This window comes from Erwinia sp. CGal63 (assembly GCF_037026505.1).
GTDB lineage: Bacteria > Pseudomonadota > Gammaproteobacteria > Enterobacterales > Enterobacteriaceae > Erwinia.
The window spans coordinates 401,263-458,661 of record NZ_JAKUMN010000001.1; the positions used below are offsets into that span (position 1 = coordinate 401,263).

Sequence of the window (57,399 nt, forward strand, 5' to 3'; positions counted from 1 at the left end):
AATGCTTTCCGGCGGCACCAGCAGCACATCCGCTGCCGTCTGCGCCAGAATGGTATAGGTTCCCGTGCCGATATCCACGCCGCTGCTGCGTACCTCGATAGCGCCGTCGCCGGAAAGCACAATCTGCGCCTCGCCCGGCGTGCGGCGCACCGGATAGGTGCCGGAAGCCATGCCCCAGCCAATCAGCTGGCGACCCTCGCGCAGGCTGCGCGGTTCAGGCGGGCGTTTGCTCCAGCCGAAGGCTTCGGCGCCCCGTTGATAAGCCTCGCGCAGCTGCCGTGAACTCCAGGGAATGTTGGCCTGCGGATCCTGCTCCGCATAGTTTTTCAGCCGCAGCGCCAGCGGATCCATTTTTAGCGCCCAGGCCAGCTCGTCCATCGCCACTTCCAGCGCGAAAGCGCTGGGATTTTCACCTGGCGCACGCATCCAGCTGGGATTAACGGTATTCAGATGAATCAGCTTGTGGTGCGACAGGAAATTCGGCGCGGCGTACATCAACGCCGTTACTGAGTTACAGGGCTCCTGATGAACATCCTTCAGCGCGGTTTCGTTCCAGCTGTCATGCACGATGGCCTGAAGCGTCCCGTCGCGGCTTGCGCCCAGCGCCAGCTGCTGATGCGTACGCGGCCTGCCGCCAAAAGCGGTAAAGGTTTGCGGCCTGGTCAGCGCCAGCTTAACCGGGCGATTCAGCTCGCGGGACGCGACGCAGGCCAGCGCGCTATGCGGCTGAATGCCGCCCTTACAACCGAAGCCGCCGCCGACATAGGGCGAGATTACCCGCACCTTGTCGTGGTCAAGCCCCATCCACTCCGACACCACCTGGCGCGCGCCGCCAACCCACTGGCTCGGCTCCCACAGCGTCAGGCTGCCGTTTTGCCAGTGCGCGATACAGCCGTGCGGCTCAATAGGCGAATTATATTCTCTTGGCGTGGTGTAGACGCCGCCGATCTGTACTTCAGCCTGCGCCAGCGCGGGGATGGCATCGCCCCAGGCAACCGTTAGCGCATCTACCGTCTCCGGCTTCGCGTCGGGATGGTCGGGATGGATAATCGCGGGCTGCTGCTCATACTCGGTTTCAATCAGCGCGGCGGCTTCGGTAGCCTGCTCCAGCGTCTCAGCCACCACCAGCGCAATATGCTGACCGTTCCACAAAACCTTGTCATCCTGCAGCGGCAGAAAAGCCTGGGCCGCGGCGCCGCCTTCGCCAAAGGTTTTAGCCGGATGAATCGTCAGGCCGCTTTGATGGTTATAAACCGCCAGCACGCCGGGCGACTGACGCGCGTGCTCAAGATGCATGGCGCTAATGCGACCAAAGGGAATGGTCGACTGCACTACGACCGCATAAGCCATCTTCTCCAGCGACTTTTCAATAGCATAGGTCGCCAGACCCTGAATTTTCAGCCTGCCGTCGGCGCGATCGAGCGGGCTGCCTAAAGCCTGCTGGCGGCTGGGGGTATGGGTTTCCGTCGTGCTCATACCAGACCTCCTACGGTCATCAAAGCCCTGGCGATAACGCGAGGCGCAAGAATAATTTTATGGCCGTTATGCTGACGGGCGATGGCGCCCTCGGTAACTTTTTCCGCTGCTTTGCGCAGTGTTTTCTCATCCAGACGCTGACCCTTTAAAGCCTGTTCCACCTGACTGGCGCGCCAGGGTTTGGTGGCCACGCCGCCCAGCGCGACGCGGACTTCCTTGATGGTCAGGTTATCCTCTTCCATCTCCAGTCCTACGGCGGCGCTGGCGGCGGCGAACTCATAGGAGCTGCGATCGCGTACTTTCAGGTAGTGCGAGCGGGCCAGCACGGCGCTGCGCGGCAGCGTCAGGCTGACGATCATCTCGCCGGGTGCAAGCTGATGCTCAAGATCGGGACGATCGGAAGGCAGACGGAAAAAATCGATAACGGGCACGGAGCGCTGCTCGCCCGCGCTGTTTTGCAGGTTCAGCACCGCGTCGAAGGCGGTCAGCGCTACGGCAAAATCGCCCGGATAGAGCGCGATGCAGCTGTCGCTGGTGCCTAATACCGCATGATTATGATTCAGTCCGTTCAGCGCGGCGCAGCCAGAGCCGGGATTGCGCTTGTTGCAGGCAGAGTAAGCCTGCGGATCGCGAAAATAGCTGCAGCGCGTGCGCTGCAGGATGTTGCCGCCCAGCGAGGCCATATTGCGCAGCTGGGCCGAGGCGGCCAGCGCCAGACTTTCCGCCAGCGCGGGCGCAAAGGTTTTTACCGTTTTGCTGTCGGCCGCCTGGCTCATTTTCACCAGCGTGCCCAGCGTCAGCTCGCTGTCGCTGAGGGTAATATCGTGCAAATCCTGCAGATGGCTGATATCGACCAGCGTGGCGGGGCGCTCGACGCCGCACTTCATCAGATCCAGCTGCGTGGTGCCGCCAGCCAGAAAGCGGGTTTCCGGCTGGCTGCCCAGCGTGACAGCGTCGTTGAGATCCACCGCGCGCCGATAGTTGAACTCTCTCATGATATCGTCTCCTGGCTCAGGCTGGCCGCCGCGTCCTTCACGGCCTTCACGATATTGGGATAGGCGCCGCAGCGACAAAGATTGCCGCTCATATACTCGCGGATCTCATCGTCAGAGCCGGCGTGGCCCTCTTTGATGCAGGCGACCGCCGACATAATCTGGCCGGATGTGCAGTAGCCGCACTGAAAGGCGTCGTGGCGCAGGAAAGCGGCCTGAACCGCATGGAGCGTCCCGTCGGCGCCTGCCAGTCCTTCGATGGTGGTGATTTCCCTTCCTTCCGCCTGGGCCGCCAGCGTCAGACAGCTCAACACGCGTTCGCCATCGATATGCACCGTACAGGCGCCGCACTGGCCCTGATCGCAGCCTTTTTTGGCGCCGGTTAAGTCAATATGCTCCCGCAGCGCATCCAGCAGGGTGGTGCGCGGATCGACCGTCAGCTGGCGGCTTTCGCCGTTCACGGTAAGCCGCATGGAATAAAGTTGAGTCATTGTCGTCTCCAGATTGGGGAGGTCACCGACAGTGTGCGCAGCGCTTACGGAAAGGGTGTCGACACTGCCTCATTGCTCATACAGGCAAGCCTGAAAAAGGTGGTGGCGATCGCTCTTTTTAGATGAGCGTATCGGAAAGATAAGGATAGTCAGGATTACGAAAAAGGCGGCGGCGGAGTTATGCGGTCAGACAGATTATGCCGGAACCGATGGCGTCGTACGGGTAATGCTGGTGTTATGACGCCGTGATAGCGGCCTGAGGATATTTAGCGAAGCGCGGATCGAAAAAGAAAGGCTCTGTGCTGACCGTTTTTAGCGCTGCAGCGGCCTGAGGATGAGCAGGGTTAAACAGCGCGTTCCCTTCGCCGGTAAGCGTGCTCGGCACCTGTAGCACCAGGCCGTTATCGCTGCTCTGCAGCCAGCCGTCGCCGATGGCTTTTGTGGAAGCGGGCGCCGGATCGCTCTGCCAGTCTTCCGGCAGATCGCGGATATCCAGCTGCGACACCAGCGCGGCAGGAACCGTTACAGAGAGCATCGTGTAGCCGCTGGCGAGGTCGGCAAGCTGCAAATGCACCAGCGCTTCCAGCACGCATAAAGCTTTGCTCGACCCCAGATAAACGCAGCTTTTGCCTGCGGAATTCCAGCGTCCGCCGTACAGCCTGGCGCCGCTGCCGTCGAAGGCGCTGTTGGCATAGCCGCTCTTCACCAGCCGGTAGAAGGTTGCCGTTTTCATCAGGTGATGACGCCATGCTCGATCTGGCCGATCAGATTCAGCACGGCTTCCGCGCCCGCGGGCGTCGAGGTCATATCCGCGGGCTTCTGTCCGCCCAGGCCTTTGGCGGGCGTATTAAGCCACGCCGCCATGCGTTCGGTATCGCCATTGAAGAGCTGGCTGGCGGCGGATAGCACGCGTCCCAGCGTATAAATTCGGCCGCCTTGTTCCGCAGAAAAAAGCTGGCTGGCGCTGTTTAAACGACGGCTGTAGGTATTGCGATCGATACCGGCCATACGGCATAGCATCGCCTCGTCCAGCCTGGACTCTTTGGCCATTTGTCTGACCAGGCTGGCATTCAGGCCGCGAATAATCATGCGGTGTGCTTCCGCAAGCGTTTCGGGCAGTTTCAGGGCGAGCAGCAGCGAAGTTGGCGCGCCGTGGGACTGAGGCCGGTAAAGCGAAAAAGTCATACGTCCTCCGGGCTGTTCATTTGAACGAAATTTTAGATCAAATGAACAAGCAAGGCAATCGGCGCAGGGAAAAGGGCGGAAGGGTAAAGGGCTCAGGGCGCCCCATAGCGTTGCCGGGCGCGTTGAATAAACAGGCCGGGCAGCATACCGATCGTCAGGCTGAAAAAAGGCGCGAGCGCCAGCCTGAGCAACCCATTCGAAAAACGATATTTTACCCGGAAGGTGACGGTACAGCTCGTTTGGCCGTTGGCGTCGAACAGCCAGTCGCCCTCAAACTGTGACAGAAAGGAGCCGGAAACCAGCCGCAGATGCAGCGAACGCGGCGGACAGAAAGTTGCTTTGGTGGTCAGGCTGAGTTCGGGAAGCTGCTGAAAGCGCAGCCCGATCCTGACCAGCTTGCTGTCCGGTTTGTCGTCAAGAATATCAACCTGGCGGCACCAGGGTAAAAACTCGGGATAGGCGGCGACATCGGCGACCAGGTCGTACATCTGGCTCTGACTATAGCTAACCTGAATACGCTTTTCGAAAGTGGTCATAGGATCTCTTAGCCTGTCCGGCATCGCGCGCAGCCAGCTTAGCCGCTGCAAAAGGCTAATAAGTTACCGCGCGGATTTTATTGATCTGCCGCAAGGGAAGCGGCATCAGCCCTTATCCCGGTTATAAAGCGAGCCCGATCGTAATCTCGCTGTAAAGAATGTCGCACTTCGTTATTTCTCTGGAAAGCACTCCGGGCTTCTGAATATCAGCGGAAGCCTGACCAGACAAAAAGTTGCATTATAGGTTGTAGCCTATATAGGTCTGGAGTTATATTAGCAGGGAGCTTCATATGTGGAAGATCACAACAACGGACAGATTCGACGGGTGGTTTAAGCCGATCGGGAGTTTACAGAGTATCTGAACAGAACCAGAGGTGACGTATGCGTACATTAGAACAGATGCTGGCGGAGGAAGAGCCACATGTTGTGGCCGCGGCGGAAAAACTGGCCGCAGAGATAAAATTGGATATCCATCTGGCGGAACTGCGCGAGCGGGTGCAGAAAACCCAAAGCGAGATGGCGCAGGCGCTGGGCGTTAAACAGCCTACCGTGGCGGGGATGGAAAAGCCGGGCCGCGATATCAAGCTCTCCACGCTAAAACGTTATATCGAAGCGGCGGGCGGCAGGCTGCAGCTTAATATTGAGCTGCCGGACGGCTCGCACTACAGGTTTACCGTTTGACTTAAATTGCGATGGGCAAGCGCCGGCGCAGCCGCTATTATTCTCCCTCTTTTTATGGGGTTAATAAGTCAAGCGGGAGGCGACAGGCGGAAGAATGAGCGGACTATGCAATAAGTGCGTGGCGGCGACAGACGGCAACCAACGCAGAGAGAAAGTGCGAGGATATCGCCGTGAACGCTAACGTCGCCGTTTCGCCCTTGCGGCATATCTTGCGTTATACGCCCTTCAGAAACCTTTTCCTGGCCCGTTTTCTCACCGTGCTGGGCAACAGCGTCGCGCCTGTCGCGCTGGCCTTCGCCGTGCTGGATATCGGCGGCACGGCAGCGGATCTGGGGCTGGTGGTAGCTGCTCGTTCGGTGTTCAACGTCGCTTTTCTGCTGTTTGGCGGCGTGCTGGCGGATCGCTACTCGCGTAGCCTGGTGCTTTTCTCATCTTCCGCCGTCGCCGCATGCTCGCAGGGCGTGGTCGCCTGGCTGGTACTGAGCGGCATGGCGACTATTCCGCTGTTGCTGCCGCTCAGCATGATAAACGGCGCGGCGGCCGGCATCGCGCTGCCCGCCTCTTCGGCGCTGGTGCCGCAGACCGTGCCTGCGCAGCGGCTGCGCCAGGCGAACGCCTTTATTCAGGTCGGCGTCTACGTCGGCACGGTGCTGGGCGCCTCGCTTGGCGGCGTGATGACCAGCGCAATCGGGCCAGGCTGGGGTCTGGCTGTTGATGCGTTGGGTTTCGCCATTGCCGCACCGCTCTATTTCTGCATTCGCACGCCTTATCAACCTGCAGGCGCACCCGCCACTCTCTGGCAGGATCTGCGCGACGGCTGGCGTGAGTTTACGGCACGCGCCTGGGTTTGGGCTGTGGTAGCGCAGTTCGCGGTAGTGAATGCCGCCTTTACCGGCATGGTGATGGTGCTGGGCCCGGTGATTGCGGATACCACATTTGGCCGCGCCAGCTGGGGATTGATGATAGCGGCGCAAAGCGTCGGGCTGATTATTGGCTCCTGTATCGCGCTGAGCTGGCGGCCGCGCCGCGCCATGTTTATCGGGGTGATGATGGTAGCGTTTTGCGCAGTGCCGATTCTGCTGCTGGCGAGCGGAGCAGCAACGCCGGTGCTGATGGGCGGTTTCTGCCTGGCGGGCATCGGCTTCGGCCACTTCGGCGTGGTCTGGGCGCACGCGCTGCAAACGCATATCCCGCGCGAAAAGCTGGCTCGCGTTTACGCTTACGACGCGATGGGCTCCTTTATCGCCATTCCGCTGGGTGAATTGGCCGCCGGGCCGCTGGCGATGCATTTTGGCAACGCCAGGGTTTTGTGGGTGTGTACCGGTGCGGTAATGATAGCGAGCGCGATCACCAGCCGGATACGGACGGTTCGCCAGCTGTAGGAGACCGGCAAACCCGAAAGACCTATCTGCTGCGCATCTTCAGCCAGGCGCTGATAAGCCTGAAAACTTCAGCAGGATTTTCATATAAAAAAAGATGCCCGCCTTCAACAGCTTTCATTTCAATATTGTCGGCGTCGCCGGATCTCAGGCTGTAGGTCGGCTTAATCACCAAATCCTGAAGAGCATAGATGGAAAGGCAGGGCACAGCGGGATAATGCAGGCGCTGATGCATCAGGTGCGCCATCGCGCCCAGCTGGTTCATGCAGGCTGCCTTAGAAGGCGGATCGCGTAAAAATGCGTCTCTTAACGTTGCCATCAGCGCCAGATCATTTTTTGCCGCCGGACTGAGCAAATTCCAGGTAGCGATCCGGTAAATATCCTCCATCGGCAAGGTAAACAGGTATTCAGTAAAGGCAGCTGAGCTGGCATAGCAAAATCCTTCATGATCTGTCGGACGACAGCTGCCCAGCAGAACAAGCGAATCAATAGCATCAGGATAACGGCTGGTAAAATACTGAGCGGCAAAGCCGCCCATAGAATAGCCGATAAGCGTGACGCTTCCTGTTTTCCTGCCGGACAGAAAAGCATGAAGATACGTATTGAAGGCGTCGAAAGCGGAGCAGGGATCTTCCTCATCCGCTATACCATCAATGCAGTAAACCCGATGATTTGTGAAACAGCGGGCCAGCGGAACAAGGCTCCAGGCGCCAAACATATAGCCCGCCAGAACGATCAGCGTATTGTCGCCATCGGCGCTGATTTCATGACACATCATCAGAAAATCTGCTCGGCCTGAGGCTGCGTACTAACCACATTAAACAGCTCCATCAGCGTTACCGCAGAGTAAAATTTTTCCCTGTCGATCGCCTGCGCTGGGCAGCGGGCGCGCGCCATAAAATCTACCAGAACACGAGTTTTTAATAGTGAATCCAGCCCGAGGTCGATCTCCAGATGCAGTTCGCCATCACTTTCCCCTGCGGGTTCCAGACTGTATTTATTAATGCAGTCGATAAGAATGCTATGCATGACTCTGTCTGCCGGTGAAGCTGAACGCTTGATGTCGATATCAGCAGCCGATGACATCACATTTTCCAACTGTTGCCCGAAACACTCTGCCAGTCGGGCGATAGTCTCTTCCTCGAAAAACAGCGAGTCGTAGTTAAATGAAACTTCAAGGCTCTCGCCATACTGTATGATCATCACATCCAGGGCGCCCGACAGATTTGTTGTCGCCAGGTAATAACGGTCAATGTCAAAACTTTCGTGTCGTAAAGGAAGCGAGGTCGCGCCATAGAATGAAAAATAGAGGTTAGTAGGCATACTTTTACGCAAGGCGATGGCAAATGCGTCATCGTTGAGGCGAGCAGGCAGAAGCGATTCTTTAATCGATACCGCATTTCTCCTGGCCATCAGCTGATCCACTTCGTTCCCCATGCACTCCAGAACATAACGTTGCAAATCGGTAAAGCGCTGTGCAGAGGGCTTTTCTTCATGATCCTTACGTTGCATAGGTAATAAAAAAGCCTGGGCAAAACAGCCCACCCTGTTTTTATCCAGGCTTTGATTATTATGTTTTCTTCCGTGGGTGGGTATCTGCAGCAGCAGCTCGTTCAGGGCCGGCTGGTAGGCTAAAAAACTGTCAACGAAGCAGCCCGTGAGCCAGGAAAAAAGCGAAATCCTGTGGGCGGTAAGGTGGCGATTAATTTTTTGCAGCGTCGCGGCAGGTACGCTTTTCTGGATTGTTTTATAACAGCCTTTACGGTGCATCAGGGACTTGTTGTCAGGGTTCCAGAAAAAACGTTTGGTGAGGATGTTTTCAGCATATTGGCGGGTAAAGGATGAGCTGATTTCCTTATGGGCGGCGTAATTATCCAGATGCTTTTTATCCTGATAATATCTCTCCCGAGCGGAAAGCGTGTCCATGCCCGGCTGATCCAGCAGGGCAAGGTAACGATTAAGCAAAACGTCTACGCCAAGGCCATCCGCGAGCATATGTTCAACCGCCAGCAGAACAGCGTAACGATGCTGCGAAAACTTGATGACCAGCAGCGTATGGCTATTTTTATTCGCCGTATTCATTTCCGCGTTTAACAGCGTTTGAAGTTCTTCTTGTATAACCTGTTCAGGCGCCAAAAGCTCGCTGTTGATAAAGCGGAAGCAGTTTTCGTCAGGCTGGCGGCCGTCAAGCGTCAGCACCAAAGGCTCAGGTTTTTCACCCCGGTAATCAACGCTAATATTAATTTCATAACTGGTAGTCACCCATTGCGACCAGGCGGAAGAAAATGCGCCTTTATCAATCTCCGCTGGCGACTGGAATGTTACGCCGCTACAGACAACGGTATTACCGCACAGGCCATTCCAGACGGAAAAAAGGTGTTGTGATGGCGTAGGCGTCATCACGATACTTTCGTCGGCGTTGTTGCTTAACATGTTTTATCTCGCTGATATTTTATAACCAGACGTAGTCACGCCTGGGCGAATAGCGGCATCAGAAAAGCGCGGCAATAGCTTTTCTATCATACTTTCCATTCGCTGTTCGCGGGAAAGTCTCTTCGATAAAGATAAATCTGGCCGGGATCATATATTTGGGTAAAACGGCGGCTAAAGCATTACGCAGCTCCCTTGTTTCAACCGGCCTGCTGGTTTTTAACGCCATACCAATGAATGATGCCGTTTCATCACTTACGCACTTATAAATCGCAACCGCTTCTTCAATGTAGTCAAGCCGTAGCGTATTGGCTTCAATTTCACCAGGCTCGATACGATAACCCATATGTTTTATCTGGCTGTCTTTTCGACCGGCATAATAAAATAGATTATCTTCGCCAATAAAAGCCAGATCGCCCGTTTTATACAGAAGGTCGCTGAAATTGTTATGAGAAGGGTTCTGTACAAAACTTTCGTTCGTCTTTATCGGATTGCCTAAGTAGCCACAGGCAACGGACAATCCCCGCACCCACAGTTCACCGCTGCTTCCTGGCTGCCGACTCAGTACGCCCTCGTCCGTAAAGATATACATTTCCATATTTGCGCGTGGGCGGCCAATGGGAACAGACTTTTGCTCTGTATCCGGGACGGCGTCAATAATGTGATACGAACAATCCACGGTAATTTCCGTAGGGCCGTACATATTGGTAAAGCGAATATGCGGAAAAAGCGTCATCCAGTAGCGCAATACGGCAACCGGTAAGACTTCCCCGGCACATAAAATTTGCTTCATGGCAGGCAGCATGTCGGCCTGTAAGCGTTTGGTTTGCTGCAACATTGACAGAACTGAGGGAACGCAAAAAAATACGCTGATCGCTTCTTCACGTAGCCAGCTGGCGAGACGAGGGATCATCATATTCACGCTTTCAGGCACCAGATGCAGAGTAGCGCCTGTTTTCATGGCGGTATAAATATCAAACGTGGAGTTATCAAAGTAGAGCGGCGCATGGTTGGCAATTTGATCGCCCGCGTCCAGCCCATAAACCTCCACGCACCAGTCAATGTAGTCAATGATTGCGCCATGAGAGATCATTACGCCTTTGGGCGTTCCTGTCGATCCGGATGTAAAAAGCACATAAGCAAGATCGACAGAAATAGTATCGTCAACGGGACGATGGGGCAGGCTGCTGTCAAACTTAAACGCATCAACATTAATGATTTTGATATCAGGGCCGAATTTACTAAAAATTTCAGACGCGCGGTAAATACTGTACTGGTTAACAATCACTATCTTCGCATGGCTTTCCTTAAAAATGGCGGCCAGCCTGTTTTCGGGCGTATTATAATCCAACGGAATATAGGCTGCAGAAGCTTTGACAACCGACAGCAGGGATTTAATGGCGCCAACGGATTTTGGCATATAAAAAGCGACCATATCACCTTTTGTTACGCCACACGCCTGAAGATGACAAGCAAAAGCATCGGTGAAGTTATCCAGATCCTGCCAGCTGATGGACTCATTGACCTCATCATCATGATATTTTACCGCTATTTTATGCGGAAAGCGCTTAGCCGACTCAGTAAGATACTGCTGAACTGCATTGACCATTATTTAAACCTTTTAATCAGAGAAATACATCGGAACAGATAATCCGCTGTTTTTTATCATAGGGTTGGGCAATAACTTTCTACCAATCCAGGATCGGATAAGCAGAACGTCAGGATATTTTTCCGTGTTCAGCATTTTGGGGTCGCAGCTTATCGCGCTGGCGCAAAATACGACTGTTCCCGGCTCCTTACCGCTAAATATATCGATCGGAACGGATTTTCCAGCGGCAACCGTTTCAGCCAGCGCGAAAACAATTTTATTAACGATAATCTCTTTTTCACTGAACCAGGCGGCGAACTGCCGTTCCTGAAACAGAGCGGCGTTTAATAATTTTCTGATGATGCCCAGAGAGGAGGGAATCATTTTTGGCTGCAACGACCACTTATCGTACAGGTCGCTATAGGCCATAGCGTAAGCCAGACGTTCATTGATACCGTTTGGCTCGCACGGGATATATTTTTTCCATTTCGCGACCAGGAGTTTGAAGGTGAACTGATAGCGTTCTAACTCTTTGGCCTGGGTAAGCCATTCGGGGCTTAATGCAGCCAGAGTGATTGGCAGAGACGCCAGTTCCTGGACAAAGGCGACGGGCAGCTTTGCCATCGCGCCCTGAGCGTCAAGCTGTAAGCTGCCGACGGGTAATAATGATAATAAATCCGCGCTGCTCAGCGCGTGATGCGCTGTCGCCGCAACCACAACTACCGGGCAAAGCAACAGGTTTAAGAAGTGCGGGCTGTCGTTAAGGTCGGTTTCACTTAGCAAGGGCATGGACGTCAGGGGCCGTAAACGTTCCGTTTTGCGTTCACCTACCCAAATAGCGCTCCGGCAGAAGCTGTCTTGCTGTGGGTCAGGCCGCCATTGCTTTCCGGCCAGCCAGGCCGTCAGGTTATGTTGCGAGCTGCTGTTACTTTCACAAAGATAAAAACCTGGCGGTAGCGGCTCTGCGACTGTAGTTGGCCGCGATGAAGCACGCCACTCGCCTAAAATAATATGGCCGTTTGCACCGCCGGAGCCGAAAGAGCTGATGCCGGCAATCCGTCGAGGCGTTGATGCCCATTCCTGTCGCTGCCGGGGAATTTGCAGCTGAGCCAGCCTCTCGGCGACCAGAGGATTTAGCGTCTTTATCCAGTGGTTTCCGGGAATAGCGTTAAAGCGAAACATTAACAGCGTCTTGACGATCGCTGCCAGCCCAGCCGCAGCTTCCGTATGGCCAATAACCCCCTTGACGCTGCCCACGTGGCAGGAATGATGGCCATAAACATGCGCCAGCGCTTCAATTTCCAGCGGGTCGCCTAACGAAGTGCCGGTGCCGTGCGCTTCAAGATAAGACACGGCCTGCGCCGGAAGGTTGGCATCGGCGAGCGCCAGTTGGAGTAGTTCGATTTGTGCCGCTACGCTGGGCGCCGTGGGCGACACGGCCCGATTGCCGTTATGATTTCCGGCCATTCCTTCAATCACGGCGTGAATGGGATGATGCTCCTTCAGCGCCTGCTCAAGCGTTGTTACGCAAAGGGCGGCAATACAATCGCCGGGTACATAGCCATCCGCCGTAATATCAAACGGCGTACAGCTTCCGCTGCGTGAAAGCATGCCCGCTTTGGCAAAGGCATAATACTTTAATGGATGCAGATTCAGGTTGGCGGCGGCGACAATCGCATAATCTGCGCTGTTTTTCACCAGCTGAGCACGCGCGTCTGAAAGCGCCATAAAGGAAGCACTGCAGGCGGTATTAATCGCTTTACTCTCGCCGGTAAAACCGAAATGTTGGCTGATACGGTTGGCTAACAGCGCCTGATAATTACCAAAAACAGTACCGGGTCCAACGGGCAAGTTGCTCTGGAGCTGGCTGTGCATATTTTCACTATCCATGCACCCCACAGAAACCGAAACCCGCTTTTCTGCCAGCGCGCTGGCGGTTAAACCGGCATGGGCCAGCGCCTGCCCGGTTACGTGTAATAACAGCAGCTGTTGCGGATCGACCGTAGCGTGTTCTGTCGCAGGGAACTCAGGCCAGACTGCCTGTTTGGCCGCGGGAAGATCGATAGCCGCCATCCATTTCGCACTGCTTTTATTAGGGGCAAACCGATCTTCACTGTAAAAATCCGCTATCGGCCAGCGATCCTGCGGAATTTCAGTGAAGGCATCTCTTTCCGCGCAGAGGAGATCCCAGAGCGCTTCTGGTGAATCGGCCTGGGGAAAAAGACCGGCGTAGCCAATAATAGCGAGTTTACCGGTGACGTTTACGCTCATTATCCACCTCAAGCCAGCTTCTGGCGACGTTAACGTAGCTTTGTGGGCTGATCATCATATGTTGTCGGCCCGTTTGGATATCTCTGAGCACCCGCTCAAGCGGATTACGCCGCGCAATCGCCGCAGTCCCCATCTGGCGGTAGGCAATTTCAGCGATTTCAGCGCAAACCTCATTGGCAAAGGTGGCCGCTAAACGGATCTCATTTTGCGTCTGGGAAAGGATGCCGGCTGTCTGTTCTACTTCCAGCTGAGCCTGGGCGGTGGCCGAGGTTAAAAAAGCCTGGGCGGCCCTCAGTCTGGCGGAGGATCTTGCCAGATCCAGTAAAAAAGTTTCTTTTCGCGCTAGCGGCTGGCTTTCATTCGCGCGTAGCGTTTTTCGCGCCAGCATCAGCATTTCATCAATCACCCGCTGTGCCATGCCTAAAGCCCAGCTGCCATGTGAAACCGCAGAGATTTCCGTGATGCCGATACGGTGCAGAGCGCCGCCGCGTAAGGCTTCCGGGTCTTCAAAGCGATAGCAAAAAGCGGAGGGAATAAACAGATTTTCGCAGCCGTAGCTAATGCTGCCGGTGCCGCGTAGTCCGGTGGTATCCCAGCTGCCTGAAAGCGTCAGCGACCGACGAGGAATAACGGCAATCATTATTTCCGGTCTGCCATCCAGATCCTTAATTATTTCGCTGCCGTCAACCTGGATAAAACCAGCAACTGCCCAGTCAGCATGATGGATACCGCTGCCGAAAGACCACTTGCCCGTCAGCGTATAGCCGCCTTCAGTTAACATGCCGCGGCCGTTGGGCTGGTACTGGCCAGCGATCACAGGTGAGGGCCCGTCGGCGAAGACCTGCTGCCAGGCAGAGGGCTGCAAATAGAGCGCGCAATGGGTCGTGGCCAGCACATAGGCGATAGATAACCAGCCGAACGATCCGTCAAGGGTAGCGCAAGCTTTCCACAGATCGATCAGTTCCGCGGCATCGGTACAGTTTCCGCCTGCCGGTTGCGGACAGAGATGCTGCCAGAGACCGCAGCGGCTGGCGATAGCTATGGCTTCGGCAGGCATCTGTCCTGCCGTCTCGGCTTCATCAGCCAGGGTACGCAGCGTAGCCTGATGAGAAAGCATACGCTCTTTGATTTGTTGGCCTGTATAATTCACTGCATTTTCCCGGTGCGGAGAGTTATTTGACCAGTACGGTCTGAATGACAGAGTTGATATTTTTAACCGACTCGAAGCTCTGCGCGTTTAATGCCGTATGGGGAAAACGAATAGCGAAATTTTCTTCCAGTGCAATCATTAACGTGACCGCCTGCAGTGAGGTCATACCAAGATCGTAAAGATTATCTTCGTTCTGCAGAGAAGTTGTGCCGAGGAGTTCAGACAGGTTTTCAGTAGCAATGGTTTTTATACGTTCGGTATACATAATTTTTCCTTTTTACCCATTAATAAAGTGATTCTCGTAATGTTTCCAGCCGCCGCACGCAGCCTCTCTCGTTTTCCACTATGTCTTCAATCAGCGTCAGGTTACGTTGCAAAATAGCGGGTTTCCCTTGGTTGACCGAATAGAGATGAAAGACCTCGAACGAACGCCACAGGTCGCCTGTCTTTTTATACATTTCAATCAGATCGACGAAGCAGGACGGCTGTGCTTTCGCGGCCGGATGTCCGCCATCCAGCAATGACTGTAAAAAGCGAGCATTGGCATAACGTTCACCAAAGCAGCGTTCAGCCCAGGGAATAATGAACGCGCGATCGTAATTCAGAAGTTCAGGATAGCGTTGCTGAAACTTGTCGAGAGCCGCCAGACCGGCATCGCCACCGCTGGAATGAAAATGCGATAATATTCTTTCTAAATCGGCTTTAATATCAATCTCAGTCAACGCAACGACAGGGGGAACTTTAGTCAGGTGAAACAGATGGCAGCTTCCTTTTGAACGGATAAAATAGTCTGCGCTTTTTTTCAACTCTGTTTCTTCAACATAAGACTGACCTTGTTTACGCTCCAGTAGTCCAAATTTTCCCGTATGTTCTGCGTAGCCATTAACAATACAGACGCTTAAAGAGTGCCTGAGTCCAAAATTGACGCTCCCTGGCAAATAATAAGGGTCGAAAATGCAAATAGCATGATCTCTGTTATCGTGAAGTCGCTGTATCAGGCCTGCCGGGTCGAAAACCATTTCTAAAGAAACGGCGACGCCGCATCTTTCTCTTATCCTGTTAACCACGCGGTCAGTCATCATTTCAAGACTGTCGCTACATTCCCATGCCGTATCTATTCCAAAGTGAGAATGGGTCGAGGTGAATACATCACTTTCGCTATTTTTAAGATAAAACTCATGCTCAAAATGGGAAAGGGAAAAATTATCAGCCAGCTGATTATGCTGGGCATAGCATTCAAGGGTAGCCATAAAACAATTAATATTTTCTGTTGAAGGCATAGCGGCGTAGTGAATAAAGCCACCAGCCTGCACGGATTGATTCATTGTCTTGTTCTCGGGTTTATCCGTTGCTGATTTTGGCAAAAAAAATATCAAATGTGGAAATCATTGTCCAGATGGTTAAATAAAATAATTTAATGTTTACAGTGGCATTTTTGTATGTTAGAAAAAAAATAAACCGCACGAAAGCGGCGGGTTAAGTAAAGGGCATATCTAAAAAAACATTAAAATCAAAGATATGCCTGATATGGCTTATTATTTCTCTTTGCGAATTAATAAACCGTAACAAAATAAATATTAGTTTTTCTTTATATTATGTATGGTGGTTATTTATAAGGGTAAAAAATTACTTATGGTTCAAGCCTGCGACAGGCGGTGAAGAGCCGTGTGGCAGTAAATTATGCTTCCGGAAAGGGATTTAATAAGAGAAGCGCAGCTAAGGAAAATCCTAAAAGGAATTTTGCTGAACACCCAATACTTGCAAAACTGTTGTGATTTTTTTTCTAAATTCGCTGCTTTGAGATTTCTCCTGGTTCTGCCGGGCAGGTAATTTAAAAAACAATGCCACTCAGAAGATGAGTGCATAACATCTTGTTAAATGAATTAAGGATGTAACGTGAACGACGAGTTGATCCCTGTATTAAGCATGATGGAGCATGCGAAAAATCGGCCTGATAATATTGCGCTGGTTGATGAAAATAGTGAATTAACATGGATTCAGCTGCATAACACAGTAGTAAATGTGGCAAAGAAGATTGTTCCCGTGCTGAATGTCAGTAAAGAAAAACGCGTAGCGGTTTTCTTTGATGGTTCAGCAGAAATGGTGATCGCGATCCTGGCGGTACAGCTGGCAGGCGGCGCTTATATTCCGCTTGAGCCTAAAATCCCCGATGTACGCATTGATGCAATCTTTGAGGCTTCATCACCGGCCCTGATGCTGACGGACACTAAAAATCGTCAGGCTTGCGAGCCTGTCGCTGCCCGGCTGGCTGTTCCACTGGCGGTGATCGATGTACACGCTTCTCAATCCGTCACAGAATTGCCGGGGTTCAGTTCCACCGGGGACGAGTTGCCGTTACTAACGCCGCAGATGCCCGCGGTGGTTTTCTTTACCTCTGGCTCTACCGGCAAGCCTAAAGGCGTGGAGCTTAGCCATATTGGCTACCAGCGCTGGTTTGAAGGCGTGCAGGAGCTGATGGCGGTTAAGCAGAACGACCGTGTGGCTTTAACCACTAATCACAGTTTTGATCTCTCACTGGGGGAGATTGTGCTTAGCCTGGTATCCGGAGCCGCGCTTTATGTCCCTTCGCAAACGGTGGTACGCGACCCTTTTTCGCTGCTGCCCTGGCTGGACAGGCACAGCATCACCATCTGGCAGTCTGTGCCCTCATTAATGCGGCAGATTTTGCACTTCTTTCCGCAAAGCGATGCGTTACGTTCGCTGCAAATTATGATGTTTTGTGGTGAACCGCTCGAAATCTCCCTGGTGGCTAAATTTCGGGAGACGTTTACTCATACCTCAGCACAGCCACTTAATCTTTATGGCCCTGTAGAAGCTTCGGTTCAGGTTTCCTGGTGCTGGGCTTATGAATATCTACACAGCGACTTAACCGTAGTACCGCTCGGCAAGCCGCTAAAACATGCGCATATTCAGCTGGTTGATTCTGGCGAAGGCAGCCAGGAAATCCAGGTCAGCGGGGAACATCTTGCTCTGCGTTATCTTGACAAAGAGAAAACGCGGCAGGCCTTTATTGACCAGGATCCCTTACGGCCGCGCTATTACCGTACGGGAGACATCGGCGCTTTAAACGATAACGGTGATATCGAATATCGCGGACGCATTGACGACCAGGTCAAGATCAACGGCTACCGTATTGAGCTTAGCGAGATAGAAAAGAATATTACGGAGCGTTTTGCGGCAAGCGATGCCTGCGTCATCCCGGTTTTAAACGAGGATCGCTATGAGCTGGCAGCTTTTGTGGTTGCCGAAAACCATGACAGCAAGGCCTTACGTCGAACGCTGGCGGAAACGCTGCCGGTTTATATGCTGCCTCGACGCGTCTTTTTTCTGGATGCCCTGCCTCTGACGAGCAACGGCAAGCGAGATAAAGTCAGGCTGAAAACGGATTATCTGTCATGAAAATGGGGGCAATAGGGTATGAACTCGGTGAATTTCCCGTTGCGCTGGAAGACAACGTGTATCTGGCTAACGAGCGCAAAAGCCAGCTTTTTCTGAGAACCATGGGGTTTGGACACTACCATCGTACCGAGCGTACGCTTGGCACCTTATCGGAATGCGCCATCAAGAAAAGCTTCGCTAAGGCGGGCATTACCGCCGCTGAGGTAGATATCGTCATTTATGCTTCCAGCACCTTTGGCGACCGGCACGGCGATATCATTGATAAAGATGTAGCGAGCTGTTTGATTAACTGTGGGCTGGAGAATGTCTATCCCATTGGCGTTTATCTTTCCCAGTGCAATAACTTTTTTGCGGCGCTGGATATTACCGCTCAATACCTTAAAGGAGAAGAGGGTAAAACCGCGCTGCTGATTTTTGCCGACAGGGTGCTGGACGAAACCACGCGTTTCAAAAATCTGGCTATCAACAGCGATGCGGCCGTAGCCTGCCTGGTATCGAGCCATGCCGATAGTGAACTGGAATTCGATGTTAAAGGCATCAGTAAACGAACCCGGCTGACGACCGGCGATATGATTGACCCGGTCAGTAACGCGATGAATCGCGAGATACATAAAAATTACCTCGAAGGCATCCGTCACGTTTTTGATGACGCTCTGACTCAGGGACAGCTAAAGCCCGAGAGCCTGCAACAAATTATTTGCCACAATTTCAGTTATAGCGCCCTGCGGCAGATCGCCAGCGCAATTGGCCTGGACGATAATCTGTTTTACAAAAATAACATACCGGCATTCGGTCACGCCTATACCTGTGACAGCTTGATCAATCTTGATAGTTATTACTATGAAAACAACGCCGCTGTAGATCATCAGAAGCATATTGCTGTTATTGGGACAGGATTATATTTCTGGGGAATGGTGGTTTTAAAACCGAAAGAAAGGAAAAAGCATGATCGCTAAAGAGACATTACTGGACATCTGGAAAGATAACGCTCAGCTAAAAGAGATCGATCCGGACAGAACGCTGTTTGACCTGGGGATGGATTCGATAAAAGTCATCGACATCTCGGAATCCATTTTCAAATTAAGCGGCATCCGCCTCGAGTGGGAGGAGTTCAACATTACTTCTTCGCTTAACGAGGTCTATGACCTGCTGAAGGTCAAGGCGGCGTAACGTTATAATAAGGGCGACGATTATCGCCCTTCCTATTTGAATCAGGGTGTTATGAGTAATCACATTGTAAGACTGGCCGTTGAGCATCCTCATGCAGGCTTAGTGGCTATTGAAAAGCAGGGCAGTACATTACGGCTTAGCTATAAAGATAGAGAGCAATTTATTGAGTGGAACGTGCCTGAACCCCTCATCGCTGTCGGCAGCGAAGAAGGGGAACTCTGTTTTACCTTTAGCCTGGCGAACGACGCGCGCTTAAAGAAAAAACTTTATTTTAACGATGGCGCTTTTAGTTTTCGCATTCCGGATGGAATCAGCTATTTTCTGACCTGTGAAATATCCACCTTTCCTTTCTCTTTTTTCCAGGCAAGGGAAGGATCGTGCATTACCTTTATCCATCCTGCAGCAAGTGTTAATCTACAGGTCAATATAGATAAAACCGTTTGTGAAGATGCCGCGACGAAGAAATATTTTACTGACTATACACTTATCAGTGGTAACTTACGGAAATCTTGTCGATTGTACGCCGGGGACGATATCACTATTGGTGAATACTGGCTTTGCCAAAGTCCGAAAGCAACATCCTGGCCAGTATTTTTGATCAATAATCACGCTATGGATAAACAGCAGGTAGCCCGTTTGTGTCCATAGCAGTTTAAAATCTAAGTAAGTGGTGTGGAAGCGTGATGGTATGAAATTCTTTTTAAAAGGTACAGCGGGCAGATTGTTTGTCATCAATGGACTCACCGCTCTCTCTTATGCATTCATATTACCTGTAATGAGTACTTTTTTAGTCGAGGGGCTAAAGGCACAGCCAACTTTTATTACGCTTTACAGTATTGGCTTTGCCACTTCGGGGATCGTTTTCAACCAGTGGATGGGTAAAATGGTGGATGAGGGCCACAGTAATAAAAAGCTTTTTATCTGTTCACTTATTGCTATCTTTTTGTCTGCTCTGGCTTTTTTATTGTGTAACAACGCCTGGCAAGCCCTGCTAACGGGTATTTTTCTTATGGGGCCGGGCAATGCTTCTGTACCGCTGCTGCTTTCTATGATCCGGCACTACTCCGTTAAAGCCGGTGAAAATGCCACGCGTCTTAACAGCCAGATGCGGGCGGGGGTATCGCTGGTATGGATTGCTGGCCCGGCGCTGGCCTTTATTATGGCCGATGCCTTCGGCTTTCGTTTTAATTTTATCGCTTCAGCTTTGTTGGCGGGCTGCGTCATTATTTATTCTGTCTTTATGCTGGATCCTGCACAGGTGCAACCCGTTAAGTCTGCTGTAAAAGAGGCTGGCCGTCGCGACATACCGGCAGTCGTCTGGTTATTAGGGGGCGTGATCGTTTTATCTAACCTGGCAAACCACCTTTATATTACGGCAATGCCTCTTTATATCCTGCAAGAAATAAAATTACCCGGTTATTTTCCTGGCCTGTTGCTGGGAATGACGGCGCTGCTGGAGATCCCGGTGATGCTTATCGCATCAGGATTATCCGAGCGCTACGGCAAATTTAAAGTCATGCTGGCCGGTTTTTGCTTTGGCCTGGTGTATTACTCGCTTCTTCAGTTTGCAGACTCCATGGTCACGCTACTGCTGCTGCAGTGTTTTAATGCTTTATTTTACGGCGTTTTTGTCGGGTTGGGCGTGACAATAATTCAGGAAGCGCTGCCGGATAAAAGAGGGTTCTCTTCCGCCTTTTATTCCAACGCAATGCGTGTAGGTATGATGATCGGCACTTCACTTGCCGGTATCCTGGCGCAGTTATATAGCTTTAAAGTTGCGCTGTTGGCGCCTGTCGCCTCCATTTCTTTGGCCGCGCTACTAATACTGTGGGTAGCATTATCTTCTGCCTCACAAAAGGTAGATGTTGCCCGCTCAAATGATATCTGAATCGAGAATATGCCTGTATGCGCCGCCTGTTACCGTGCAAACGGGCGGCGCCTTATTAACTGAATTTGTAATTTAATGAGGAAAAAATGGAAAGGAAAACGTTAGTGCTGGTAGCCTGTGGTAAAGAATTATACAGGAAGTATTTGCTGGAACAGATAGCTTTTGAATACCACGTCTGGCTTGTTTCCACGGAGGATACCACCTGGCAAAAACCGTTAATTCAGGGAGCGATAAAGATTAGCGATTACGGTTTCGAAGAGATCGTGGCAGCGGTAGATAATATCAAAAGAGATTTCTCTGTTCACGGCGTGATATGCTGGGACGAAAGGTTTATCATGGTCACCGCCGACGTTGCCGGGCATTACGGCCTGCCTTCTGCAGGTAAAGAGGGGATCAGAGGATGCCGTGATAAAGCCCTTTCCCGACAGCGACTATCCGGAGCGGGCCTGCTACAGCCAAAAAGCCAGCTATGCCGTACGTTGGCAGAAGCACAGGCTTTTGCCGCCGCTATCCGCTTCCCGCTGGTGGTAAAACCACGCGGCATGGGGGGCAGTATCGGCGTTGCGCTGGTAAAAAATCCGCAGGAGCTAATTTTACGTTTTAATGAGGCTGATGCTATCAGTTATCAGGGGGCGGCGGATTTTCAGAACGGCGCGGTGCTTGAAGAGTACATTGACGGCCCGGAGATTAGCGTTGACGGCAAGATAATCGATGGGGACTACCAGCCCATGTTTGTTGCAAGAAAGCGCATCGGTCTTGAACCGCATTTTGAGGAACTTGGGCATACGCTTAGCTATAACGATCCTCTGCTGAACGATCAAAATTTACTTTCCGTGCTGGCCGCCGCGCACAAAGCGATTGAATTTAAAAATGGCGTAACGCATACCGAGTTGAAAATAACGCCGAAGGGCTTCCTGATTATCGAGATCAACGGGCGTCTGGGCGGCGATCTTATTCCATGGCTTGCCACACTGGCGATGGGAATAGCGCCTGGGTTGATTGCGGGCAGGATTGCCTGCGGCGATCCCGTAGACGTCGTCGTGCCGAAAAAAAATCTCAATGCGGCGATTAGCTTTAAATATCCTGCATTTGATATGACGGTGGATCGGGTCACGCTGCCAGAGCCGGACATTACCCGGGATGCGCAAACCTATTGCGTACAGCTGGCTCAGCCCGGCGACAAGCTGGCGCTGCCGCCGTCCGGATACGTTGCCCGGGCGGCTTATGCATTGACTGTTTTTAACGATAGCGCAGAGGGTGACAGGCTGTGCCAAAAGCTGCTGGAGGCGGTGACGGTGACCGGCTCGCCGCTTACCGACCTCGTATGAACCTGGCCGGCTCCTGCCGGCAGGCTGGCTAAATTGGTTTTTCACCGACGCCTGGCCGGTGAAAAACCGCCGACAGAACCTTAAGCGCTGCCCTGTTCCTGACCTTCCGTCAGTCAGCCAGTTTCTCGTTCAGCCCCCCGGCTGCGGGTTTTTTCCATTGGGATTCCAGCTCTTCCAGCGACTTGCCTTTGGTTTCCGGCACAAATTTCCACATAAACGCCGCCGCCAGCAGCCCCATCACGCCATACAGCCAGTAGGCGAAGCCATTATTGAAATGCGCGTTGAGCACACTGTTTTTATCCATCATCGGGAAAGTCCAGGAAACCAGGTAGTTCGCTACCCACTGCGCCGCCACGGCCAGCGACATCGCCTTGCTGCGAATGCGGTTAGGGAAAATTTCCGCCAGCAGCACCCAACATACCGGCCCCCAGGAGATAGCGAATGACGCCACGTAAAACAGCATCGCGCCCAGCGCCACCACGCCTGACATTTTGCTATAGAAAGCGGTTCCCAGGGTAAACATGCCAATCGCCATGCCCAGCGCGCCAATAATTTGCAGCGGCTTACGGCCAAAATTATCCACGGTCAGAATAGCGATGGTAGTAAAAATCAAATTAATGACGCCCACAATAATCGTTTGCAGCAGTGCGACATCCGTACTGGAGCCGACAGAGCGGAACACTTCCGGCGCATAATATAAAACCACGTTAATGCCGACAAACTGCTGAAATACGGAAAGCATAATACCGATAACAATAACGCCGGCGCCAAAAGAAAAGAGCGGAGCGCTGCGGCGGGTACTGCTGTTAACCGAGTGAACAATATTCTGTAGCTCCGTCTGGCTTTGCACTTTACCAAAAAGCTTTTCCAGAATAGCGGCCGCTTTATCATTCATACCCTTGGCCGCCAGCCAGCGTGGACTTTCCGGCACGGCAAAAAGCAGAATAAAAAACAGTAACGAGGGAATAGCGCCGGAAAGGAACATCATTCGCCAACCCAGGGTATCCAGCCAGGCCGCATTGCCCGACAGCGCAATAGCGTAATTCACGCAGTAAACTAATAGCTGGCCTAAAATAATGGCGAATTGATTACAGGCGACCATGCGGCCACGAATTTTTGCTGGCGTAATTTCAGCGATATACATAGGGGAAACCATAGAGGCCAGTCCCACGCCAATGCCGCCGACGATGCGGTAGAGGACAAACTCGCTGAGATAGCCCGAAAGATAATAAGGCACGCCGTTATCCTCACTAATGGCGCGATGGCCCATTTCAGGAAAGGCTGAGCCCAGGGCCGATAAAAAGAAGAGCACCGCCGCGACCAGCAGCGTTTTCTTCCTGCCGAAGCGGGCGCTTAGCGGGCCGCCCAGCACGCCGCCGATAATACAGCCGATCAGCGCGCTGGCGACGCAAAAGCCCAGCAGGGAATTGGCGGCCGATTCGCTTAATCCTCTGGGGGAAATAAAAACGTGATCCAGGGAGGAAACGGTGCCGGAGATCACCGCCGTATCATAACCGAATAATAACCCGCCTAATGTCGCCACCAGCGTGACGGAAATTATATAGCGATTGTTGGCTTTCATCTCGGATGCTATTGCCATAACAAACCTCTTGGGTATGAAAAATAGGGTGATTTATATTTACGCTGCTGATGATGTTCAGGATGCTGCGCTTATTTATTTCGTGAAGCGCATTAGTGAGAAAGAACATAATCTTTCAGGCTTGCCAAAGAAATTACAATTTTTTGTAAGTGACAGCGCTATTTTGCTTTTTATGAGAGGGATCACAGCTTCCCTTTTTTATCTGCCGCTTCTGCTGCCGCAACTTTGTGACTGAAGTCATGGTTGGGATATTCAGGTTCTGCTTTGTGAAATTTTATAATTGAGCGTCGCGCCTTCTTTTTTCATAGTGATGCGGACTTCGCTAATTACAGAAAATATCGAGGATAAAGAACATGGCCGACTATTTCGATCGCATTACCAAAATTGCCTACGAAGGCAGCGACAGCCAGAACGATCTGGCCTTTCATTTTTATAATCCCGATGAAATTATTCTTGGTAAAAAAATGAAGGATCACCTGCGATTCGCCGCCTGCTACTGGCATACTTTCTGCTGGGCCGGCACCGATATGTTCGGCACGGGCGCCTTTGAGCGTCCCTGGTTTAAAGGCGGCGACGAGCTGGAGCAGGCGAAAGCGAAAGCGGCCATCGCCTTTGAGTTTTTCGACAAGCTGAACGTGCCCTTTTACTGTTTTCACGATGCGGACGTGGCGCCTCAGGGAAATTCCGTCAAAGAGTATCTGCATAACTTTGCGGTCATGACCGATATCCTGGCTGAAAAACAGCAGCAGACCGGCGTGAAATTGCTGTGGGGCACGGCGAACTGTTTCACCCATCCACGCTATGGCGCGGGCGCGGCCACCAGCCCGGATCCGGAAATCTTTGCCTGGGCCGCGCTGCAGGTTAATACCGCGATGGCCGCCACGCAAAAGTTGGGCGGCGAAAATTATGTGCTGTGGGGCGGGCGTGAAGGCTACGAAACGCTGCTGAATACCGATCTCAAACAGGAGCGGGCGCAGATTGGCCGCTTTATGCAGATGGTGGTGGAGCACAAGCACCGCATCGGGTTTACCGGTACGCTGCTGATTGAGCCCAAGCCGCAGGAGCCGACCAAGCACCAGTATGACTACGATGTGGCGACCGTGTATGGCTTCCTGAAGGAGTTCGGGCTGGAAAACGAGATCAAAGTCAACGTGGAAGCTAACCATGCGACGCTGGCGGGCCATTCGTTCCAGCATGAAATCGCCACGGCGGCCGCGCTGAACATTTTTGGCTCCGTAGATGCCAATCGCGGGGATTTGCAGTTGGGCTGGGATACCGATCAGTTCCCGAACAGCGTGGAGGAAAATGCCCTGATTATGTATGAAATCCTTAAAGCGGGCGGCTTTACCACGGGCGGGCTGAACTTTGATGCGAAAGTTCGCCGTCAGAGCAGCGATCCTTACGACCTCTTTTACGGCCACATCGGCGGGATGGATGTGATGGCGCAGGGCCTGCGCGTCGCCGCTCGCCTGCTGGAAGAAGGACGGCTTGAGCAGGCCCGGGAAGCGCGCTATGCGGGCTGGAAAGGGAAACTGGGGCAGGAGATCCTCGCCGGGAAGCTCTCTTTGCAGGAGCTGGCAAGCTATACGGAAAAATCAGCGCTCTTCCCGGAACATCGCAGCGGCCATCAGGAGCGGCTGGAAAATCTGGTGAACCAGGCGCTCTATCGCTAGTTTTTCGCCTTACGCCGGAGGAAGCGACGCATGTATATAGGAATCGATCTGGGCACGTCCGGCGTGAAAGCCGTATTGCTGGACGAAAACAACCGGGTAGTAGCCAGCCACACGGAGAAGCTAACCGTCTCGCGACCGCATCCTCTGTGGTCGGAGCAGGATCCGCAGGCGTGGTGGCAGGCGACCGATCGGGTCATGCTGGCGCTGGGCGCGCAGCATAGTCTGAAAGAGGTTCGCGCCATCGGTCTGACCGGACAAATGCACGGCGCCGTGCTGTTAGGGCGGCAGCAGGAGGTGCTGCGGCCCGCTATTTTATGGAACGACGGCCGTAGCGCGCACGCCTGTCAGCAGCTGGAAGCCCGCGTGCCGGACGCGAGAAAGATAACGGGCAATCTGATCATGCCGGGCTTCACCGCGCCGAAGCTGCTGTGGGTACAGGAGCATGAACCCGCTATCTGGCGGCAGATAGCGCGCGTGCTGCTGCCAAAGGACTATCTGCGCTGGCGGCTGACCGGCGATTTCGCCAGCGATATGTCCGATGCGGCGGGAACCATGTGGCTGGATGTCGGCAAGCGCGCCTGGAGCGATAAGCTGCTGGCTGCCTGCGGCCTGACGCGCGACCAGATGCCGACGCTTTTTGAAGGCAACGAGGTAACGGGTGAGATAACCGCCGAGCTGAGCCAGCGCTGGTCGCTGCCCGCGAAGGTGCCGGTGGTCGCGGGTGGGGGAGACAACGCCGCCGGGGCGATTGGCGCCGGCATCTGGCGGCCGGGCCAGGCGATGCTGTCGTTGGGCACGTCCGGCGTCTGCTTCGCGGTCAGCGAGCGTTTCCTCAGCAATCCCGAGCAGGCGGTACACAGCTTCTGCCACGCTTTGCCCGACACCTGGCACCTGATGTCGGTGATGCTCAGCGCCGCTTCCTGTCTGGACTGGGCGGCGCGGCTGACCGGGCAACCTTCCGTGGCGGCGTTGCTGGCGCTGGCGGAGCAGGCGAAACCGGGAGAAAAATCACCCTGTTTTCTGCCCTATCTTTCCGGCGAGCGCACGCCGCATAATAATCCTGATGCAACCGGCGTGTTCTGGGGATTCACCCATCAGCATGGCCCGGAAGATCTGGCGATGGCGGTGCTGGAGGGCGTCAGCCTGGGCCTGGCGGAAGGAATGGCCGCGTTGCGCGCTACGGGCGTTATGCCTGCTGCGGTGACGCTGATTGGCGGCGGGGCGCGCAGCCCGTTCTGGCGGCAGCTGCTGGCGGATATCTCCGGCGTAACCATGGAATACCGTACCGGCGGCGATGTCGGCCCGGCGCTGGGCGCCGCCAGGCTTGCCCGCATGAGTTGCTATCCGGGCGTTTCACCGGCGGAGCTGCTGCCTACGCTGCCGCTGGAGTCCCGCTATACGGCGCGAGCCGACCGCCACGACTTCTATCGTCAGCGGCAGGCGCTGTTCAGCGCGCTTTATCGCCAGACAGCCTCGCTGTAAGGCGTTTTCAGCGGCTTCTTCCGCCCGTCGGGAAGAGGCCGCAGCGCTTTTTTTTGATCAACCCGGCACGGCTGGCGGCTACGCTTGTCTTTACAAAAAAACTCTGCATATTGAAGCGGTCGCTTTAGTTTCAGGGTCAGGATATGAAGAAAAATGAAACGCCCGCCAGACACGCCAGAATCTCGCTGCTGTTTAATGCCAACAAGGCGTATGACCGACAGATCATTGAAGGAATAGGCGAATATTTTTACGCCTCGCAGTGCGACTGGGATATCTATATAGAAGAAGATTTCAGCGTCCATCATCTGAACGAGAATATCCTTTCCGGCAGCGGCATCATCGCGGACTTTGACGACAGCCTGCTGGCCGCGCAGCTAAGCCAAATCGCCATACCGGTTGTCGGCGTTGGCGGCTCCTACAGTAATCGCGAAGAATATCCCAACGTCAGCTATGTGGCCACGGACAACGAGGCGCTGGTGGCCGCAGCGCTACAGCATCTTACAGAGAAAGGGATTGAGCGCTTCGCGTTTTTCGGCCTGCCCGCCGAAGCGGGGAAACGCTGGGCGCAGGAGAGGGCGTCGGCGTTCCGAAGGCTAACCAGCGAGATGGCCTTTCCCGCCATGCTTTATGAAGGCATGGTCACAGACAGCAACAGCTGGGAAACGGCCCAGCAAAAGCTGGCCGAATGGCTGCATTCGCTGCCCGCCCATACCGGCATTGTCGCCGTCACCGATGCCCGCGCCAGGCACATTTTGCAAACCTGTGAACATATCGGCATTGCGGTGCCGGAAAGCCTGTGCGTTATTGGAATTGATAATGAGGAGCTGACCCGCTATCTGTCGCGGATTTCACTCTCTTCCGTGGTGCAGGGCACGCGCCGAATGGGGTTCGAAGCGGCCAGACTGCTGGATAATATGCTTTCAGGCCGCCGTGTGCGTACCGAGCCGGTGATTGTCGCGCCTGAAAGCGTGATTGGCCGGCAGTCTACCGATTACCGCTCGATCATCGACGCTATGGTGGTCAAAGCGATGGGCTTTATCCGTAAGAATGCCTGTCGTGGCGCGACCGTTGAGCAGGTTCTTGAGTCAGTTGGCACTTCTCGCTCCAATCTGGATAAGAAGTTTATGTGCGAACTGGGAACAACTATCCACAAGGTGATTCAGGACGAGAAATTTGCCAGAGCGAAAGAGCTGCTGGAAACCACTTCGCTGCCGGTAGCGGAGATTAGTCGTCTTTGCGGCTACAGCACGCCGCAATATTTTTGTACCGTTTCCCGACAAAACCTGGCCATGACGCCGATAAAATATCGCAGCAGTCGTAAAGGTGTGACGAGCGCGTAGGGCCGTTTCAGCGTGGCCGCTTGTTACGTCTCGGAGTAACCGGAAAATTGGCGAAGGATAGTGAGGCAGGTACGCGCCCCGAGCGTAAAAGCAAAAAGCCCGCTCGGGTTTTCCCGAGCGGGCTTCTCTAATCTGGCTCCTCTGACTGGACTCGAACCAGTGACATACGGATTAACAGTCCGCCGTTCTACCGACTGAACTACAGAGGAATCGTTTGAACGGGGCGCATAATAACGAGGCCGCTGCGGCCTGTCAAAGGCGTAATACGATTTTTGGCGCGAGTGCCTGAAAGTTAAGCGGAAAGGCTAAAAAAAGCAGTGAATGGCAGGATCAACCTTTGAGGGCAGGACAATCGAAGCGCGGAAAACCGAAAGACAGCAGGCTTATCGATAGTTACAACATACTTTTAACTTATTGCTTCAGGCGACGGATGCAGCCGCGAGGATAACAAGCATCAGGAAGACAAAATCTTGCTGCCGACCGCAAGGATGGCGATCGCAAGAAAGCAAAAAGCCCGCTTATATAAGCAGGCTTCTCTGAATTTGGCTCCTCTGACTGGACTCGAACCAGTGACATACGGATTAACAGTCCGCCGTTCTACCGACTGAACTACAGAGGAATCGGTTGATGGAGCGCATAGTAACGGCGTCGCCCGGATGTGTCAAAGGGGGAATGCAACTTTTCCGCGCGTTCGGCCGCAAAATCAGCAATTCGCTCTGTTTCTCGCCCGTTCGGGCAAAATCTAATCTCTTGCGCCAGATCCCACTTTATCGCGAATAGCTCGCTGATGTTAGAGGTATGTCAAAATTCTGTTATTTGGCGTTTTTAAAACACGCATTTCGGTGCTTTTATAGTAAAAGTTTCAAAAATGTTAATTATGAAATAATTGCATCACTCAGGCTGCAGGCCTGCGCCGCCACGGCACAGGCGTAAAACGGATGCAAAGTAACGATATGATAAACAGTGATAAAAAAATAAGGAGTCACTGACCGAAGCGTATCTGAAACAGAGCTTTATCTTTCACGAATTTAACTCCGATCGCCGGTGAAGTTGTGTGAATGTAAAAAATATCTTTCATTCGAGGTCCAGCCAGCCGCACAAGCTACTCATACAAGGGCTTTATCATGAAAAAATTTGTTGCAGGGTTACTGTTGCTTTCTTTACTGCCTGCCGCCGCGCTGGCGAAAGATTTACAGATCGGCGTTTCTATGGCGCTGTTCGATGACAACTTTCTCACTATCGTCCGTAACTCCATTCAGAAAGAGCTGAAAAAAGAGAACGTCAATGGCCAGGTCGAAGACGCGAAAAATGACGTCTCTCAGCAGTTGCAGCAGGTGCAGAACTTTATCGGGCAGGGCGTCGACGCCATTATCGTCAACCCGGTCGATACCAACGCGGTGAAGCCGATTATGGATCAGGCCAGCAAAGCGGGCGTGCCGCTGATCTTTATTAACCGCCGTCCGGCCGCCGAACTGACCGGCAAAATGGCCTACGTAGGTTCGAACTCACAGCTGGCGGGACGTCTACAGATGGAAGCGCTGGCTAAGCAGATGAACTACAAAGGTAACGTCGCCATTCTGCTGGGCGATCTCGCTAACGAATCCACGCGCGAGCGGACCAAAGGCGTGAAAGAGATCGTCGCCAAATACCCTGGCCTGAAAATCGTTCAGGAACAAACCGCGAAGTTTATGCGTAACGACGCCGTAGACGTAGTCAGCAACTGGCTTACCGCGGGCGATGATATCCAGGCTATCGCGTCCAACAATGATGAGATGGCTATCGGCGCGCTGCAGGCGCTGGGTAAAAACGACAATCACGTGCTGGTGGCGGGCGTCGATGGCACGCCGGATGCGCTGCAGATGATCAAAAACGGCAAAATGGTCGCCACGGTCTTCCAGGACGCGAAAGGTCAGGGTGAAGGCGCGGTACAGGCGGCGGTGAAGCTGGCGAAAGGCGAAAGCGTGGAGAAAAACGTCGACATTCCTTTCCAGCTGATCACCAAAGAGAACATGGCAAAATTCACCAGCCTGAACCAGAAATAGACCGGGGTGCACCATGACCGCATATGCGCTTGAGGCTGAAGGCATCAGTAAGTTTTTTCCGGGCGTAAAGGCACTGAGCAACGTCTCTTTACGGGTCAGGCCAGGCAGCGTCCACGCGCTGATGGGGGAAAACGGCGCAGGCAAGTCCACGCTGATGAAATGCCTGATAGGCATCTATCGTCCGGACGAGGGGCAAATCCGCGTCAAAGGCGAACCGGTGGCCTTTCAGGACACCATGGACGCGTTGCACTCCGGTATCTCCATGATTCATCAGGAGCTGAACCTGGTGCCTTATATGACGGTGGCGGAAAATATCTGGCTGGGCCGGGAGCCGATGAAGTATGGCTTTGTCGATCACGGCAGGCTTAACCGCCAGACTCGCGAGCTGCTGGGAAAATTAAAAATCCGCCTTGAGCCGGACGAGCTGGTAGGCGAGCTGAGCATCGCCTCGCAGCAGATGGTGGAGATAGCGAAAGCGGTTTCCTGGAACGCGGACGTGGTGATTATGGACGAGCCAACTTCGGCGCTGACCGAAACCGAAGTTTCGCACCTGTTCGCCATTATTCGCGACCTTCGGGAGCAGGGCAAAGCCATCATCTACATCAGCCACAAGATGGATGAAATCTTTGCCATCACCGATGAGATCAGCGTCTTTCGCGACGGCAGCTGGGTCGGCAGCAACGCGACGTCAGACTATACGCGGCAGTCGCTGATAACCCAGATGGTAGGTCGCGAACTGACCCAGCTTTTTCCTAAATTCAACAACGATATCGGCGAAGAGGTGCTGACGGTGCGTAATCTGCATCGTAAAGAGGTGTTCCACGATATCAATTTCGGCGTGCGCCGCGGCGAAATCTTAGGCGTAGCGGGACTGGTCGGCGCGGGGCGCAGCGAGGTGATGGAAAGCCTGTTCGGCATGACCAGCCTGGACGGCGGCGAGATCCTGATAGACGGCGTACCGGTAAAGATAGACTCGCCGTCGACGGCGATTGAAAAAGGGCTGGCGTTCCTTACGGAAGATCGCAAAAAGTCCGGGCTGTTTCTGGTGCTGTCGGTGATGGAGAACATGAGCATCGTCAATATGCCGGAGTACAGCAGCAAAGGCGGCTTCGTCAGCCATATGCAAATGGCGAAGGACTGCATGGAGCAGATCCGGCGGCTGAATATTAAAACCCCCACGATGGATCAAATCATCAATAACCTCAGCGGCGGCAACCAGCAGAAGGTGCTGATCGCCCGCTGGCTGCTGGCCCAGCCCAAAGTCCTGATTCTGGATGAACCGACGCGCGGTATCGACGTCGGCGCGAAAGCGGAAATTTATCGGCTGATCAGCGAACTGGCCAACCGCGGCGTCGCCATCATTATGGTCTCTTCCGAGCTGCCGGAAATTCTCGGCATGAGCGACCGCGTGATGGTAATGCACGGCGGCCGTATCACCGGCATCCTCAATAAAGAAGAGGCCGATCAGGAAACCATTTTGTCACTGGCGTCGGAATAGGGGCTGAAACCATGAGCGATGTAAAAATAAGTAGCCAACGGCCATCTTTACTCACCAGCCTGAAGGTGAAAATGCCGAAAGACACCGGGATCTTTATCGTAATGGTCGCCATCGCGCTGATTTTTGAAATAGCGGGCTGGTATGTGCGCGATCAGTCCTTTTTGCTGAATCCTAACCGGCTGGTGCTGATAGTTTTGCAAGTGGCGATTATCGGCATTATCGCGGTCGGCGTCACTCAGGTCATTATCACCACCGGTATCGATCTCTCCTCGGGATCGGTGATTGCTTTAACCGCCGTGGTGGCGGCCAGCCTGGCGCAAACGTCGGACAGCCTTTCTCCCATGTTTCCTTCGCTGGTGAATATGCCTGCCGTGGTGCCGATCGTGGCCGGCGTCGGCGTCGGTTTTCTGTGCGGCGTGGTAAACGGCGTGCTGATCACCAAAACCGGCATTCCGCCTTTTATCGCCACGCTGGGGATGATGGTTTCCGCTCGCGGGCTGGCTCAGTACTATACGCAGGGTAATCCGATCAGCTTTCTCTCCGACAGCTTCACCGCCGTGGGTCAGGGCGCGATGCCGGTGATTATTTTCCTGGTGGTGGCGGTCATCTTCCATATCGCGCTGAAACATACTCGCTACGGCAAGTACGTTTACGCCATCGGCGGCAATATGACCTCGGCGAAAGTTTCCGGTATTAACGTCAATAAATACCTGGTTATCGTCTACACCATCGCCGGCGGCCTCTCCGGTCTGGCGGGCGTGGTGCTGGCGGCGCGCGTCAGCAGCGGGCAATCCAGCATGGGGATGTCCTACGAGCTGGACGCCATCGCGGCGGCGGTTATCGGCGGCAGCAGCCTGATGGGCGGCGTCGGACGCATTACCGGCACGCTGATCGGCGCGGTTATCCTGGGCCTGATTAAAAGCGGCTTTACCTTTGTCGGTGTGGATGCCTACGTGCAGGACATCATTAAGGGCATTATTATCGTCAGTGCCGTATCGGTAGATATGTATCGCAACCGCAAAAAGCGCTAAACAGCGCCAGGCCGGTTCGCCGGCCTTTTCTCTTTTTTCCCGTTTGTCCGGCTGTGGAAACGCTAACATGCACAGCCTGACGGCATCTTTTGCACCGTTGAAGTGCACCCGCGTCGAACTCTTTTAGCATGAATAAACGGCGCTACTCCTTAAGGGGTAATCAGTTTCTCTTATTTTACCGACGCTTAGCCTGAAACAAATTCATCTCAATGCTGGCCGGAAGTTTCTGGCACGTCGCTTGCAGTTCTTCCTTCGCACCAGAGTGAAAATCAATTATTACCGCCAGCGAAAATGGCATTTGGGATCCGTGACGGAGGCAAAATGAACTTAAGACGACTGAAATATTTTGTGAAAATCGTCGATATCGGTAGTCTGACCCAGGCCGCAGAAGTGCTGCACATCGCCCAGCCCGCGCTTAGCCAGCAGGTAGCTACGCTTGAGAACGAGCTGGATCAGCAGCTGCTTATCCGCACCAAGCGCGGGGTGACGCCTACGGAAGCCGGTAAGATTTTATATGCCCATGCCCGTACCATTTTACGTCAGTGCGAACAGGCGCAGACGGCGGTCATCAACGCCGGACAGACGCTGACTGGCCAGGTTTCAATCGGCCTTGCGCCCGGCACTGCGGCTTCTTCGCTGACCATGCCTTTACTGCAAACCGTGCGCGAACAGTTTCCGGAGGTGCTGGTTTATCTGCATGAAAACAGCGGCGCCTCGTTAAATGAAAAAGTGATGGATGGCCAGCTGGATATGGCGGTGCTCTACGATCGCGCGCCCTCGGCCGGTATCACCAGCCTGCCGCTGATGAAAGAGGAGCTCTATCTGGTCGGCGCCACCGACTGTCCCGGACAGAACGTCGATTTAGCCGACGTAGCCGGTATGAGCCTGTTTCTGCCGCGCGATTACAGCGCCGTACGCAAGCGGGTTGATGAAGCCTTCTCGCTGCGCCGCCTGAGCGCCCGCATCATTGGCGAAATCGAATCGATCGCCACGCTGACCGCCGCCGTCGCCAGCGGGATGGGCGTAACCGTGCTGCCGGAGTCTGCCGCGCGTGCGCTGGTCAGCTCCACCAACGCCTGGATGGCGCGTATCAACAGCCCAACGCTGAACCTGCCGCTGTCGCTGAATATCTCGGCGCGTACGCCGCTCTCTCCATCTGCGCAGGCGGTGAAAAACATCCTGCTGTCGCTGCTGAATAAACCGGTTTCTGAAGACCGCGAACTGATGTTAGTAAGCTAATTCCTTCCACGGGCGCGTGCAGGCGCGCCTCGCCGCTATATCGCTAAAAAGCATATAAAACCTCTTTTTATTATTTGTTGCTATCAATTTGCCTTATTAACATGGCTGAAACCAACAGATAACAGAGGGAGAGGCGCACGTGAATTTTCAGCAACTTAAAATCATCCGGGAAGCGTCGCGCTGCGAGTTTAACCTGACCGAAGTCGCTAACGCGCTGTTTACCTCCCAATCCGGCGTCAGTCGCCATATACGCGATCTGGAAGATGAACTGGGCGTGGAGATCTTTATCCGTCGCGGTAAGCGGCTGCTCGGCATGACGGAGCCGGGCAAGGCGCTGTTGACTATTGCTGAACGTATCCTGGATGAAGCTGGAAAAGTGCGGCGCCTGGCCGATGTCTTTACCAATGAATCCAGCGGCGTGCTAACTATCGCCACGACGCACACGCAGGCGCGCTACAGCCTGCCGAAAGTAATTAAAGCCTTTCGCGCGCTCTATCCTAATGTTCGTCTGGAATTAAACCAGGGCACGCCGCAGGAGATTGTCTCTATGCTGGTGGCAGGAGAAGCCGATGTCGGCATCGCCAGCGAGCAGGTAGTCAATAATCCCGCGCTGGCGGCTTTCCCCTGGTTCAGCTGGCATCACGCGCTGCTGGTGCCGAAAGGGCACGAGCTGGAGCAGGAGCAGCCGGTATCGCTGGCGGCGCTTAGCCGCTATCCGCTGATCACCTATCGTCAGGGGATTACCGGTCGTTCCCGCGTCGACCGCGCGTTCTACGCGGCGGGATTAAAGCCGGATATCGTGCTAAGCGCGCAGGATTCCGACGTGGTGAAAACCTATGTCGAGCTTGGGCTGGGCGTCGGCGTGCTGGCGGATCAGGCCTGCCAGCTCGACCAGCACTCTGCACTGACGCGGCTGGAAGCCAAACACCTGTTTGAGTCCAACACCGTCTGGCTGGGGCTGAAACGCGGGCAGCTGCAGCGTAACTATGTCTGGCAATTTCTGGAGCTGTGCAACGCCAATCTGTCGCTGGAAGAGATTAAACGCCAGGCGCTCTCCACCCACGAGGTAGCGGAGCCGGTGCTGGATTTTCAGATTTAAATTCGAGGCGTCTCGAAGAACAGCAATAAAAGCCGACGGTAGCCTGCCGTCGGCTTGTTTTTAGCCCTCTGTCTCGCTAGTTTGCGTCCATCGCCGTGCAGGGAATGCACGGTTTAACGACGAGGCGCCACGGATGAAAATAGCGGTCAGTTCAATCAAACCTTTTACCCCCTCGAGAAATTTTTGCTATCTGGTCAGGGTCGATAAAGCGCAGGGCTGGTGGATAGAATATATTGTTGACATCTCTCCTCTGTCGCCGCATCTTTACTGTTTATTTACCGAGCGTTACGACCTGCGTTTTGTCCGGCAAAATTTTTTTATGGTGAGTTTTTATTCACTGGATGCGTTGCTGGGCGGTAAGCACCTTTACGAGCCTGAGCCGCGTATGCGCTATAGCAAAGATGAGCTGCAGGAGATGCTGTTGAAAGGCATTGGTGAAGCTATCGCCATCTTCATTCAGGAGCATGCACCTTGCGTCCTTATAGCGCTACCCGCACGTCCCGGTTTGGCCAGGATTTATGACCGATTGCTGAACGCTCAGGCAATGTACTCAGGCTACCGTTACATCACGCACTACAAGGAGGATGGAATATATGTCATTGAAAAACGATAGAATACCAGCAGCCAGGCATGGCTACACGCGTGAGGATATCCAGCGCATTGCAAGAGCCTGTAAAGAGGAACGCGGCAGAGTTCTTTCTGAAGCAGTCAGAAAGGCGGGCGGCGTAAGCGGTTTAGGTATGGTCAGCGAGCCGCTTCCTGAAAGGCTGACGCGTAGCTGAACAAAGGGCCATCTGGCCCTTTCTTTATCCCAGCTGACTGCCGAATCCCAGCTGACTGCCGAATCAGCCCACAATCGCAACGGAAAAACCGTCCCAGCCTTTAGCGCCTACCGTCTGAATGGCCGTTGCCGTCAGCCTCTGTTCCTCGCCCTGACGCTGCAAAAATTCCCTGAGGCCTGCGATATGCTCGTCCCGATCCGCTTCATCGGTAATGCGGCCGTCGCGCACCACGTTATCGCCAACAATCACCGTGCCTTTGCGGGAATATTTCAGCGCCCACTCCAGATAAGCCGGGTTATTCTTCTTGTCCGCATCGATAAAGATCAGATCGAAAGGCGCGGAAGAGTGGAGTTTCGGCAAACTTTCCAGCGCGGGGCCGACCAGGATAGTCACGCGGCTCTCCAGACCGGCGCGGCGAATGTTTTTCGCCGCGATTTCAGCATGGCGCGGTTCATACTCCAGCGTAATAACCTTGCCATCTTCCGGCAGCGCCCTGGCCAGCCAGATAGTGCTGTAGCCGCCGAGCGTGCCGATCTCCAGCACGCGCTTTGCGCCCATCATGCGGGCGTAGATATGCAGCAGCTTGCCCTGATTCGGCGAAACGTCGATAGCGGGCAGATTCGCCTCGCTGTTGGCGGCCAGCGCCGCCAGCAAAGCCTCATCCTGCTCAACCAGCGTATCAATCAGAAACTCATCCACTTTACTCCAGCGAAGCTCGTTCATCGTTGTCTCACTTTTTCTGGCGGCAAACAGCAACTATAGCAGCAGGATGTCTGCGGCGTTGCAGGCGAGCGGGCAGGAAAATCAGCGGCAAAGGTCTACGCTGTAAAGCAGGCTTACTCACTAAGGAGGATGTATGGTTTTCGCTAAAAGCACGCTTGCTCTCCTCGCGGTTTTACTGGCCGGTTGTGCGGCTAAAACCGCCGACCAGTCGCAATATTCCGGATTTTTAAAGAGTTACTCAGAGATAAAACCGGTTACCACGGCAACCGGACATGAAACGCTGCGCTGGATTGCGCCAGACTATCAGGCGAACCGCTATACCAGCCTCTATTTCGCGCCCGTGGTTTACTATCCTCGCGCGCAGCCCAGCGAACGCGTGAGCGCGGCCACGCTGGAGCAGATCCGCAGCTATACCGAATCCCGACTAAAAAGCGCACTGGCCGCGCGGAAAAAACTGATCGACAAACCGCAGCCCGGTAGCCTGATTGTGAAAACGGCCATCACCGCCGTGACGGCGGAAAACAAAGATATGCAGTTTTATGAAGTCGTGCCGATCGCGGCGGTAGTGGCAGGCACAATGGCCGCTACCGGCCACCGCAGCCAGAACGCCGAGCTGTTTTTAGAGGCGGAAGCGATTGATGCGGCGACCGGAAAACCGGTGATTAAAGTTATCCGCAAAGGCTATGGTAAAACCGTGGCGAACGGCACCGCGCCCATAACGGCGACGGATGTGCAAAGCGCCATTGATGATATGGTCAAAGACGTGGCGGCGTTTTCAACGCAGTAGCGCCACAACAGGTCGCCGCTCGCACAAGCGGCGGCCTCTACCTGTGACGCTTCAGGCGCCTGCCGCAAGCCCGCGATCCTGTCCGCTTCGACAATATCAGCCCACAGCATAAAATTTTGTTTCATTAATCAGAACCTGCCGTTCGCGCATTCGTACGACCCGATAACGCAGCATCCGCTGCGGCACTTCCCTTAAAGTAAAAAGACTTACAAGGGGGAAGATATGTTGACGCAACGCTTAAAGGATCCGCAGTTGTTAAAGCAGCAGGCCTGTTTCGACGGGCGCTGGCAGAGGGCCGATAATGGCGAAACGCTGCCTGTAACCAATCCGTCCACCGGCGAGGTGCTGGCGACCATACCGGCGCTGGGCGCTCAGGAGACGCAGCGAGCCATCGCTTTTGCCGATTCGGCGCGGCGGAGCTGGGCAAAAACGCCCAACGCGCAGCGCGCGCAGCTGCTGGAAAAGTGGCATCAGCTGATCCTGGATAACGCGGACGATCTGGCCGTTATCATGACCGCCGAGCAGGGCAAGCCGCTGGCGGAGGCGAAAGGCGAGGTGCTCTACGGCGCCAGCTTTGTGAAATGGTTCGCGGAAGAGGCGCGGCGCGTCTATGGCGAAACTATTCCCGCGCCGTCCGACGACCGACGTATTCTGGCGATCAAACAGCCGGTCGGCGTCGCGGCGGCAATTACGCCGTGGAATTTCCCCATCGCGATGATCACCCGCAAAGTGGCGCCCGCGCTGGCCGCAGGCTGTCCGATTATCGTCAAGCCTTCCGAGCTGACGCCGCTCTCCGCGCTGGCGCTGATGACGCTGGCAGAGCGCGCCGGTTTTCCGCCAGGCGTCATTCAGGTGCTGACTGGTTTGCCGCAGGCGATTGGCGCGGCGCTGACCGGCAGCCGCAGCGTGCGCAAAATCTCTTTTACCGGCTCCACGCGTGTCGGCCAGCTGCTGATGCAGCAAAGCGCCGACAGCATCAAGCGGCTAAGCCTGGAGCTGGGCGGCAACGCGCCGCTGATCGTCTTTGATGATGCCGATTTAGAGATCGCCGTCGCAGGTGTGATGGTCAGCAAATTCCGCAACGCCGGACAAACCTGCGTTTGCGCTAACCGTATTCTGGTGCAGCGCGGCATCAGCGCCCGCTTCAGCGAGCGTCTGCTGGAAGAGGTGGCGAAGCTGCAGGTCGGTGACGGCTTTGCCGAGGGCAGCACGCTGGGGCCGCTGATCAACCAGGCGGCGGTCAACAAGGTCAATGCGCATATAGACGATGCGGTGACGCACGGCGCGACCGTGCTGACTGGCGGCATCGCGCAAAACGACGGCACCTTTGTGGCGCCGACGGTGCTCTCCGGCGTTACCACCGCAATGCGTATCGCCCATGAAGAAACCTTCGGGCCGGTCGCGCCGCTGTTTGTTTTCGATACGGAAGAGGAGGCGCTGTCAATGGCCAACGAGACGCCTTTTGGCCTGGGCGCCTACTTCTTTACCGAGGATTTGCGGCGCGCCTGGCGAGTGGGCGAAGCGCTGGAGTTCGGCATGGTCGGCCACAACACCGGTGCCATCTCGCTTGAGGTCGCGCCGTTCGGCGGTATAAAAATGTCCGGCATCGGTCGGGAAGGCTCCCGTCACGGTATCGACGAATATCTTGAAATAAAAGCTTTTCATTTCGCCAGCCTGAATTAATTCCCGCCGGTAAAACGCCCGCTTTATTTATTAAGGCGGGCGTTTTTTTATGGCTGAAAATCACGGAAAGAAACGCGCGACTGAATAAAAAAGAGGGCCGTTATGGTGCAATTCATAGCGCAGCCGCTCCGTGCTGGTGCGTTGATAAAATTCATTAAATCAATAAGTTAACTGCGTGCGATTTTTACCCCTGATTACGGCATAAAATTTTTTTCGCGCGGCTTTTACGCATTTTTATTTTCCCGCTGGCTGGCATACTTTCTGCATAGAGTGAATAAGAACGGCACGAATGCCGACTCCACGCAATAAAAGAAGGATGGCGCCATGCTGAGTTTCGATCCCGAAAAGATTGCTTTACCGCGAGGTCACTATATTAACGGCGAGCAGCGTACCGATGGCGGCAGCCGTTTTGAGGTGCGCCGTCCTTCTGATGGCCGCACGGCCGGCGAGCTGGCGGAAGCCAACGCTTCGCTGGTGGATGAAGCGGTAAAAGCGGCGGATCGCGCCGTGAAAGAGAGCGGCTGGGCAAGCTGTCCGCCTCGCCAGCGCGGCGCGGTTTTGCGGCGCTGGGCCGATCTGATCCAGGCCGACACCCGGCTTCCGTTGCTGGAGGCTTTGGGATCCACACGCCCTATTTATGACGTTATCCATCACGAGATCCCTTTTACTGCCGAAGCCATCCGCTTTTACGCGGAGTGTGCGGACAAATATAGCGGCGATTTGTTACCGACGCGTGACGCCAGCCTGGGCATGCTGATCCCGGAACCCTACGGCGTTATCGGCGCCATCACGCCGTGGAATTTTCCGCTGTCGATGGCCTCATGGAAGTGCGGCCCGGCGCTGGCGGCGGGCAACGCCGTGGTGCTGAAACCCTCTGAGCTGACGCCTTATTCTACCGTGCGTTTCGCCGAGCTGGCGGCAGAAGCGGGGTTGCCCGCGGGCGTGCTGAATATCGTGCAGGGCAGCGGCGCCGTTACCGGCAGCGCGCTGGTGGCGCATCCGCTGGTGCGCAAAGTCTCTTTTACCGGCTCGACGCTGACCGGCGCGCGCATTATGAGCGACGCGGCGCACCACGGCATGAAGCCGGTCACGCTGGAGCTGGGCGGCAAAAGTCCGCAGCTGGTATTTGACGACGCGGGCGATGTCGCGGAAGTCGCGGGCCGCATCCTGCGCGGCTTTACCGCCAACGGCGGCCAGGCCTGCGTGGCGGGCACGCGATTAATCGTGCAGCGTGGCATCGCGGAGGCGCTGATCGACAGCCTGATCGCGCTCTGTCAGGGCTTTCAGCCGGGCGTCACCTGGGATGAGAACAGCCGCTACGCGCCGCTGATTGACCGTCGCCAGGCCGCGAAAGTACAGCAGGTTATCGAGGCCGCCGTGCGTCAGGGCGGCGAAATCCTGACCGGCGGCAAACGCTTTGAGAACACGGGCGAAGGCTATTTCTGGCAGCCGACGCTGCTGGCCAGCGTGGCGGCCGACAGCCCGGCGGTACAGGATGAGATCTTCGGGCCGGTGCTGACCGTGCAGGTTTTCGACACGGAAGAAGAGGGCCTGGCGCTGGCGTCGCACCCAACCTATGGCCTCTGCGCGGGCGTCCATACCAAAAACCTCGACCGGGCTCTGCGCGCCATTCGCGGCATTGCGGCGGGCACCGTCTGGGTCAACCGCTACGGACGTTCCGGCGACTTTATTATTCCTACCGGCGGCTTTCACGGTTCCGGCATCGGTAAAGATTTAGGCCGTCAGGCTTTCGAAGCCTGCCAGCGTTACAAGAGCGTACTGATCGATTTCTGATTACTCCATCAAGAGGATGCGGCATGAGCGTGTTTAAACCGAAATTTATCACCTTCGACTGTTACGGCACTCTGATCAACTTTGATATGTCCGGCGCGGCGGCGAAGATTTTCGCCGGTCGCGTCAGCCCGGAAAAAATGCGGGCCTTCACTGACGATTTTTCCAGCTATCGCATGGATGAAGTGCTGGGCGCGTTCAAACTCTATCCCGAAGTGGTCGGCAACGCGCTTTACCGCACCTGCAACAAATGGGGCGTGGAGTGTACGGACGAGGATTGCGCGGCGGTCATGGCGGCCTGCGCCACTTGGGGCCCGCATCCCGACGTACCGGCCGGGCTGGCGAAAGTCGCGCAGGAATTTCCGCTGGTGCTGCTCACCAATTCCACCGACGAGCTGATCAAAAACCACGTTCCCCGTCTGGGCGCGCCGATCCATATGACCATTACGGCGGAAGAGGTCGGCGCCTATAAGCCGCAGATGAAAGGCTTCGAGTATATGCTCAGCAAGCTCAACTGCGGCCCGGAAGAGATCCTGCACGTCTCCAGCAGTCTGCGCTACGACCTGATGACCGCGCACGACCTGGGCATCACCCACAAAGTCTTCGTCAATCGCGGCCACGGGCCGGGCAATCCTTTCTACGGCTACAGCGAAATTCAGGATATCGGCGGGCTTCCTGCTGTGGTCGGCCTCTAACCCAACGCGGGAGCAGCGCGATGAAACTGGAATCTTTCTGGCAGGCGACGGCGCCGACCTTTACCGGCGCGGCCACCGGCGATCTGCCCGCCACGGCGGACGTGGTAGTAATCGGCGGCGGCTTTACCGGTATTTCGGCAGCGCTCAGCCTCGCGCGCAGCGGGCTGAAGGTAGTGGTGCTGGAAGCGGCGGGCGTGATGAGCCAGGCGTCGGCGCGCAACGGCGGCCACTGCAACACCGGCGTGGCGCAAAACTTCGCCTCGCTGGTGGAGAGACTCGGCGAAGAGCAGGCAAACCGCTACTATCGCGCCTTCGCCAGCGCGGTGGACTATGTGCAAAGCCTGGTGACGCAAGAGCAGATCGACTGCGATTTTCTGCGCTGCGGCAAGATCAAGCTCGCCAGCAAGCCAGGCCATTTCGCCGGGCTGAAGGCGACTTATGAAGCGCTGCGGCGCGGCGTAGACCCCGACGTGGATCTGATCGGCGCGGATGAGGTCAGGCGCGAGGTTAACTCAGATGCCTTCCACGGCGGCCTGATCCAGAAGCACGGCGGCCAGATGCATATGGGCAAGTTCGGCATCGGCCTGGCGGAAGCGGCAGCCCGCAGCGGCGCGGCGATCTTCGAGCATACGCCGGTAACCGGCCTTGCCCGCGTGAAGGGTTATCAGCATCGCGTCGGCACCGCGCGGGGCGAGATTCTGGCGGAGAAAGTGCTGATGGCGACCGGCTGCTCCAACGTCGGGCCGTTTGAGTGGTTCCAGCGGCGCATTATTCCTGTGGGCAGTTTTATTGTGGTAACCGAGCCGCTGGCGAACCTGCGCGAGCTGCTGCCCGCCAATCGTACCTGCGTCACCTCGATGAATATCGGCAACTACTTTCGCACCACAGCGGACAACCGGCTGGTGTTCGGCGGCCGCGCCCGCTTTGCCGTGAGCAGCCCAACCTCTGACGCGCGCAGCGGCAAAATATTGCAGGCGGGCATGAGCAAAATCTTCCCGTCGCTTGCCGACGCCCGCATCGACTACTGCTGGGGCGGCCTGGTGGATATGACCGCCGATCGCCTGCCGCACGCGGGCGAACATGAGGGCGTTTTCTACTCGCTGGGCTACAGCGGCCACGGCACCCAGATGTCGGTATGGATGGGCCGCGTGATGGCCGATCTGCTGGCGGAAAAAAGCGTGGAGAATCCGTGGCGGCGTGAAAGCTGGCCTGCGGTGCCCGGCTACTTCGGCAAGCCGTGGTTCCTGCCGGTAGCGGGCCTCTACTACAAAACACTGGATCGGATCTCCTGAACCAAGACCTGAGGGCGTGCAGATGAGTAAATTTCGTAAAGCGTTCACCGGCGTAAACCCATCTTTAACCCAGGCCATTACGGACGTGGCGATTTCCCGGCGCGGCATGATGAAGCTGCTATCGGCAGGCGCGGTGATGAGCACCGGCCTGATCGGCTTTCCCGAAGTCAGTTTTGCGGCGGAAACGCCGGTAAAAGGCGGCAGGCTGCGCGCTGCGGTCGCCAACGCCTCCGCTACCGACACGCTCGATCCGGCCAAAGGCAGCAACAGCGGCGACTATTGCCGCCAGTTTATGTTCTACAGCGGCCTGACCGAGCTGGATAAAAACCTTAAGGCGCAGCCCGCATTGGCAGAGTCGATTGAGAGCAGCGACGGCCTGACCTGGCAGATCAAACTGCGTCCGGGCGTGACCTTTCACGACGGCAAAAGCCTTACCGCCGACGATGTGATCTGGTCGCTGAGTCGCCATAAAGATCCCGCCGTCGCCTCCACCGCCATCACCCAGGCGAAGCAGTTCAGCAGCCTTACCGCCGTCAGCCCGACAGAGGTAAAACTGGTGCTGACGAAGCCGAACTTTGATATTCCGACGGTGCTGGCCACCAGCCAGTTTCTGATCCTGCCAAAGAACACCACCGACTTCAGCAAGGCGATCGGCACCGGCCCCTTCGTGCTGAAAAGCTTTACGCCGGGCGTCAGCACGGTCGGCACCAAAAATCCGCACTACTGGAAGCCGGGCCTGCCGCATCTGGACGAGGTGGAGCTGATGGGCGTCACCGATCAGGCGGCGCGCGTCAACGCGCTGATGTCCGGCGACTTAAACATGGTGGCGACGCTCTCCTCCCACGACGTCAAACGCCTGCGCCAGTCCGGCCAGTTTGGCGTGCTGGAGAGCAAATCGGGCATGTACACCAATTTGATCGTGCGCACCGATATGAAACCGGGCAGCAACGAAGATTTCGTGCTGGGTATGAAATATCTGCAGCCGCGCGAAATGATGGTGAAAACGGTGATGCAGGGCTTCGGCCAGGTCGCCAACGACACGCCGGTGCCGCCGTGGCATCCGCTGTTCAACAAGGATATTCCGCAGCGTCCGCTGGATATCGAAAAGGCGAGATTTCACTTTAAAAAAGCCGGCATGGCAGGCGCCAGCGTTGAAATCATCACCACGCAAAATATTGAAGGATCGGTGGAAGGCGGCCAGCTTATCCAGCAGCTTGGCAGCGCGGCGGGCATGAAGTTCAACGTGCGTCGCGTGCCTTATGACGGCTACTGGTCAACGCACTGGACGAAAGATCCGCTAGGTTACGGCTCGATCAACCCGCGCGCCACCGTAGATCTGCTGCTGTCGCAGTTTTACCTGTCGGACGCGCCCAACAATGAATCGGGCTGGAAAAACGCGCAGTTCGACCAGCTGGTAGAAGCCGCGCGCGGCGAGCGGGATCAGGCAAAGCGCAAGCAGATGTATGGCGATATGCAGCAGCTGATCTACGACCACAGCGGCACGCTGATCCCCACTTTTATCAGCTCGCTGGATGGCTACAGCAACAAGGTCAGGGGCGTCGAGGCCTGGCCGTCGGGCATGATGATGGGCTACCGCTTTCACGAGTTTGCCTGGCTTTCGGCCTGATCCGTTCTATCCGACAGGAGAGCGACCATGAACCGCTATCTGCTTTTTCTTATCGCGCGCCGCTGCGGCTCGGGCCTGCTGACGCTGCTGATCGTCTCCGCCGTGGTCTTTTTTGTCACCAGCCAGCTGCCGGGCGACGCGGCGCAAATGGTGCTGGGCCAAAGCGCCACGCCGGAAACCGTGGCGGCGTTACGCCAGCAGCTGGGTCTGGATCAGCCGCTGATGCTGCGCTATCTGCACTGGCTGGGCGGTATGCTGCACGGCGATTTCGGCACCTCGTTCGCCAGCCATCTGCCGGTGTCGCAGCTGGTAGCGCAGCGTATGCCCGCCACCTTTGAGCTGGCGGCCATCGCCACGCTGGTGTCGGTGCCGCTGGCGCTGCTGATTGGCCTGGCGGCCGCCATGAAGCGCGGCTCGCGGTTCGATCGCGCCCTGATGCTGGGCACGATGGCGGTGGTGGCGGTGCCGGAATTTCTGGTGGCGACGCTCGCGGTGATTATCTTCGCCGTCAAGCTGCACTGGGTGCCTGCAATGTCATTAGGCACGCCAGCGCTCGATTTCGTCAGCTATTTGAAAACCTACGCGCTGCCGGTGCTGACGCTCTGCTGCGTGCTGGTGGCGCAGATGGCGCGCATGACCCGCTCGGCGCTGATCAATCAGATGGAGAGCCCCTATCTGGAGATGACGCTGCTGAAGGGCGTTTCGCCGCTGCGCGCCGTCCTGCGTCACGCGCTGCCCAATGCGGTGGGGCCGATCGCCAACGCCATCTCGCTCAGCCTCTCTTACCTGTTCGGCGGCGTGATCATTATCGAAAGCATCTTCAGCTATCCGGGCCTCGCCAGCCAACTGGTCGACGCGGTCAGCAATCGCGATCTGCCGGTTGTTCAGCTCTGCGTGATGTTGTTTGCGGGCTGTTATCTGCTGCTGCTGTTGCTGGCGGATATTCTCACCATCGCGTTCAATCCAAAATGGAGAGGCTGATGAACCTGCTCACGCTGCCTTTGCGCTTTTTTCTGTCGCTGACCGCCAGTGGCAAAACCGGTCTGCTGATTACCCTGGTCTGGATCGCGCTGGCGATTTTCGGCCCGTGGCTGACGCCTTACAAACTTGAGGATATCGGCGTCGGCCCGATGTTCGGCGGCTTCAGCAAGGCTTTCTGGTTCGGTACCGACTATCTGGGCCGCGATATGGTCAGCCGCATTCTGTACGGCGCGCGCTACTCGATCGGCCTGGCGCTGGGCGCGGCGCTGCTCGCCAGCCTGACCGGCACGCTGCTGGCGCTGCTGGCGGCGGTCGCGGGACGCTGGCTGGAGGAAATTCTCGGCCGCCTCAACGACGCCATGCTGGTGCTGCCCGGCAAAATTCTGGCGCTGATGATGGTGGCGGTGTTCGGTTCCTCGCTGCCGATGCTGGTGGTCACCGCCGTCTTCACCTACTGGCCGGGCGCGTTTCGCATCGCCTGGGCGATGGCTTCCAGCCTGCGCTCGATGGACTACGTGCGCGCCTCCAGGCTGCGCGGCGAAAGCCGCTTCTATATCGCTATCCACGACATTCTGCCCAATATGCTGCATCCCATGCTCACCGATTTCGGGCTGCGCTTTGTCTATATCGTGCTGCTGCTCAGCGGCCTGAGTTTTCTGGGGCTGGGCGTGCAGCCGCCGTACGCCGACTGGGGCACGCTGGTGCGCGAAAATCTGCAGGGACTGTTCGACGGCTCTCCGGCGGTGCTGATGCCCGCGCTGGCTATCGCCAGCCTGACCATCGGCGCCAACCTGTTTATCGACAGCCTGCAGGCGATGCGTCCGCTCGCGCCGGCTAAGGGGGTTGCATGACGGTAACACCACATAAAGCTCGTCCGATGGTGGCGGTAGAAAACCTGCGCGTCATCGCGCACGCCGAAGATGGCCGGGAAATTCCGCTGGTGGACGATATCCGCTTCACCGTGCAAAAAGGGGAAGTGCTGGCGCTGATCGGCGAATCCGGCTCCGGTAAAACCACTATTGCGCTGGCGCTAATGGGCTATGCGCGGCACGGTTGCCATATCGCCCAGGGAACGATTCACGTCGCCGGCACCGACGTCACTGCGCAAACGCCCGCGCAGCTGCGGCAGTTTCGCGGCAACAAGGTCGCCTATATTGCGCAGAGCGCCGCCGCCTCTTTTAACCCGGCGATGAAGATTATCGATCAGGTGGTAGAGCCGGTGGTGATCCACAAAGTAATGAGCCGCGCCGAGGCGGAGAAAAAAGCGGTGGCGCTGTTCCGCGAGCTGGCGCTGCCAGAACCGGAAACCATCGGCCAGCGCTATCCGCACCAGGTTTCCGGCGGCCAGCTACAGCGCCTGATGACCGCAATGGCGCTGATTAGCGACCCGGAAGTGGTGATTCTGGACGAGCCGACCACCGCGCTGGACGTCACCACGCAGGTTGAAGTGCTGAAAACCTTCCGCCGCGTAGTGCGCCAGCGCGGCATGACCGCTATTTACGTCAGTCACGATCTGGCCGTGGTGGCGCAGATGGCCGACCGCATTCTGGTGCTGCTGAAGGGCGCTATCGCCGAGTACGGCACTACCGAGGATCTGCTGCGCGCGCCGCAGGCGGAGTACAGCCATCTGCTGCTGGAAGCGGCGAAGCAGAAGGTGCGGCCCAGCCCGTGGCGGCCGGAAGAGGCCGCGCTGCAGCCGATGCTGGAAGTGCGCGATCTCTTTGCCGGCTACGGCCCGCTCGACAGGCATGGCCAGCCTGCCATCCCTATCCTGCACGATATCAGCCTGCGTCTTTATCGCGGCCAGGCGATGGGCATTATCGGCGAGTCCGGCTCCGGCAAAACCACGCTGGCGCACGCTATCGCCGGTATGAACAAGCCGTGCGGCGGTCATATTCTGTTCAATGGCCACTATATCGCGGGCGAAATGCGGCAGCGTTCGGCCAACGAGCTGCGGCGTATTCAGTACGTGTTCCAGATGGCGGATACCGCGCTCAATCCGGCGCACAGCGTGGAAACCCTGCTGGCGCGGCCGCTGAAGCTGTTCCACGACCTGCGCGGCGCGGCGTTGAATCAGCGCGTCGCGCAGCTGCTGGATCTGGTCAGGCTGCCGACCAGCGTGCTCAACCGACGTCCGTGGGCGCTTTCCGGCGGCCAGAAGCAGCGCGTCAACCTGGCGCGGGCGCTGGCGGCGGAACCCGATCTGATCCTCTGCGACGAGGTAACCTCCGCGCTGGATACGGTGGTGGCGGCGGCGGTGCTGGATCTGATCACCGATCTGCGCCGCGAGCTGGGGCTGTCGGTGATATTTATCAGCCACGATCTGCACGCCGTGCGCTCGGTCTGCGACGAAATCATGGTGGTGAAAAACGGCCGGATGGTGACTCAGGTGGCGCGCGCCGACTACGATAAACCTTCCAGCGAGCTCTATTACGAGCGGCTGAAGCGGGCAGTGCCGGAGCTGCGTCAGGGCTGGCTTGACGAACATAACGATATCGCGCTGTAGCGGCGCGACTGACACCATTAAGAGGTTAACTATGCCCGCACTGATACGGTACGTACAGGATAGCCGATATTTCCCCGAGTCGGTCGATGTGGTGGTGATCGGCGCCGGCATTGCCGGCACGAGCGCGGCTTACGAACTGGCGAGAAAAGGGGTCAGCGTGGCGCTGATCGAAAAAGGGCTGGTCGGCGGCGAGCAGTCCAGCCGCAACTGGGGCTGGTGCCGCCAGCAGAACCGCGACGAACGCGAGCTGCCGCTGATCATCTACGCGCTGCGGCGCTGGGGCGAGCTGGCGCAGGAAACCGGCGAGGAGCTGGGCTTTCGCCGCTCCGGTCTGGTCTACGCCACCGGCAACCAGAGCGATATCGACGCCTGGGAAAGCTGGGGCGCGATGGCGAAAAACTACGGCGTGCGCAGCGACATTCTGAGCGCCGAACGGGCAAAAACCATGACGCCGGGCAGCACCAGCCGCTGGCTGGGCGGCGTCTCGTCGCCTACGGACGGCCATGCGGAACCGGCGATGGCGTCGGCCGGACTGGCGATCGCGGCGCAGCGGCTGGGCGCAAGCGTCTTCCAGCAGTGCGCCGTGCGCGGGCTGGATATCTCTGCGGGGAAGGTCAGCGGCGTTATTACCGAAAGAGGAACGATCAAAACCCAGCGCGTGATCTGCGCGGGCGGCGCCTGGACCTCTATGTTCTGCCGTCGTCACGGTATTGAGCTGCCGCTGGGCAACGTTATCGGCACCGCTTTTCGCACCGCGCCGATCGAGCAGGCGATCGCCATGCCGCTCTACACGCCGGGCTTCGCCTGTCGCCCGCAGCTGGACGGCAGCTACACCGTTTCCGTTTCCGGCCGTGGCCGTCTCGCTCCGGGCGCGCAGGGGCTGCGCTACGCGCGGCAGTTCTGGCCTACCTTCAAAGCGCGACGTAAAAACCTGAAGCTGGAGCTGGGGCTGGATCCCTTTATGAAAGGGCCGGAGGCGCTGGCGCGCTGGCAGTTCGACCACCGCTCGCCGTTTGAACAAATCCGCATCCTCGATCCCGCGGCCGATATGGCGCTGGTGCAGGAAGGGCTGAATGCGATGCGCAAAGAGTATCCGGCGCTGGCCGGGCTGCGCGTCGAGCAGGCCTGGGGCGGCATGATTGACAACACGCCGGACGCGGTGCCGGTGATCTCGCACGTAGAGAAACTTCCCGGCCTGATCCTGTCGGCAGGCTACAGCGCGCACGGCTTCGGCATCGGGCCGGGCGCGGGACGGCTGGCCGCCGATCTGGCGACCGATTCCACGCCGGTGGTCGACCCGACGCCGTTCCGCTACGCGAGGCTGGTGGACGGCAGCGGACTTCAGCAGCCAGGCATGATGTAAAGGAGAAGAACATGGACATTATCAGGATGGACGAGCGGCACCTGGAGGCCGCTTACGAATTGACGCAGCGGCTGAAGTGGCCGCACCGCCGCGAAGACTGGCGCCAGGCGCTGGCGCTGGGCGAAGGCGTGGCGGCGGTAGATAACGGCAAGCTGCTGGGCACCACGCTTTTCTGGCGCTGGGGCGACTACGCCACGCTGGGGCTGGTGATCGTCGCCGACGAGGCTCGCGGTAAAGGCCTCGGCAAACAGTTAATGCAGACGGCGATTGCCGAACTGGCAGGGCATCAGCTGCGGCTGCACGCCACTGAAATGGGCAAAGGGCTGTATGAGAAGCTCGGTTTTGTCGCTACCGGCTGCGTTGTGCAGCACCAGAGCCGCGAGCTGACGCCGGGAGAACGTATCGCGCCGCTGGCCTCGCAAAGGCTGCGGCTGGCGCGGCACGAAGAACTGGAGGAACTGAGCGCGCTGGAGAGCCGCGCGCACGGCCTGCGTCGACCTGAGCTTATCGCCAGCCTTTACGACAGCGCCGAGCGTTTTCTGGTACTGGAAGAGCGCGGCGAGGTGGCCGGTTTTGCTGCTCTGCGCCGCTTTGGCCACGGCTTCGCCATCGGCCCGATCGTCTGCCGTGATTTGCCGCAGGCGCAGGTGCTGGTCAGCGAACTGCTTTCCGGGCTGGAAGGCGAGTTTGTGCGCATCGACACCGACAGCGAGTCTGGCCTGGGCGACTGGCTAACGACGCTGGGCATGGTGCAGGTCGACGCGCCCGTCACCATGTATAAAGGCGCAACCTGGCAGCCGCAGGGCATACGGGCGTTTGGGCTGATGAGCCAGGCGATGGCATGAATATTCTCTATAAGTCGGAGCCGGAGCGCGGACGCCTCTGGGCGGAGCGGCTGAAAACGCTGCTGCCGGAAGCGACCTTTCGCCAGTGGCCCGATGTGGGCGATCCGACGAAAATCGACTATCTGGTCGCCTGGCAGCCGCCGGAAAACCTCAGCGACTTTACCGCGCTTAAGGTGCTTTTCTCCGTAGGCGCGGGCGCGGAGCAGTTTGACTATGCCGCCTTGCCGCCCGAGCTGCCGGTCGTGCGCATGATTGAACCCGGCCTCACCAGCGGCATGGTGGAATATGTCACCTTCGCCGTGCTGGGGCTGCATCGCGAGATGCCGCGCTATTTTCAGCAGCAGCGCGAAAAGAACTGGCTGGCGCACGCCTCATTGCCTGCCGCCAGGCGTCGGGTCGGTGTAATGGGCGTCGGCAAGCTGGGCGAAGCGGTGCTGCAACCCTTGCTCCAGCTGGGCTTTGACTGCGCGGGCTGGAGCCGCACGCCAAAAAATATTCCCGGCGTGGCGAGCTTTGTCGGCGAAGCGCAGCTGGGCGCTTTTCTGGCGCGCAGCGATATCCTGATCTGCCTGCTGCCGCTTACCGCCGCCACCGAAAACATTCTCAACGCCGATCTCTTCAGCCAGCTGCCGCCGGGCGCGTCGCTGGTTCACGCAGGACGCGGCAAACAGCTTAATCATCAGCATCTGCTGAACGCGCTGGAAAGCGGGCAGCTTGCTGCGGCCGTGGTCGATGTCACCTCGCCGGAGCCGCTGCCCGCCGATCATGCTTTCTGGCGTCATCCCGCGATCTGGCTGACGCCGCATATCGCCAGCCAGGCGCAGCCGGAAAGCGCGCTGACGGCGCTGCTGGAAAATATCCGCCGTTTTGAACGCGGCGAACCGATGCACGGGCTGGTGGAGCGAGAGCGAGGCTACTGATGAACGACTTAATCGCGCTGCGGCGGGATCTGCATACGCACCCTGAGCTGGGCTTCGCCGAGCATCGTACGGCGGCTATTGTCGCGGACTTTCTGGCCGCGCTGGATATTGAAGTGCATCGCGGCATTGGCAAAACCGGCGTGGTCGGCGTTTTACGGCGCGGCGGCAGCGGCAAAACTATCGGCCTGCGGGCCGATATGGACGCCTTGCCGATGGACGACGCGGGCGAGCAGCCGTGGAGAAGCCAGCAGGCGGGATGCAGCCACGCGTGCGGTCACGATGGCCATATCGTGATGCTGCTTGGCGCAGCGCAGGCGCTGGCACGGGCGGAAAATTTCGACGGCACCGTGGTTTTTATCTTTCAGCCAGCGGAAGAGGGGCTGGCGGGCGCGCAGGCGATGCTTGACGACGGCCTGCTGCAGCGCTTTCCCTGCGACGCCGTTTACGCCGTCCATAACTGGCCGGAGCTGCCGCTGGGCAGCGCGCAAACGCGACCGGGCGCTATTATGGCAGCCGCCGACCGCTTCGATATCACGGTCAAAGGCGGCGGCGGTCATGCCGCTCAGCCGCACCTCAGCCCCGATACGCTGCTGGCGACCAGCGAGCTGGTGGTGCAGCTTAATACCATAGTGGCGCGCGCTGTCGATCCCTGTGAAGCGGCGCTGCTCACGGTAACGCGTGTTCAGGGCGGCGCTTCGCACAATATGATCCCGGCCGAAGCCGCTATCACCGGCACCGTACGCACCTTCCATCCCCGAATACAGGACGTGATTGAGAAACGCCTGCGTGAAATGGCTCTGCACGTGACGGCGGCACACGGCCTGACGGCGGAGATCCGCTACAAACGCTACTATCCCGCCACCATCAACAGCGCGGCGGAAGCGGAACTGGCGCTTTGCGCCGCGCAAAACGCCGGACTGAACGCCTCGCTGGCAGTAAAGCCCGCGCTTACCTCGGAAGATTTCTCTTTTATGCTGCAGGCCGTACCCGGCGCCTATCTGTGGCTGGGAGCGGCGGAGAGCCGTCCGCTGCATCATCCTGCCTATGACTTCAACGACGCGCTGATCCCCTACGGCGTCAGTTGGTTTTGCGAAGTCGTTCGCGCGGCGCTGCCGCTAAAAAGCTAGCCTGGCTGTCGACAGCTGATGCCGTCGTTAAGGTTTATACGGCAGCGGCGCTACTTTATTTCATGCAATGAGGAACAGAGATGCAAAGTTTACTGGTTGAAGAGCAGACATTTACCGACAACGCCCTGTTTCTGGATGCCCGCGAAGCGCAGGTATCGCGCGGCGTGGCGACGGCGCATCCCCTGACCATCGCCAAAGGGAAAGGCGCGGAAGTATGGGATGTGGAGGGCAACCGCTATCTGGATTTCGTGGCGGGTATCGGCGTGCTTAACGTCGGCCATAATCATCCGGCAGTGGTGCAGGCCGTTACGCAACAGCTGCAGCAGCTGACGCACGCCTGTTTCCAGGTCGCCGCTTATCCGGGCTATATCGAACTGGCCGAAAGGCTGAACCAGCTGGTGGGCAAGGGCGAGCGCCATAAAAGCGTCTTTTTCACCAGCGGCGCGGAAGCGGTAGAAAACGCGGTAAAAATCGCGCGTGCTTACACCAACCGCGCCGGCATTATCGCCTTTGACGGCGCGTTTCACGGCCGCACGCTGCTAGGCTGTACGCTGACCGGCATGAGCCAGCCCTACAAACAAAACTTCGGGCCTTTTGCGGGCGAAGTCTACCGCGTGCCTTTTCCCAACGCTTTTCACGATGTCAGCGAAGAGGATTGCCTGCAGGCGCTGAATACGCTGTTCGCAGTACAGATCCTGCCGGAGCGCGTCGCCGCGATCATTATCGAACCGGTACAGGGCGACGGGGGTTTTCTGCCGGCTTCTCCCGCCTTTATGCGGGCGCTGCGCGATATTACGCAGCGGCACGGCATTCTGCTGATCTGCGATGAAGTACAGACCGGCTTTGGCCGCACCGGCACCATGTTCGGCTTCCAGCACAGCGGCGTGCAGCCGGATATGATCACCGTGGCGAAAAGCCTCGGCGGTGGCCTGCCGATCTCAGGCGTAGTGGGGCGTGCCGAGGTCATGGATGCACCGCTGCCCGGCGGGCTGGGCGGCACCTACGGCGGCAACGCGCTGGCCTGCGCCGCCGCGCTGGCGGTGCTGGATCTCTTTGAACAGGAGCCGTTACTGGCGCGGGCTAACCAGCTTGGCGCACAGCTCAACGCGCGGCTGAAGCAGCTGGCGGAAAAATACGCCTGTATCGGCGATGTGCGCGGCGTTGGTCTGATGCAGGCGGCGGAAATCATCGATATCGATACCGGCAAGCCGGACGCGGCGCTGACGCAGAAGATCCTCGACGCCGCCTGTCAGGAAGGGCTGTTGCTGATCAAGTGCGGCGTGCAGCGCAACACCGTGCGCTTTCTGGCGCCGCTGGTGACCAGCGATTCGCAGCTGGAAGAGGCGCTGCATATCTTCGACATCGCGCTGGCCCGCGCCACCGGCAGGCTGGACTGAGCGCGTTTCTCATTGATATTACTGGCGTATTAAGGCGGTATAGCACGGTAAAACGCTGGCGTGCTCAGTGTGAAGCGTGTTATACCCATCTTATGACAAACTGGTAACAATGAGGGTGTTATGAACGGCTTAATGAAACTGGACCGCATTGATATCAATATCCTGGTGCAGCTACAAAAGGATGGCCGCATCAGCAACGTAAACCTTGCCGACGCCGTCGGGCTCTCGCCTAGCCCTTGTCTACAGCGGGTTAAACGGCTGGAAACCGCGGGCTTTATTACCGGCTATGAAGCGCATGTTAATTTACCTAAAATTACCGATTCCGTAACGGTCTTTACCGAAGTGACATTGGCCGGACACCGGCGCGAAGATTTTATGCGCTTTGAAAACGCCATCCGGGAAGTGGACGAGCTGATGGAGTGCCATTTGATTACCGGCGGCTACGACTACTTACTGCGTTTTATTACCCGCAGCATCGAACACTACCAGGAAGTGATAGAGAGTTTGCTGGACGCCAAAGTCGGCATAGATAAATACTTCAGTTATATTGTTATTAAATCTCCCATCATCAAAAGCAGCGTGCCGCTACGTTCGCTGCTCTCCCGCCATACCGTTGAACTCTGATTATATGCTGACAGCCGAAAACGGTTGTCGGGCATAGCCTGCGCAAGCACAGGGTAATTCCGGGTCGTCGGCTAAGAAAATATTTTATTAAGGAGGCGGTTTATCTGGCTCAACGTCTCTATTTCGCCAGATGACATACAGCTTTAGCAGAAATGTGGCTCGGCAATAAACCAGCGCAGATAAAAAAGAGAGACATCCTGTCCCTTTAATTAAGCGTTAACCTGAGCGCCTTCCACCGTATCCAGCGCATATTTTAAAGAGAACTCACGCTCTTTCAGATAATAGATATAGGTTTTCAGCTCCGGGAAAAGCTTCTCGACGCGATGGTTTAACTCGCTGAAATTCGTAATCTTGTTCTTATAGAACGCCACCATCGATTCGCTGATTAAGCCTACGGCTTCACCGTTGGCGATAAGAGACATGTAGTTATGGATATCATCCACGATGATTACCTGAGCCGTCGGGCAAATAGTCAGAATACGGGTATGCGCATTTTTTACGTAGTGCTCGTGGAAGCCGTTAGTAGGAATAATAATGGGCATGTTTTTCAAATCGCTGAGCTGATACTCAGGCAGCGTTTTGGAATAGAGATAGCAGGCCGATTCGCTAAAGAAGCTCATTGACATAATACCGTTATGGCTGATCTCCCGATGAGAGATAACGCCGTGGATCTCGCCGGAAAGCAGCGATTCCACCGAGGTTTTGGTATCGCAGGCGCAGTAGGAGACGCTTTCCGTCTTTTTACGGGTTTTGACCAGCAGGTTAAACAAGAAAGGGTTGAGATTCTCCACGCCTATCATTAATCCTCTGCGAATATTTAAATTGGTTCTTTTCTGTGAGAAATAGTCTTCCAGTTCAGTCATCTTATCGTAATGCGGCATTATTTTCTCATACAGCTCAAGCCCTTTTTTAGTCAGGGTGAAATCATGGTCGGTGCGGGAAAATAATTTAAAGCCCAGTTCATCTTCCAGTATTTTTATTCGGCGAGAAATAGGTGAGGAGGTCACAAAAAGTATTTCCGAAGCCTTTTTAAGTGATTTTTCTCTGGCCAGAACAATAAAGCATTTAAGATTTGATGACAGAAACATAAAACCTCCAGATCGTTTAACAACTGTTAACTTCACGTAAATTTATGAAAAATATAGCATACTTACGAAAGCACTGAACGGGGGGGATTTACAGAGTAATGACGATTTTATTTTTGTAATCATGGAGATGCTAATTTTTACGCGTCTGCGTCATTTTTTAAAATTGTACGAACTTAAGACAATAATTATCCTGTGCGACCTGATAAATATAGTCGAAAATATCGTGGGATTGGTGTTTTTTGACCATAAATTTAATCAATTGTAAAAGCAAGCTTGCATAGTATTAAAAAATAGCAACCATCGCACAATATAAATTTAATTAAGAGGCTTTAAATGAGTGATTTTGATGACAACAACCAGGATAATTTAACAACGCACCAGTTGAAGTTAAATGAAATGGTCAGAAACTTAAACGTAGTCGATAAAAACGGGAAAAGTATTGACTTCGACAGGATTATTTATACGCCTGGCGCGGCTAACAATGAAAATAACTTTGCTATGGTGCAATCCATTGAAGAATTGCGTGCGCTGGAGCCTGGCGCACATGGCGAAATCGTGATGGTACATTCCTGGGCTGCAGGCACCGGCTACGGCGGCGGCCTTTTTATCAGCGATCTTAACGACAAAACCACGCCAGAAGATCAGGGTCTGAATATCGTTACTCGCGCCGGCGTACGCTGGAAACGCTATATTACCGATAACGCCGGCGTCACCGTGGTCGATTTCGGCGCGATCCCTGACGGCAAAACAGACTGCCTGGAAGCCGTTACCCTTATGTGGCACTGGTCGCGCGTCGTCGATCGGGCGACCAACGTCCGCATTCATGAAAATGTCGGCATTCGCTTCCCGGCGGGCAACTTCTTTATTTCGAAATTCGATGTTTCCAGCCAGGAAGTCAGCCGTTTCCGCCTTTCCGGCGCGCACGTCAACTTTGGTTACTTCCCGAGCACTCGCCTCTATTCGGATCAGAAAAACGGCGAATATATGTTTACCGTTAACGCGCGCTGGACCTATATCAGCGGCTTTATCGTTCATGGCCAGGACAACACCAAAACCAAAGGCTTCTTTAAAAACATCATTCAGGGCGGCCAGTATCTGCGTGTTACCGGGATGCACTTCCTGGATATGGGCGGACGCTCGCTGGATCTGCTTGATACGCTGGATTGTAAAATCGACCAGTGGTACGCCAACCGCTGCGCCGGCACCGTAATCTATGGCCGCTGGTCAAACCGTGCCGCCGGCTCCTGGGATCATCTGACCGCCATCGAGCTGAGCAACTTTAATATCCAGTATGGCGTGAAAGCGGAGATGATCGACCTGCAGCGCGCTACCCAGTGTATTTTGCATAACGGCTGGATTGAGCACACGGAATTCCCTGGCAATCTCTCTAACGGCCAGTGGAACATCAACGCGCTAAATCTGGAAGGAAACAAAAACCCGCTGAAGTGCCACTATACGCGTCTGATCTCCTCCATGCTCAACGTGCATAACGGCGAAGGTCTGGATATGTCCGACAGCGGCGAACGCTGGCTCTCCGCCTATGAAGATGGTCAGCTGTTTATTGAAAACCACGGTATGAAAGTGGAAGGGTCGCTGAACTACCAGTACATCACCTCGCCGGATCGTATGGATAACCGCGTCGACCGTGAAACCTGGTTTAAAGTCGGCGATATTGAAATGCCGGAGTGGACGACGCAGATGCAGATGCGCATTATCGGCTCGTCCCAGTTTAACGCAATGCCGGAAACCCAGATCGATCACACATCGCGCACGCCGGAAGGCGAAGCGAAAATATCGATTCAGAACGTCAACGGCACCTTTAACGCCTCCTGGGCGGCAGAAGGTTCATGCCCGGTCACGCGTGTTCATGTCAAAACCTTGCCGGGCAGCCGGGCGGAAGTCTTCGTTAAGCTGGCGAAATACACCGGCTTCTGCATCGCGCTGATCACCACCAACTGCCACGATCGCTTCTCGCGCGGCGTGCATTTCCGCTTTATTAAAGCCTATTCCCAGGTTTCCGCTGCGGATGCCGCCGCGCTGGATGCTCAGGCGGATACGACTTTTATGCAGCACTGGCAGGGTTCCGAGCGGGTGGGTTTTGGCTACAACAACAACAACGATCTCATTATGCGTGGTCGCGTGGTCAGCACCGCGTCAGTCGGCGCTACCCGTGAGTGTC

At 55.9% G+C, this 57,399-nt stretch carries 51 protein-coding genes and 2 tRNA genes (2 of these 53 cut by a window edge); 35 read left to right on the forward strand and 18 right to left on the reverse strand.

All coding sequences use genetic code 11. The features are described from left to right. The 6 genes from MKZ79_RS01610 to MKZ79_RS01635 form a co-directional block, all read right to left on the reverse strand. A protein-coding gene (locus MKZ79_RS01610) for a xanthine dehydrogenase family protein molybdopterin-binding subunit (protein ID WP_336139583.1) crosses the window boundary here: on the reverse strand, window positions 1-1,476 show its 5' portion. 807 nt of this gene lie to the left of the window's left edge; the window shows 1,476 of its 2,283 coding nt (coding positions 1-1,476); it begins with the start codon at window positions 1,474-1,476; its stop codon lies off the left edge, out of view. Continuing rightward, the gene (locus MKZ79_RS01615) at window positions 1,473-2,471 is read right to left on the reverse strand and encodes an FAD binding domain-containing protein (RefSeq protein WP_336139585.1); all 999 of its coding nucleotides are present in this window, start codon (window positions 2,469-2,471) and stop codon (window positions 1,473-1,475) included. The genes MKZ79_RS01610 and MKZ79_RS01615 overlap by 4 nt, the downstream gene beginning before the upstream one ends. Continuing rightward, complete coding sequence (locus MKZ79_RS01620) at window positions 2,468-2,959, reverse strand: (2Fe-2S)-binding protein (protein WP_336139587.1); 492 nt, start codon at window positions 2,957-2,959, stop codon at window positions 2,468-2,470. The genes MKZ79_RS01615 and MKZ79_RS01620 overlap by 4 nt, the downstream gene beginning before the upstream one ends. Window positions 2,960-3,194: 235 nt before the next feature. Continuing rightward, the gene (locus tag MKZ79_RS01625; RefSeq protein WP_336139589.1) at window positions 3,195-3,692 is read right to left on the reverse strand and encodes an RES family NAD+ phosphorylase; all 498 of its coding nucleotides are present in this window, start codon (window positions 3,690-3,692) and stop codon (window positions 3,195-3,197) included. Then, the gene (parS, locus tag MKZ79_RS01630) at window positions 3,692-4,144 is read right to left on the reverse strand and encodes a type II RES/Xre toxin-antitoxin system antitoxin (protein ID WP_336139591.1); all 453 of its coding nucleotides are present in this window, start codon (window positions 4,142-4,144) and stop codon (window positions 3,692-3,694) included. The genes MKZ79_RS01625 and parS overlap by 1 nt, the downstream gene beginning before the upstream one ends. A gap of 92 nt (window positions 4,145-4,236) precedes the next feature. Further along, window positions 4,237-4,680: a type II toxin-antitoxin system RatA family toxin gene (locus MKZ79_RS01635; RefSeq protein WP_336139592.1), complete on the reverse strand. Its 444-nt coding sequence runs from the start codon at window positions 4,678-4,680 to the stop codon at window positions 4,237-4,239. 381 nt (window positions 4,681-5,061) lie between these two features. On the opposite strand from MKZ79_RS01635, the gene MKZ79_RS01640 reads away from it, so the two are divergent. Further along, window positions 5,062-5,361 (forward strand): helix-turn-helix domain-containing protein, encoded by a 300-nt coding sequence (locus MKZ79_RS01640; protein ID WP_336139593.1) that lies wholly within the window; start codon window positions 5,062-5,064, stop codon window positions 5,359-5,361. Between the two features lie 170 nt (window positions 5,362-5,531). Further along, entirely contained in the window at window positions 5,532-6,743 is a 1,212-nt protein-coding gene (locus MKZ79_RS01645; RefSeq protein WP_336139595.1) for an MFS transporter, read from the forward strand. Window positions 6,744-6,765: 22 nt separating this feature from the next. Here MKZ79_RS01645 and MKZ79_RS01650 read toward each other — a convergent pair whose 3' ends face one another. After that, window positions 6,766-7,431, reverse strand: coding sequence for an alpha/beta fold hydrolase (locus tag MKZ79_RS01650; protein WP_336141325.1), 666 nt, complete (start codon window positions 7,429-7,431; stop codon window positions 6,766-6,768). Between MKZ79_RS01650 and MKZ79_RS01655 the strand changes: the two genes are divergently transcribed. Further along, window positions 7,330-7,539, forward strand: a complete 210-nt coding sequence (locus MKZ79_RS01655; protein ID WP_336141386.1) for a hypothetical protein — start codon at window positions 7,330-7,332, stop codon at window positions 7,537-7,539. The genes MKZ79_RS01650 and MKZ79_RS01655 overlap by 102 nt on opposite strands. Here the strand turns inward: MKZ79_RS01655 and MKZ79_RS01660 are convergent. Genes MKZ79_RS01660 through MKZ79_RS01685 form a run of 6 tightly spaced genes read right to left on the reverse strand, consistent with a single transcriptional unit; the run spans window position 7,518 to window position 15,504 of the window. Further along, window positions 7,518-9,173, reverse strand: a complete 1,656-nt coding sequence (locus MKZ79_RS01660) for a condensation domain-containing protein (protein ID WP_336139597.1) — start codon at window positions 9,171-9,173, stop codon at window positions 7,518-7,520. The two genes, MKZ79_RS01655 and MKZ79_RS01660, sit on opposite strands and share 22 nt — an antisense overlap. A gap of 58 nt (window positions 9,174-9,231) precedes the next feature. Beyond that, window positions 9,232-10,779 carry an amino acid adenylation domain-containing protein gene (locus MKZ79_RS01665; protein WP_336139601.1) on the reverse strand — a complete coding sequence of 516 codons (1,548 nt, stop codon included), beginning with the start codon at window positions 10,777-10,779 and terminating at the stop codon, window positions 9,232-9,234. A gap of 12 nt (window positions 10,780-10,791) precedes the next feature. After that, entirely contained in the window at window positions 10,792-13,029 is a 2,238-nt protein-coding gene (locus MKZ79_RS01670; RefSeq protein WP_336139603.1) for a beta-ketoacyl [acyl carrier protein] synthase domain-containing protein, read from the reverse strand. Then, window positions 13,007-14,179: an acyl-CoA dehydrogenase family protein gene (locus MKZ79_RS01675; protein WP_336139605.1), complete on the reverse strand. Its 1,173-nt coding sequence runs from the start codon at window positions 14,177-14,179 to the stop codon at window positions 13,007-13,009. The genes MKZ79_RS01670 and MKZ79_RS01675 overlap by 23 nt, the downstream gene beginning before the upstream one ends. Before the next feature lie 22 nt (window positions 14,180-14,201). Continuing rightward, window positions 14,202-14,444, reverse strand: coding sequence for a phosphopantetheine-binding protein (locus MKZ79_RS01680; protein ID WP_336139607.1), 243 nt, complete (start codon window positions 14,442-14,444; stop codon window positions 14,202-14,204). 19 nt (window positions 14,445-14,463) lie between these two features. Then, complete coding sequence (locus MKZ79_RS01685) at window positions 14,464-15,504, reverse strand: hypothetical protein (protein ID WP_336139609.1); 1,041 nt, start codon at window positions 15,502-15,504, stop codon at window positions 14,464-14,466. Window positions 15,505-16,075: 571 nt separating this feature from the next. Between MKZ79_RS01685 and MKZ79_RS01690 the strand changes: the two genes are divergently transcribed. The 6 genes from MKZ79_RS01690 (at window position 16,076) to MKZ79_RS01715 (ending at window position 21,985) form a co-directional block, all read left to right on the forward strand. Beyond that, complete coding sequence (locus MKZ79_RS01690) at window positions 16,076-17,599, forward strand: amino acid adenylation domain-containing protein (RefSeq protein WP_336139611.1); 1,524 nt, start codon at window positions 16,076-16,078, stop codon at window positions 17,597-17,599. Next, window positions 17,596-18,555 carry a hypothetical protein gene (locus tag MKZ79_RS01695; protein WP_336139615.1) on the forward strand — a complete coding sequence of 320 codons (960 nt, stop codon included), beginning with the start codon at window positions 17,596-17,598 and terminating at the stop codon, window positions 18,553-18,555. The genes MKZ79_RS01690 and MKZ79_RS01695 overlap by 4 nt, the downstream gene beginning before the upstream one ends. Further along, window positions 18,545-18,769, forward strand: a complete 225-nt coding sequence (locus tag MKZ79_RS01700; RefSeq protein WP_336139619.1) for an acyl carrier protein — start codon at window positions 18,545-18,547, stop codon at window positions 18,767-18,769. The genes MKZ79_RS01695 and MKZ79_RS01700 overlap by 11 nt, the downstream gene beginning before the upstream one ends. A 51-nt stretch (window positions 18,770-18,820) precedes the next feature. Next, window positions 18,821-19,417, forward strand: a complete 597-nt coding sequence (locus tag MKZ79_RS01705; RefSeq protein WP_336139621.1) for a hypothetical protein — start codon at window positions 18,821-18,823, stop codon at window positions 19,415-19,417. 40 nt (window positions 19,418-19,457) lie between these two features. Continuing rightward, entirely contained in the window at window positions 19,458-20,657 is a 1,200-nt protein-coding gene (locus tag MKZ79_RS01710; protein ID WP_336139623.1) for a sugar efflux transporter, read from the forward strand. 86 nt (window positions 20,658-20,743) lie between these two features. Further along, window positions 20,744-21,985 (forward strand): ATP-grasp domain-containing protein, encoded by a 1,242-nt coding sequence (locus MKZ79_RS01715; RefSeq protein WP_336139625.1) that lies wholly within the window; start codon window positions 20,744-20,746, stop codon window positions 21,983-21,985. A gap of 109 nt (window positions 21,986-22,094) precedes the next feature. On the opposite strand, the gene xylE is transcribed toward MKZ79_RS01715, so the two are convergent. After that, entirely contained in the window at window positions 22,095-23,585 is a 1,491-nt protein-coding gene (gene xylE / locus MKZ79_RS01720; RefSeq protein WP_336139627.1) for a D-xylose transporter XylE, read from the reverse strand. Window positions 23,586-23,613: 28 nt separating this feature from the next. Between xylE and MKZ79_RS01725 the strand changes: the two genes are divergently transcribed. From MKZ79_RS01725 to MKZ79_RS01740, 4 genes are all read left to right on the forward strand, one after another. After that, window positions 23,614-23,820 carry a hypothetical protein gene (locus MKZ79_RS01725; protein ID WP_336139629.1) on the forward strand — a complete coding sequence of 69 codons (207 nt, stop codon included), beginning with the start codon at window positions 23,614-23,616 and terminating at the stop codon, window positions 23,818-23,820. A 118-nt stretch (window positions 23,821-23,938) separates the two neighbouring features. Beyond that, entirely contained in the window at window positions 23,939-25,258 is a 1,320-nt protein-coding gene (gene xylA, locus MKZ79_RS01730; RefSeq protein WP_336139631.1) for a xylose isomerase, read from the forward strand. 30 nt (window positions 25,259-25,288) lie between these two features. After that, window positions 25,289-26,740 carry a xylulokinase gene (gene xylB / locus MKZ79_RS01735; protein WP_336139633.1) on the forward strand — a complete coding sequence of 484 codons (1,452 nt, stop codon included), beginning with the start codon at window positions 25,289-25,291 and terminating at the stop codon, window positions 26,738-26,740. A 143-nt stretch (window positions 26,741-26,883) separates the two neighbouring features. Then, window positions 26,884-28,080, forward strand: a complete 1,197-nt coding sequence (locus MKZ79_RS01740; protein ID WP_336139636.1) for a XylR family transcriptional regulator — start codon at window positions 26,884-26,886, stop codon at window positions 28,078-28,080. 133 nt (window positions 28,081-28,213) lie between these two features. On the opposite strand, the gene MKZ79_RS01745 is transcribed toward MKZ79_RS01740, so the two are convergent. Both MKZ79_RS01745 and MKZ79_RS01750 read right to left on the reverse strand, forming a co-directional pair. Further along, window positions 28,214-28,289 (reverse strand) — tRNA-Asn (locus tag MKZ79_RS01745). A 334-nt stretch (window positions 28,290-28,623) separates the two neighbouring features. Then, a tRNA-Asn gene (locus MKZ79_RS01750) sits at window positions 28,624-28,699 on the reverse strand. Between the two features lie 505 nt (window positions 28,700-29,204). Between MKZ79_RS01750 and MKZ79_RS01755 the strand changes: the two genes are divergently transcribed. The 6 genes from MKZ79_RS01755 (at window position 29,205) to MKZ79_RS01780 (ending at window position 35,602) form a co-directional block, all read left to right on the forward strand. Next, window positions 29,205-30,122 (forward strand): sugar ABC transporter substrate-binding protein, encoded by a 918-nt coding sequence (locus MKZ79_RS01755; protein WP_336139638.1) that lies wholly within the window; start codon window positions 29,205-29,207, stop codon window positions 30,120-30,122. A gap of 13 nt (window positions 30,123-30,135) precedes the next feature. Continuing rightward, complete coding sequence (locus MKZ79_RS01760) at window positions 30,136-31,620, forward strand: sugar ABC transporter ATP-binding protein (protein ID WP_336139640.1); 1,485 nt, start codon at window positions 30,136-30,138, stop codon at window positions 31,618-31,620. Window positions 31,621-31,631: 11 nt separating this feature from the next. Next, window positions 31,632-32,651, forward strand: a complete 1,020-nt coding sequence (locus MKZ79_RS01765) for an ABC transporter permease (protein WP_336139643.1) — start codon at window positions 31,632-31,634, stop codon at window positions 32,649-32,651. Window positions 32,652-32,972: 321 nt separating this feature from the next. After that, window positions 32,973-33,890 carry a nitrogen assimilation transcriptional regulator NAC gene (nac, locus tag MKZ79_RS01770; RefSeq protein ID WP_336139645.1) on the forward strand — a complete coding sequence of 306 codons (918 nt, stop codon included), beginning with the start codon at window positions 32,973-32,975 and terminating at the stop codon, window positions 33,888-33,890. 139 nt (window positions 33,891-34,029) lie between these two features. Next, window positions 34,030-34,989, forward strand: coding sequence for an HTH-type transcriptional regulator Cbl (cbl, locus tag MKZ79_RS01775; RefSeq protein ID WP_336139647.1), 960 nt, complete (start codon window positions 34,030-34,032; stop codon window positions 34,987-34,989). Between the two features lie 133 nt (window positions 34,990-35,122). Continuing rightward, window positions 35,123-35,602, forward strand: a complete 480-nt coding sequence (locus tag MKZ79_RS01780) for a hypothetical protein (RefSeq protein WP_336139649.1) — start codon at window positions 35,123-35,125, stop codon at window positions 35,600-35,602. Between the two features lie 232 nt (window positions 35,603-35,834). Here the strand turns inward: MKZ79_RS01780 and MKZ79_RS01785 are convergent, their stop codons facing one another. Next, complete coding sequence (locus MKZ79_RS01785) at window positions 35,835-36,494, reverse strand: O-methyltransferase (protein WP_336139651.1); 660 nt, start codon at window positions 36,492-36,494, stop codon at window positions 35,835-35,837. 133 nt (window positions 36,495-36,627) lie between these two features. Here MKZ79_RS01785 and MKZ79_RS01790 point away from each other — a divergent pair, with 133 nt between their 5' ends. From MKZ79_RS01790 to MKZ79_RS01860, 15 genes are all read left to right on the forward strand, one after another. After that, window positions 36,628-37,281 (forward strand): DUF3313 domain-containing protein, encoded by a 654-nt coding sequence (locus tag MKZ79_RS01790; RefSeq protein WP_336139654.1) that lies wholly within the window; start codon window positions 36,628-36,630, stop codon window positions 37,279-37,281. A gap of 222 nt (window positions 37,282-37,503) precedes the next feature. Further along, a complete protein-coding gene (locus MKZ79_RS01795; protein ID WP_336139656.1) occupies window positions 37,504-38,964 on the forward strand; it encodes an NAD-dependent succinate-semialdehyde dehydrogenase in 1,461 nt (486 codons plus the stop codon). Window positions 38,965-39,288: 324 nt separating this feature from the next. Then, entirely contained in the window at window positions 39,289-40,758 is a 1,470-nt protein-coding gene (locus MKZ79_RS01800) for an aldehyde dehydrogenase family protein (RefSeq protein ID WP_336139658.1), read from the forward strand. A 23-nt stretch (window positions 40,759-40,781) separates the two neighbouring features. Next, window positions 40,782-41,450: a haloacid dehalogenase type II gene (locus MKZ79_RS01805; RefSeq protein WP_336139660.1), complete on the forward strand. Its 669-nt coding sequence runs from the start codon at window positions 40,782-40,784 to the stop codon at window positions 41,448-41,450. Between the two features lie 20 nt (window positions 41,451-41,470). Continuing rightward, window positions 41,471-42,742, forward strand: a complete 1,272-nt coding sequence (locus MKZ79_RS01810; RefSeq protein WP_336139662.1) for an NAD(P)/FAD-dependent oxidoreductase — start codon at window positions 41,471-41,473, stop codon at window positions 42,740-42,742. Between the two features lie 22 nt (window positions 42,743-42,764). Continuing rightward, complete coding sequence (locus tag MKZ79_RS01815; protein WP_336139664.1) at window positions 42,765-44,369, forward strand: ABC transporter substrate-binding protein; 1,605 nt, start codon at window positions 42,765-42,767, stop codon at window positions 44,367-44,369. Between the two features lie 27 nt (window positions 44,370-44,396). Further along, window positions 44,397-45,350 carry an ABC transporter permease gene (locus MKZ79_RS01820; protein WP_336139666.1) on the forward strand — a complete coding sequence of 318 codons (954 nt, stop codon included), beginning with the start codon at window positions 44,397-44,399 and terminating at the stop codon, window positions 45,348-45,350. Continuing rightward, complete coding sequence (locus tag MKZ79_RS01825) at window positions 45,350-46,201, forward strand: ABC transporter permease (RefSeq protein WP_336139667.1); 852 nt, start codon at window positions 45,350-45,352, stop codon at window positions 46,199-46,201. Before MKZ79_RS01820 ends, MKZ79_RS01825 begins: the two co-directional genes overlap by 1 nt. After that, window positions 46,198-47,856: an ABC transporter ATP-binding protein gene (locus tag MKZ79_RS01830; protein WP_336139668.1), complete on the forward strand. Its 1,659-nt coding sequence runs from the start codon at window positions 46,198-46,200 to the stop codon at window positions 47,854-47,856. Before MKZ79_RS01825 ends, MKZ79_RS01830 begins: the two co-directional genes overlap by 4 nt. A 31-nt stretch (window positions 47,857-47,887) precedes the next feature. Further along, window positions 47,888-49,219, forward strand: coding sequence for an NAD(P)/FAD-dependent oxidoreductase (locus MKZ79_RS01835; RefSeq protein WP_336139670.1), 1,332 nt, complete (start codon window positions 47,888-47,890; stop codon window positions 49,217-49,219). Window positions 49,220-49,230: 11 nt separating this feature from the next. Then, complete coding sequence (locus MKZ79_RS01840) at window positions 49,231-50,064, forward strand: GNAT family N-acetyltransferase (RefSeq protein WP_336139671.1); 834 nt, start codon at window positions 49,231-49,233, stop codon at window positions 50,062-50,064. Further along, window positions 50,061-50,984 (forward strand): 2-hydroxyacid dehydrogenase, encoded by a 924-nt coding sequence (locus MKZ79_RS01845; protein WP_336139673.1) that lies wholly within the window; start codon window positions 50,061-50,063, stop codon window positions 50,982-50,984. Before MKZ79_RS01840 ends, MKZ79_RS01845 begins: the two co-directional genes overlap by 4 nt. Continuing rightward, window positions 50,984-52,111: a M20 aminoacylase family protein gene (locus MKZ79_RS01850; RefSeq protein WP_336139675.1), complete on the forward strand. Its 1,128-nt coding sequence runs from the start codon at window positions 50,984-50,986 to the stop codon at window positions 52,109-52,111. Before MKZ79_RS01845 ends, MKZ79_RS01850 begins: the two co-directional genes overlap by 1 nt. A gap of 80 nt (window positions 52,112-52,191) precedes the next feature. Then, a complete protein-coding gene (gene gabT, locus MKZ79_RS01855; protein ID WP_336139676.1) occupies window positions 52,192-53,508 on the forward strand; it encodes a 4-aminobutyrate--2-oxoglutarate transaminase in 1,317 nt (438 codons plus the stop codon). A 120-nt stretch (window positions 53,509-53,628) separates the two neighbouring features. Further along, on the forward strand, window positions 53,629-54,132 hold the full coding sequence (locus tag MKZ79_RS01860; protein ID WP_336139677.1) for an Lrp/AsnC family transcriptional regulator: 504 nt from the start codon (window positions 53,629-53,631) through the stop codon (window positions 54,130-54,132). 209 nt (window positions 54,133-54,341) lie between these two features. Here the strand turns inward: MKZ79_RS01860 and MKZ79_RS01865 are convergent, their stop codons facing one another. After that, complete coding sequence (locus tag MKZ79_RS01865; RefSeq protein WP_336139679.1) at window positions 54,342-55,220, reverse strand: LysR family transcriptional regulator; 879 nt, start codon at window positions 55,218-55,220, stop codon at window positions 54,342-54,344. Between the two features lie 333 nt (window positions 55,221-55,553). On the opposite strand from MKZ79_RS01865, the gene MKZ79_RS01870 reads away from it, so the two are divergent. Beyond that, window positions 55,554-57,399: the 5' portion of a hypothetical protein gene (locus MKZ79_RS01870; protein ID WP_336139681.1), read on the forward strand. Its footprint extends 59 nt past the window's final position; only the first 1,846 of its 1,905 coding nucleotides appear in the window; it begins with the start codon at window positions 55,554-55,556; its stop codon lies off the right edge, out of view.

Excerpts from the sequence above, each read along its gene's own strand:
- MKZ79_RS01785 (WP_336139651.1), bottom strand. The coding sequence starts at position 36,494 with ATGAACGAGCTTCGCTGGAGTAAAGTGGATGAGTTTCTGATTGATACG.
- MKZ79_RS01800 (WP_336139658.1), top strand. The coding sequence starts at position 39,289 with ATGCTGAGTTTCGATCCCGAAAAGATTGCTTTACCGCGAGGTCACTAT.
- gabT (WP_336139676.1), top strand. The coding sequence starts at position 52,192 with ATGCAAAGTTTACTGGTTGAAGAGCAGACATTTACCGACAACGCCCTG.
- MKZ79_RS01795 (WP_336139656.1), top strand. The coding sequence starts at position 37,504 with ATGTTGACGCAACGCTTAAAGGATCCGCAGTTGTTAAAGCAGCAGGCC.
- MKZ79_RS01835 (WP_336139670.1), top strand. The coding sequence starts at position 47,888 with ATGCCCGCACTGATACGGTACGTACAGGATAGCCGATATTTCCCCGAG.
- MKZ79_RS01705 (WP_336139621.1), top strand. The coding sequence starts at position 18,821 with ATGAGTAATCACATTGTAAGACTGGCCGTTGAGCATCCTCATGCAGGC.
- MKZ79_RS01760 (WP_336139640.1), top strand. The coding sequence starts at position 30,136 with ATGACCGCATATGCGCTTGAGGCTGAAGGCATCAGTAAGTTTTTTCCG.
- MKZ79_RS01700 (WP_336139619.1), top strand. The coding sequence starts at position 18,545 with ATGATCGCTAAAGAGACATTACTGGACATCTGGAAAGATAACGCTCAG.
- MKZ79_RS01755 (WP_336139638.1), top strand. The coding sequence starts at position 29,205 with ATGAAAAAATTTGTTGCAGGGTTACTGTTGCTTTCTTTACTGCCTGCC.
- MKZ79_RS01680 (WP_336139607.1), bottom strand. The coding sequence starts at position 14,444 with ATGTATACCGAACGTATAAAAACCATTGCTACTGAAAACCTGTCTGAA.
- MKZ79_RS01840 (WP_336139671.1), top strand. The coding sequence starts at position 49,231 with ATGGACATTATCAGGATGGACGAGCGGCACCTGGAGGCCGCTTACGAA.
- MKZ79_RS01620 (WP_336139587.1), bottom strand. The coding sequence starts at position 2,959 with ATGACTCAACTTTATTCCATGCGGCTTACCGTGAACGGCGAAAGCCGC.
- MKZ79_RS01810 (WP_336139662.1), top strand. The coding sequence starts at position 41,471 with ATGAAACTGGAATCTTTCTGGCAGGCGACGGCGCCGACCTTTACCGGC.
- xylA (WP_336139631.1), top strand. The coding sequence starts at position 23,939 with ATGGCCGACTATTTCGATCGCATTACCAAAATTGCCTACGAAGGCAGC.
- MKZ79_RS01815 (WP_336139664.1), top strand. The coding sequence starts at position 42,765 with ATGAGTAAATTTCGTAAAGCGTTCACCGGCGTAAACCCATCTTTAACC.
- xylB (WP_336139633.1), top strand. The coding sequence starts at position 25,289 with ATGTATATAGGAATCGATCTGGGCACGTCCGGCGTGAAAGCCGTATTG.
- MKZ79_RS01715 (WP_336139625.1), top strand. The coding sequence starts at position 20,744 with ATGGAAAGGAAAACGTTAGTGCTGGTAGCCTGTGGTAAAGAATTATAC.
- nac (WP_336139645.1), top strand. The coding sequence starts at position 32,973 with ATGAACTTAAGACGACTGAAATATTTTGTGAAAATCGTCGATATCGGT.
- MKZ79_RS01670 (WP_336139603.1), bottom strand. The coding sequence starts at position 13,029 with ATGAGCGTAAACGTCACCGGTAAACTCGCTATTATTGGCTACGCCGGT.
- MKZ79_RS01665 (WP_336139601.1), bottom strand. The coding sequence starts at position 10,779 with ATGGTCAATGCAGTTCAGCAGTATCTTACTGAGTCGGCTAAGCGCTTT.
- MKZ79_RS01685 (WP_336139609.1), bottom strand. The coding sequence starts at position 15,504 with ATGAATCAATCCGTGCAGGCTGGTGGCTTTATTCACTACGCCGCTATG.
- MKZ79_RS01765 (WP_336139643.1), top strand. The coding sequence starts at position 31,632 with ATGAGCGATGTAAAAATAAGTAGCCAACGGCCATCTTTACTCACCAGC.
- MKZ79_RS01640 (WP_336139593.1), top strand. The coding sequence starts at position 5,062 with ATGCGTACATTAGAACAGATGCTGGCGGAGGAAGAGCCACATGTTGTG.
- MKZ79_RS01615 (WP_336139585.1), bottom strand. The coding sequence starts at position 2,471 with ATGAGAGAGTTCAACTATCGGCGCGCGGTGGATCTCAACGACGCTGTC.
- MKZ79_RS01710 (WP_336139623.1), top strand. The coding sequence starts at position 19,458 with ATGAAATTCTTTTTAAAAGGTACAGCGGGCAGATTGTTTGTCATCAAT.
- MKZ79_RS01805 (WP_336139660.1), top strand. The coding sequence starts at position 40,782 with ATGAGCGTGTTTAAACCGAAATTTATCACCTTCGACTGTTACGGCACT.
- MKZ79_RS01845 (WP_336139673.1), top strand. The coding sequence starts at position 50,061 with ATGAATATTCTCTATAAGTCGGAGCCGGAGCGCGGACGCCTCTGGGCG.
- MKZ79_RS01635 (WP_336139592.1), bottom strand. The coding sequence starts at position 4,680 with ATGACCACTTTCGAAAAGCGTATTCAGGTTAGCTATAGTCAGAGCCAG.
- MKZ79_RS01825 (WP_336139667.1), top strand. The coding sequence starts at position 45,350 with ATGAACCTGCTCACGCTGCCTTTGCGCTTTTTTCTGTCGCTGACCGCC.
- MKZ79_RS01865 (WP_336139679.1), bottom strand. The coding sequence starts at position 55,220 with ATGTTTCTGTCATCAAATCTTAAATGCTTTATTGTTCTGGCCAGAGAA.
- MKZ79_RS01830 (WP_336139668.1), top strand. The coding sequence starts at position 46,198 with ATGACGGTAACACCACATAAAGCTCGTCCGATGGTGGCGGTAGAAAAC.
- MKZ79_RS01625 (WP_336139589.1), bottom strand. The coding sequence starts at position 3,692 with ATGAAAACGGCAACCTTCTACCGGCTGGTGAAGAGCGGCTATGCCAAC.
- MKZ79_RS01790 (WP_336139654.1), top strand. The coding sequence starts at position 36,628 with ATGGTTTTCGCTAAAAGCACGCTTGCTCTCCTCGCGGTTTTACTGGCC.
- MKZ79_RS01660 (WP_336139597.1), bottom strand. The coding sequence starts at position 9,173 with ATGTTAAGCAACAACGCCGACGAAAGTATCGTGATGACGCCTACGCCA.
- xylE (WP_336139627.1), bottom strand. The coding sequence starts at position 23,585 with ATGGCAATAGCATCCGAGATGAAAGCCAACAATCGCTATATAATTTCC.
- MKZ79_RS01780 (WP_336139649.1), top strand. The coding sequence starts at position 35,123 with ATGAAAATAGCGGTCAGTTCAATCAAACCTTTTACCCCCTCGAGAAAT.
- MKZ79_RS01695 (WP_336139615.1), top strand. The coding sequence starts at position 17,596 with ATGAAAATGGGGGCAATAGGGTATGAACTCGGTGAATTTCCCGTTGCG.
- MKZ79_RS01740 (WP_336139636.1), top strand. The coding sequence starts at position 26,884 with ATGAAGAAAAATGAAACGCCCGCCAGACACGCCAGAATCTCGCTGCTG.
- MKZ79_RS01655 (WP_336141386.1), top strand. The coding sequence starts at position 7,330 with ATGAAGATACGTATTGAAGGCGTCGAAAGCGGAGCAGGGATCTTCCTC.
- MKZ79_RS01850 (WP_336139675.1), top strand. The coding sequence starts at position 50,984 with ATGAACGACTTAATCGCGCTGCGGCGGGATCTGCATACGCACCCTGAG.
- MKZ79_RS01860 (WP_336139677.1), top strand. The coding sequence starts at position 53,629 with ATGAACGGCTTAATGAAACTGGACCGCATTGATATCAATATCCTGGTG.
- MKZ79_RS01820 (WP_336139666.1), top strand. The coding sequence starts at position 44,397 with ATGAACCGCTATCTGCTTTTTCTTATCGCGCGCCGCTGCGGCTCGGGC.
- parS (WP_336139591.1), bottom strand. The coding sequence starts at position 4,144 with ATGACTTTTTCGCTTTACCGGCCTCAGTCCCACGGCGCGCCAACTTCG.